General features: G+C 60.5%; 31 protein-coding genes. 23 read left to right on the top strand and 8 right to left on the bottom strand.

Features of this window, described 5'->3' with window-relative positions; translation table 11 throughout:
• Positions 1 to 503: 503 nt before the first annotated feature.
• The 3 genes from H1B37_RS09495 to H1B37_RS09485 all read right to left on the bottom strand — a co-directional run bounded on the left by H1B37_RS09495 (position 504) and on the right by H1B37_RS09485 (position 6,466).
• On the bottom strand, positions 504 to 3,818 hold the full coding sequence (locus tag H1B37_RS09495) for a transglutaminase family protein (RefSeq protein WP_182866398.1): 3,315 nt from the start codon (positions 3,816 to 3,818) through the stop codon (positions 504 to 506).
• Positions 3,815 to 4,765: an alpha-E domain-containing protein gene (locus H1B37_RS09490; RefSeq protein ID WP_182866397.1), complete on the bottom strand. Its 951-nt coding sequence runs from the start codon at positions 4,763 to 4,765 to the stop codon at positions 3,815 to 3,817. The genes H1B37_RS09495 and H1B37_RS09490 overlap by 4 nt, the downstream gene beginning before the upstream one ends.
• A gap of 138 nt (positions 4,766 to 4,903) precedes the next feature.
• Entirely contained in the window at positions 4,904 to 6,466 is a 1,563-nt protein-coding gene (locus H1B37_RS09485; RefSeq protein ID WP_182866396.1) for a circularly permuted type 2 ATP-grasp protein, read from the bottom strand.
• Between the two features lie 245 nt (positions 6,467 to 6,711).
• On the opposite strand from H1B37_RS09485, the gene H1B37_RS09480 reads away from it, so the two are divergent.
• The 7 genes from H1B37_RS09480 to H1B37_RS09450 all read left to right on the top strand — a co-directional run bounded on the left by H1B37_RS09480 (position 6,712) and on the right by H1B37_RS09450 (position 15,709).
• Positions 6,712 to 9,060: a hypothetical protein gene (locus H1B37_RS09480; protein ID WP_182866395.1), complete on the top strand. Its 2,349-nt coding sequence runs from the start codon at positions 6,712 to 6,714 to the stop codon at positions 9,058 to 9,060.
• Between the two features lie 196 nt (positions 9,061 to 9,256).
• The gene (gene fliP / locus H1B37_RS09475) at positions 9,257 to 10,156 is read left to right on the top strand and encodes a flagellar type III secretion system pore protein FliP (RefSeq protein ID WP_286177562.1); all 900 of its coding nucleotides are present in this window, start codon (positions 9,257 to 9,259) and stop codon (positions 10,154 to 10,156) included.
• A complete protein-coding gene (locus tag H1B37_RS09470; RefSeq protein ID WP_182866394.1) occupies positions 10,157 to 10,420 on the top strand; it encodes a flagellar biosynthetic protein FliQ in 264 nt (87 codons plus the stop codon).
• 175 nt (positions 10,421 to 10,595) lie between these two features.
• Entirely contained in the window at positions 10,596 to 11,387 is a 792-nt protein-coding gene (locus H1B37_RS09465; protein ID WP_182866393.1) for a flagellar biosynthetic protein FliR, read from the top strand.
• 3 nt (positions 11,388 to 11,390) lie between these two features.
• Entirely contained in the window at positions 11,391 to 12,134 is a 744-nt protein-coding gene (locus H1B37_RS09460; RefSeq protein WP_182866392.1) for an EscU/YscU/HrcU family type III secretion system export apparatus switch protein, read from the top strand.
• Between the two features lie 444 nt (positions 12,135 to 12,578).
• Positions 12,579 to 14,168: a 2-isopropylmalate synthase gene (locus H1B37_RS09455; RefSeq protein ID WP_286177561.1), complete on the top strand. Its 1,590-nt coding sequence runs from the start codon at positions 12,579 to 12,581 to the stop codon at positions 14,166 to 14,168.
• Between the two features lie 434 nt (positions 14,169 to 14,602).
• Positions 14,603 to 15,709 carry a DUF1559 family PulG-like putative transporter gene (locus tag H1B37_RS09450; protein WP_182866391.1) on the top strand — a complete coding sequence of 369 codons (1,107 nt, stop codon included), beginning with the start codon at positions 14,603 to 14,605 and terminating at the stop codon, positions 15,707 to 15,709.
• A gap of 116 nt (positions 15,710 to 15,825) precedes the next feature.
• Here the strand turns inward: H1B37_RS09450 and H1B37_RS09445 are convergent, their stop codons facing one another.
• Positions 15,826 to 17,769 carry a glucuronate isomerase gene (locus tag H1B37_RS09445; RefSeq protein ID WP_182866390.1) on the bottom strand — a complete coding sequence of 648 codons (1,944 nt, stop codon included), beginning with the start codon at positions 17,767 to 17,769 and terminating at the stop codon, positions 15,826 to 15,828.
• A 293-nt stretch (positions 17,770 to 18,062) separates the two neighbouring features.
• On the opposite strand from H1B37_RS09445, the gene H1B37_RS09440 reads away from it, so the two are divergent.
• The 9 genes from H1B37_RS09440 (at position 18,063) to H1B37_RS09400 (ending at position 29,362) form a co-directional block, all read left to right on the top strand.
• The gene (locus H1B37_RS09440; protein WP_286177560.1) at positions 18,063 to 19,724 is read left to right on the top strand and encodes a S1C family serine protease; all 1,662 of its coding nucleotides are present in this window, start codon (positions 18,063 to 18,065) and stop codon (positions 19,722 to 19,724) included.
• A gap of 335 nt (positions 19,725 to 20,059) precedes the next feature.
• Positions 20,060 to 21,247 carry a formylglycine-generating enzyme family protein gene (locus H1B37_RS09435; RefSeq protein WP_182866389.1) on the top strand — a complete coding sequence of 396 codons (1,188 nt, stop codon included), beginning with the start codon at positions 20,060 to 20,062 and terminating at the stop codon, positions 21,245 to 21,247.
• Positions 21,248 to 21,325: 78 nt separating this feature from the next.
• A complete protein-coding gene (locus H1B37_RS09430) occupies positions 21,326 to 22,345 on the top strand; it encodes an aspartate-semialdehyde dehydrogenase (protein ID WP_182866388.1) in 1,020 nt (339 codons plus the stop codon).
• 3 nt (positions 22,346 to 22,348) lie between these two features.
• Positions 22,349 to 23,125 carry a tRNA pseudouridine(38-40) synthase TruA gene (gene truA, locus H1B37_RS09425; protein WP_182866387.1) on the top strand — a complete coding sequence of 259 codons (777 nt, stop codon included), beginning with the start codon at positions 22,349 to 22,351 and terminating at the stop codon, positions 23,123 to 23,125.
• A 196-nt stretch (positions 23,126 to 23,321) separates the two neighbouring features.
• Entirely contained in the window at positions 23,322 to 24,815 is a 1,494-nt protein-coding gene (locus H1B37_RS09420; protein ID WP_182866386.1) for a serine/threonine protein kinase, read from the top strand.
• Positions 24,816 to 24,848: 33 nt separating this feature from the next.
• Positions 24,849 to 25,724, top strand: a complete 876-nt coding sequence (locus H1B37_RS09415; RefSeq protein WP_182866385.1) for an FHA domain-containing protein — start codon at positions 24,849 to 24,851, stop codon at positions 25,722 to 25,724.
• A gap of 352 nt (positions 25,725 to 26,076) precedes the next feature.
• The gene (locus H1B37_RS09410) at positions 26,077 to 26,712 is read left to right on the top strand and encodes an NYN domain-containing protein (protein ID WP_182866384.1); all 636 of its coding nucleotides are present in this window, start codon (positions 26,077 to 26,079) and stop codon (positions 26,710 to 26,712) included.
• Positions 26,713 to 27,006: 294 nt separating this feature from the next.
• Positions 27,007 to 28,119: a 3-phosphoserine/phosphohydroxythreonine transaminase gene (gene serC / locus H1B37_RS09405; RefSeq protein ID WP_182866383.1), complete on the top strand. Its 1,113-nt coding sequence runs from the start codon at positions 27,007 to 27,009 to the stop codon at positions 28,117 to 28,119.
• 67 nt (positions 28,120 to 28,186) lie between these two features.
• Positions 28,187 to 29,362 carry a phosphoglycerate dehydrogenase gene (locus H1B37_RS09400; protein WP_182866382.1) on the top strand — a complete coding sequence of 392 codons (1,176 nt, stop codon included), beginning with the start codon at positions 28,187 to 28,189 and terminating at the stop codon, positions 29,360 to 29,362.
• Between the two features lie 79 nt (positions 29,363 to 29,441).
• Here H1B37_RS09400 and H1B37_RS09395 read toward each other — a convergent pair whose 3' ends face one another.
• Positions 29,442 to 29,654, bottom strand: coding sequence for a hypothetical protein (locus H1B37_RS09395; RefSeq protein ID WP_182866381.1), 213 nt, complete (start codon positions 29,652 to 29,654; stop codon positions 29,442 to 29,444).
• Positions 29,655 to 29,863: 209 nt separating this feature from the next.
• Here H1B37_RS09395 and H1B37_RS09390 point away from each other — a divergent pair, with 209 nt between their 5' ends.
• The 7 genes from H1B37_RS09390 to H1B37_RS09360 all read left to right on the top strand — a co-directional run bounded on the left by H1B37_RS09390 (position 29,864) and on the right by H1B37_RS09360 (position 39,413).
• On the top strand, positions 29,864 to 31,039 hold the full coding sequence (locus tag H1B37_RS09390; protein WP_182866380.1) for an FG-GAP repeat domain-containing protein: 1,176 nt from the start codon (positions 29,864 to 29,866) through the stop codon (positions 31,037 to 31,039).
• 378 nt (positions 31,040 to 31,417) lie between these two features.
• Positions 31,418 to 33,463, top strand: a complete 2,046-nt coding sequence (locus H1B37_RS09385; RefSeq protein ID WP_182866379.1) for a flagellar biosynthesis protein FlhA — start codon at positions 31,418 to 31,420, stop codon at positions 33,461 to 33,463.
• Positions 33,464 to 33,504: 41 nt separating this feature from the next.
• Positions 33,505 to 34,698 (top strand): flagellar biosynthesis GTPase FlhF, encoded by a 1,194-nt coding sequence (flhF, locus tag H1B37_RS09380; protein ID WP_182866378.1) that lies wholly within the window; start codon positions 33,505 to 33,507, stop codon positions 34,696 to 34,698.
• Between the two features lie 311 nt (positions 34,699 to 35,009).
• A complete protein-coding gene (locus tag H1B37_RS09375; RefSeq protein WP_220498129.1) occupies positions 35,010 to 35,831 on the top strand; it encodes a FliA/WhiG family RNA polymerase sigma factor in 822 nt (273 codons plus the stop codon).
• Between the two features lie 190 nt (positions 35,832 to 36,021).
• Entirely contained in the window at positions 36,022 to 37,257 is a 1,236-nt protein-coding gene (locus H1B37_RS09370; protein WP_182866377.1) for a glycosyltransferase family 4 protein, read from the top strand.
• A 236-nt stretch (positions 37,258 to 37,493) separates the two neighbouring features.
• The gene (locus H1B37_RS09365; RefSeq protein ID WP_182866376.1) at positions 37,494 to 38,444 is read left to right on the top strand and encodes a serine/threonine protein kinase; all 951 of its coding nucleotides are present in this window, start codon (positions 37,494 to 37,496) and stop codon (positions 38,442 to 38,444) included.
• A gap of 6 nt (positions 38,445 to 38,450) precedes the next feature.
• Positions 38,451 to 39,413: an acetyl-CoA carboxylase carboxyltransferase subunit alpha gene (locus tag H1B37_RS09360; RefSeq protein ID WP_182866375.1), complete on the top strand. Its 963-nt coding sequence runs from the start codon at positions 38,451 to 38,453 to the stop codon at positions 39,411 to 39,413.
• A 249-nt stretch (positions 39,414 to 39,662) separates the two neighbouring features.
• Here the strand turns inward: H1B37_RS09360 and H1B37_RS09355 are convergent, their stop codons facing one another.
• The 3 genes from H1B37_RS09355 to H1B37_RS09345 all read right to left on the bottom strand — a co-directional run bounded on the left by H1B37_RS09355 (position 39,663) and on the right by H1B37_RS09345 (position 41,806).
• Complete coding sequence (locus H1B37_RS09355) at positions 39,663 to 40,403, bottom strand: S1 family serine peptidase (protein ID WP_182866374.1); 741 nt, start codon at positions 40,401 to 40,403, stop codon at positions 39,663 to 39,665.
• A 208-nt stretch (positions 40,404 to 40,611) separates the two neighbouring features.
• Entirely contained in the window at positions 40,612 to 40,782 is a 171-nt protein-coding gene (locus H1B37_RS09350) for a hypothetical protein (protein WP_182866373.1), read from the bottom strand.
• 16 nt (positions 40,783 to 40,798) lie between these two features.
• Positions 40,799 to 41,806: a DUF1559 family PulG-like putative transporter gene (locus tag H1B37_RS09345; protein WP_182866372.1), complete on the bottom strand. Its 1,008-nt coding sequence runs from the start codon at positions 41,804 to 41,806 to the stop codon at positions 40,799 to 40,801.
• Positions 41,807 to 42,170: the final 364 nt, after the last annotated feature.

The following is a 42,170-nucleotide window of genomic DNA, read 5'->3' as shown; positions in this document are numbered from 1 at the left end:
AGGTGCTGCACCGCAGTCGGCGAGTTGAGTTTGTTTTTGAGTTCCGGTCGATCGCGCCGACGCGGTGACCACAGGCCGTTCACGCTCTCGACTGCTTGAAACGGAGTCCGAGATTCGCGTGGATTAGCGGTTCGTGTTTCCGGCGTTTTGGCACGGCTAATGAACGCCGATGAACGCTAATGCCAGTACCCGAGCTTGCGGCCACCGGGATTTCTCAGACCTCCGTTTCCTGTTATTCGCTCCTGAAGTCAGGGTTCGACAGGTGCGCTGACGTACTTGCTGGAAGGGGCTCACGCAAAGTCGCCAAGACTTTCGCAAACCGTGGGCCCTCTCTGGCGTTTGCTTGCTGCGCAAACGCCGTCTCTCCCAGAGGGAGAGAATCTAAATTGGTCGCCAAATGCGGCTGCAATAGAATCAACGTCCCCCGCAGCGACAACGGGCGGATAAAGCCTGCACACCCACACGCGACCCGCCCGGAACGGCATCGTCTCAGGAGAAGCGTGTTAGTTTCTGACCACCTTGCGCAGGTCGAACGTCACGGGGAAATCGTTGGGCGAGTCGACTGGGGGCAGATCGGGCAGCACCAGGCGGCCGCCGGTCACGGTGCCGGTGTGGAACCGGGCCGAGCGACGTGTTTCCGCTTCGTTGGCGTTGACCGGATAGATCTCGTGGGCCCGTCCGCTGGGGTCGGAGACGAAGTAGCGGCAACCGCCGACCGAGTGTTCGGTGAAGCGGTCCACGATGTCAAACTGCAGCGGCACATGAACACCGATCGTCGGGTGCAAACAACGCGGCGGCTGCCAAGCGCGGAACTTGATCCCCGCCAAGTACTGCCCGGCGACTTCGCTGGGGTGCATCGGGACGCGACGACCGTTGCACAGCACGGCATACCGCGCGGGATCGAAACCGTCCAAACTGATCTGCACCCGTTCCATCGACGAATCCACAAAACGAGCCGTGCCGCCGCCGGACGGTTCTTCGCCCATCAAATACCACGGTTCGATCGCCCCGCGCAATTCCATCCGTGCATCGCCGAGCACGACTTCACCGATCTTGGGAAAACGGAACTCGTAGTGCGGCAAGAACCACTCCAGTTTCAAATCGACGCCCATCTGGCGGAGCACACTGAGCAGTTCGTCCAAATCATTCCAGACAAAATGCGGCAGCATGAAGCGGTCGTACAGCGACGTGCCCCAACGCGCCAGCGGTTGCTTGTAGGGCTGATTCCAAAACGCCGCGACGATTCCGCGGATCAACAATTGCTGAGCCAGATTCATCCGCGCGTTGGGCGGCATCTCAAAACCGCGGAACTCCACCAGCCCCAAACGGCCGGTGCTGGAATCGGGCGAGTAGAGCTTGTCGATACAGATCTCGGCGCGGTGGGTGTTGCCGGTCAAATCGACCAACAAATCTCGGTACAAGCGGTCGACCGTCCAAGGCATGATTTGCTGCCCCTCGCGATAGAACCGCTCCATTTCCACCAGCGCGATTTCCATCTCGTGAACGCTGTCCCGTCGGGCCTCGTCCATCCGCGGTGCCTGGCTGGTCGGGCCGATGAATTTGCCGCTGAACAAATACGACAGGGCAGGGTGATTGTGCCAGAAACGAATCATGCTGGCCAACAAGTCCGGCCGACGAATGAAGGGGCTGTCGGTCGGGGTCTTGCCGCCGAGCACGACGTGGGCACCGCCACCGGTCCCGGTGTGCATGCCGTCGATGTCAAACTTCTGTGCCGTCAATCGACTCTCGCGGGCTTCGCGATAAATCGTCTCGGTCAAATCGACCAAATCGCGCCACGACGACGTGGGTTGGACATTGACTTCGATCACGCCGGGATCGGGCGTGACCTTGAACATTTCGATGCGGTGGTCGTGCGGCGGCAAATAGCCTTCCAGGACGACCGGGATGTCCAAATCGACACAGGTTTCTTCGACGGCCGAGACCAGATCGAGGTAGTCTTCCAGGTTTTGCGTCGGGGGCATGAAGACGTGCAGTCGGCCGAAACGACACTCGACACACAACGCCGTCGGAATCACTTCAGCCTCCAGCGGCCTGTCGTCTTCACGGCGCAGTTGCTCTCGGACCTGTTCGATTCGCTGTTGGTCTTGCCGGATGGTCGGAACCTCAGGCAACGGATTGCGTGGCGCAAACGGATCGTAGGGCAGAGAGTCGGCCGGCGAGAGCGCGGCGGATTTGGGCAGACTGTCCAGCGGCAATCGCAGCCCGATCGGAGAGTCACCGGGGATGACAAACACTTTTTCGCCGCGGACCGGCCAACGTCCGCCGATCCAACCCGGATGGGCCTGCCACCAGGCGCGTTTGAGCGGCATCACGAACCCGACCGGTTTGTTCAGCCCTTGGGTGAAGGTGCGGACCATCATCGCCCGTTCGTTGGGGTCTTCCAACTTCGGGTCGGTCGGTTCGACATCGATCGGCAGCTTCTGTTCTTTCCACAGGTAGTGAAAGGTGTCCTCATAGACCGGCAGCGTGACCTTGGATTCGATCCCCAGCGTGACGGCCAGGTGTTTGACGAAGCGTTGGGCATCGTCGTGGGTGAACCCGTAATCCTTGCCTTCGTCGGCGATGTACTTGGGGTTTTGCCAAACCGGTTGTCCGTCTTTTCGCCACAAACAGGTCAGCGCCCAACGCGGCAGCGATTCGCCGGGGTACCATTTCCCCTGGCCGTAGTGCAGCAGCGCGCCGGGGGCGACGGTGTCGCGCAGCTTTAATAGCAAGACGTTGGAGAGCACGCGTTTTTCTTTGCCGACCGCATCGGTGTTCCACTGTGGGTGATCGACATCGTCGATGGCGACGAACGTCGGTTCCCCGCCCATCGTCAGCCGCACGTCGCCGATCGCCAAGACATCGTCGACTCGATCACCGGCCGCCAAGATCTCGGACCATTGATGGTCGGTGTAGGGTTTGGTGGTCCGCGGGGCTTCGACGATCCGGGTGACGGTCATCTCGTGCTGGAATTCGACTTCGCAGGGTTCGTGTCCGCCGGTGATCGGTGCGGCGTCGCTGTAGTGCGGCGTGCACGCCAACGGGATGTGCCCTTCGCCGGCCATCAAGCCGCTGGTCGGATCCAACCCGACCCATCCCGCGCCGGGCAAGTAAACCTCGGTCCAAGCGTGCAGATCACAAAAATCGGCCGTCGGTCCGGCCGGCCCTTCGAGCGGTTTTTCATCCGGTGCGAGTTGGATCAGATAGCCTGAAACAAACCGCGCGGCCATCCCGATATTGCGAAACGCTTGCACCAGCATCCAAGCCGAATCGCGACACGACCCGCTGGCCAGCTGCAACGTTTCCTCCGGCGACTGCACGCCCGGTTCCAGGCGGATCTTGTATTCGATCCGCTGCTGCGCCATACGATTGACGTCGACCAGAAAATCGATCACCCGCTCGGATTCTTTGGGCAATTTATCGATCCACTCCGCCAACAACGGCGTCATCGGGTCGGCGGCCAGGTAGGGTGCCAGCTGACGTTCGATTTCCGGAGCGTACTTAAACGGCCACGATTCGGCGCTTTCTTCGACGAAAAAATCGAACGGGTTGATCACCGTCATGTCGGCGACCAGATCGACCACGATCGACAATTCACGCGCCCGTTTGGGAAATACCAAGCGGGCCACGGGATTGGCAAAGGGGTCTTGTTGCCAATTGATGAAATGGTCTTCGGGGCGAATGCTCAGATCGTAGGAAACGATTTTGGTGCGGCCGTGATAGGCCGGTCGAAGGCGAACTTTTTGGGGGCCCAGCCCGATCGCGCGGTCGTATTGATACTGAGTCTTGTGGTGGAGAGCGACGCGGATGGTCATGCAGAGTAAGTGGCGTAAAAGTAGTCTTGTCCGAGTGAATCACCGACGGCGTTGAGTTCAACCTGCAAGCGATCGATAAACTGGTGCATGCCGCCGGCGATGACTTCTTTGACGTTGGTGTTTTCCAAACGGTGGCGAAGTGCGGCGATCCGCTGCCTGGCTTGGCCGGGCAACTCCGTTTCCGATTCGTTTTCGATCTCGCGGAGCGATCGATCCACGCCGGCGATGCAGGAATAAATGCTGCGTGGAAACGTACGATGAAACAAGAAAAACGCCACGATCTTTTCGATATCCATCAGCTGATGTTCGCGACGATAGGCTTCAAAACCGCTGATCGCCAGCAGCAACGTGGACCACTGCAGGTCATCCACGGCGGTACCGACGTCTTCGACCCTTGGCAACAGGTTGAAATACTTGACGTCCAAGATCCGTGACGTCTTGTCGGCACGTTCGAGTAAACGCCCGACATTCATGAAGTGCCAGGCCGTGTTGTGGGCCATGGTGTTATCCAGCACGCCGGTCCACATCAACGCATAGTCGCGGACCTGATCAAAAAACTCGGCCGTCGGATCGGTCAACTGCGGCGGGCTGCTGTCGCGAACGAAATGATAAAAGTTGTTCAGCTGTTCGAAGGCCTCGGTCGACAACGCTTCACGCACACTCCGCGCGTTCTCACGCGAGGCCCGCAGACACGTCAGCATCGAACTGTGATACTCACCATCGAACGCCAGAAACTGCACCACATTCTGACACGTCGCTTTGCCGTACTTCTCCTTGAACCACTCGTTGTCTCCGGTCACCTGGACCAGCGGTTCCCAGGGATCGACCAGGTATTCGGGTTGGTCCAACGTCATGTGCAACGTCACTTCGATGAACCGGGCCAGGTTTTCAGCCCGCTCGGCTTGACGGCTCATCCAATAAATCGATTCAGCAACACGTGAAAGCATCTTTGGCTCTGCTAGGTTGTCCCCCGCCGGTTTCCCGACGGTTCTCGTCTATGTTTCCTTCGACTCGTTTGATTTGAACGAGCCGGTCCAAATGTCGATGGCCGATTCAGATCGGCCGGGCGGTCGTCGCACAAAGTGTCATTGATCGGGCGGATCGGTGTCGTCACCATGCACCGAAGCGACCGCTTGCCCTTGTTCGGCGACCACCCAGGTGTCCTTGCTGCCGCCGCCCTGGGATGAATTGACGACCAACGATCCCTTCCGCAGCGCCACGCGGGTCAGCCCGCCCGGCAAGACCCAGACGTCATCAGGACGGCTACACAAAATGTAGGGTCGCAAATCGACGTGACGTCCTTCCAGATGATCGTCGACGACGGTGGGGGCGCGGGAGAGTTGCAGGGTCGGCTGGGCGATCCAGTTCCGCGGGTCCTCATTGATCTTCTCGGCAAACGCGTCGCGTTCTTCTTGCGTCGCCTGGGGTCCGATCAGAATGCCATAGCCGCCCGACTCCCCGGCCGCCTTGATCACCAATTCATCCATGTGCGCCAACACGTATTTACGGTCTTCTTCCTTTTGACACACATAGGTCGGCACGTTGGGCAAGATCGGTTCTTCGTCCAAGTAATACTTGATCATGTCCGGAACGAACGCATAGATCACCTTGTCGTCGGCGATCCCTGTCCCCGGTGCGTTGGCCAGCGTCACGTTGCCGGCGCGGTAGGCGTCCATCAATCCGGCCACGCCCAGCACGCTGTCCTTTCGAAAGGTTTTCGGATCCAGAAACGCGTCATCGATGCGACGGTAAATCACGTCCACCCGTTGCAGCCCGCGGGTCGTTTTCATGTACACCAAGTCACTTTCGACGACCAGATCACGGCCCTCGACCAGCTGGACCCCCATTTTTTGTGCCAGGAACGAGTGCTCGTAGTACGCGCTGTTGAAAACCCCCGGTGTCAGCACCACGACCATCGGATCGGAAACGTGCGGCGGGGCGACGTCACGCAACAGCTGAAACAGACGCGACGTGTAGTCGGTCACCGGACGGACCCGCGAGGCGCCGAACACCTGCGGAAAGTTACGTTTCATCACGTGGCGGTTTTGCAGCACATACGACACCCCCGACGGGCAGCGCAAATTGTCCTCCAGCACATACACCGTTCCGCTGTTGTCACGCACCAGGTCGGTCCCCGTGATGTGACACCACACGTCATTGAACGGTTTCAAACCGCGGCACTCTTTAAGGTAGGCCGGCGCCGTATCGACCAACTCCGCCGGAATGATCCCCTCTTTGATGATGGTCCGTTCGTTGTAGACGTCGCACAGAAACCGATTGAGCGCTCGGATTCGCTGGCGCAGTCCGGCATCAATGTGTTTCCACAGAATCGCCGAAACGATCCGCGGAACCACATCAAACGGCATGATCTTTTCCGTTCCCGACTTGTCGCTGTAGACGGTGAACGTGATCCCCATTCGATACAGCGCCTGCTCGATCGCGTGCTGACGACGCAGCAGTTCTTTCGGCGGCAGGCGGTTGAACAACGACACCAACGCTTCGGCGTCGGGCCGAGCGACGTTGTTCTGGTCCACCAGTTCGTCAAAGAAACCGTCCGTCTGGTAGTCGGGCAGCGTCGGAATCGGACCGGCAGATTGAACCTGAGACAGTGAAACCTGAGACAGAGATCCGGAAGTTTGTTTTTGCATGGCGGAGTTTTCGACACCCCGGCGAACGGGGCGCGGCAGGCAAACGACACGAAGGAAAAGGACGTTCGGTGGTTGGACTGGATCCGCCAAGTTCCAGACGATCGACCAGATTTTAATCACATCCGCGTCCGGACGCCTCCAGGAACCCGCCTGGCAGGCCATTGCGGGGAACAGCCCTCCCGAAAGCTCACTTTAAGGGAATCGCGTGGGCTTCGCATGCGTCTCTCGGCAAAGATTCCAGCGGATTGAACGAATTGCGAGGCGTTTTTCCGCTCGACCGCTGCATCGGCGGGCTCTGTCCGTTTATGCTCGTCTGGGGGTTGATGCTCGTCTGCTTCCCCGCTTCTCAAGTCTCCGTGCCCGCCGATCCTGTGCCCGCCGATCCTGTGCCCGCCGACACCCTGAAACGTTTGCCGCTGTATTCGCTCGCCGCGGGCACCATCGTCGCGATCGTGCTGATCATTTTTGCCGTGTCTCGAATCCCCATCCCGAACATCGGCCTGGGGGCACTCGGTTTGCTGCCGCTCGCCGCGGCACTGGTCGATTCGGTCCGTTTGAAAGGCAAATTCGCCGCGGCAGGATCCAAACGAACCGGCGGGGCAGGGCAGGGCGGTCGCGACAAGGCCGGCCGATCAAGCGACGCGGCGGAGCTGACCGAGTGGTTGGACCAACGCGCCGAATCGCTGGCGGTGCGTGAGCGAGACTTGAACGCGCGGGCATTGTCGCTGCAACAGTGGTTGCAGTTTCCCGATGCGATCGATTTCAAACACCCCGATGATCTCCGCCCGCGACCGCAGCAAGACGTGCCTGCGATTTCGGCCGATGATCCGATGGCCCGGCACGACCGCCAATTGCTGGAACTGGTCGAAATCAAAACGCACGAGTTGTTTGACAGCATTAAACACGATGCCTATCGCAAAGACAGCGGCGACCGCAAAGTGTTTGACAACGAGCGAATCCGCAGCGACATCGTCGCGTTGGTTTCCGACGTCGTGGCGATCTATCGCCCCGGAGAAACGTCCCCGCTTTTGAAGACCAACGTCGACGCTGTTTCACGCGCCGTCGGACGCGCCTCACTCAGATTGTTGGTCGCGGTGGAAAGTCTGCCGGGAGGGCTGGCGAGTTACGATTTCCAGTCGATCTACAACGTGGTGATGCGAGCGGTCAAAACGTTCGGGATCTACAAATCCGCCAAACCCTACATCGATGTCGCCTCCCACGTGCTGTTCGCCGGACGAATCGTCAGCAGCACCAATCCGCTGACCCTGGTCGCGTGGTGGGCGGCCAGCAAAGCGACCACCTATGGCGCGTCCAAGCTGGGCGAGCACGTGCTGGACCAACAAGCCGTCGGGCTGATCCGGCAACTGGTCGAGATCATTGCCATCGAAGTCGCGTCGATCTACAGCCCGATGGTCCGCTACCGCGACGTGCACTGGATTTACGGCGTCGAACTGGTCCACTTGGCCGGCGAACTGGGCATTTCCGATTCGGCCCGCGTGGCGGCGATGAAACAGCTGGCGGCACTGAACCTGCGCGATGAATACGGACGCGTTTCGCTGATCCGGCATCTGGCCGACGGCACCACATCACGACCGGCCAACTACCAACCCGCGCAATCCTTGTCCGCATCCGACCGCAGGATCGTCGCCGAGCGGTTGGAAGCGTTCTTGCTAAGTCATGTCCTGATCGACAAACGCAACCGGCCGCAAAAATCGCTGATCGATGCCTGGCAGTCCGCGGCGGCCGATCGACTGGAAATCCAGTTCCGCGCCGGCAACGTCGACGCGTCGACCGAGGAACAATCCGAGCGTGCGGTCGTGGCGTTGATGGCATTTGCCTTGCAGCACTTCGGCGACGAACCCGACGCCGCCATCGGTCGGATCCAATCCACCAAGACCTGGAACGCGATCGATTCTTCGACCCGCGCAAAATTGACTCGAGAACTCGAAGCCGATCCGCCGTTTCTGTATCACCCGCCCGACGTGGATCCGGACGGCGACGTCTGCGAGCGTTTTCTGGGTGACCTGATCGAGCTGGCCGGCAGCGGTCGCAAACCGCCACCGTTGCTGGAGACGGGGCCTGGAGTTGAAAACAATGGGGTCGAACTGGCGATTTGGCCGGGCGAGAACGCCCTCCGCGTGTCCGCGTACTTCCTCCGCGCCGACGCCGAAGCTGCCGTCAAACGATATCGCCAATCCGACGCGGTGCACTTGCTGGGCAAGCCCAATCCGCCCAGCCTGTCGCCCGAGATCGCCGGGGCACTGCACTACCTGGCCGGGAAGTCCGGCACCAGCGGGTCGATCCGCTGCGTGTTCAGCGATGCCAGGATCGAGACGACTCAGCAACCCGTTGCGCTGGCGCGAATCGGTCCGACACTGATCTGTTTTCGACTTCAGGCGGAAGCCGACCCGTCAACCGTCAAGCTATTCGTCGTGTCCCGCGCTTCGGTCGCCGAGGCGAGAATCGAAAAAGTCGCCGGGTATGTCCGCAGCGATTGCCGCGTGACGTTTCCCGATGCGACGACGCTGCTGGTCCCGGGCAGCACCCTGGCCGGCTACGACGCCTACTTCGCCGACCTGCGAGACACCGCGTGAAGCCCAGCGATGCCATCGTGAAGCGTGAGCGAGCGGCCCAAGGGGTTTACCCCGCCTCCAGCGCCCGCCATTGGCTCACGCCAAGACCGCAAAAAACTAATCTTTCGATTTCTGCATGCTTTTTCCTAAAGTCCCGGTCGCTGGCGGCCGACGGGGTCGCCGCGCCCGCTGACTCACTCGCGACCGGGTCCCGACCTTGAACCGCTTGCTGCCACTCTTGCTGCTCCTGACGCTGTTGACACTGCTGTGTCCGGCCAGGGTAACCGCAGAGCAGGGCAGTAATGTCGCAGAGCAGGGCAGTAATGTCGCAGAGCAGGGCAGGGCGGTCGCGGCCGACGACTCAGTTCCACAGTTAGTTTCACGGCCGACGATCTCGCTGTCGGCCGAGGCGATCGAAACCATCGCCGGCGGCCCCGAATCCTGGGCCAGCCCTGACAAGGTCGGCGGCAGCATCCAAACGATGTTGTTGCTGTCGGTGGTTTCGCTCGCCCCCGCAATCCTGTTGATGACGACCTGCTATATCCGCATCATCGTCGTGCTCTCGCTGCTGCGACAAGCGATCGGATTGCAAGCCTTGCCACCGACGCAGGTGCTGACCAGCATTTCGCTGTTCATGACGCTGTTGGTGATGACACCGGTCTGGACCCGCGTCTACGACGAAGCGATCAAACCCTACACCGACCCGGACACGGAGATGACGCTGGCGGAGGCCTATGAAGCCGGCGCGTTGCCGGTCCGCGAGTTCATGTCGAAACAAATCGCCGCCGCGAAGAACCACGCCGACGTGGTGCTGTTTTATCGACACGCCGTCCCGGACGGGCCGACCCCGAGTTCCTTTGCCGACATCCCGATCCGTGTGCTGTTGCCGGCGTTCGTGATCAGCGAGTTGAAGATCGCGTTCTTGATGGGATTCAGCATCTACCTGCCGTTCCTGGTCGTCGACATCGTGGTGGCCAGCGTGACGATGTCGATGGGGATGTTCATGTTGCCGCCGGCGATGATTTCGCTGCCGCTGAAGCTGTTGTTGTTCGTGCTGGTCAATGGCTGGCACTTGGTCGTGGGAATGTTGTTAGCCAGTTTTGGACCGGTGGGTTAGATGACGCTCGATTCCAGCCAAGCCGTCGATCTGTGCCGCCAAGCGTTGATGCTGGCCGCGATGTTGGCCGCCCCCGTGTTGTTGATCGGTGCGGTCGTCGGCATCGTGACCGGGTTGTTGCAAACGCTGTTTCAAATCCAAGATCAATCGATTTCCTTTGTGCCCAAATTGATCGTGTCCAGTCTGGTGCTGTTGGCCTGCATGCCGTGGATGTTTTCGCGGATGATCGAATTCACCCAGACCATGTTTGTCGGTTCGCCGTAGCAGAATGGTGGGATAGGCTTCCAGCCTGTCACTCAGCATCGACAGGCTGGAAGCCTATCCCACATCCAGCATCGACAGGCTAGAAGCCTATCCCACATCCAGCATCGACAGGCTAGAAGCCTATCCCACATCCAATATCGACAGGCTGGAAGCCTATCCCACTGAGTTTTGCTCGATGAATTTCTACGACACGCTCGGCGACGTGACCGGACAATGGCTGCTGCACCAGCTGATGGTCTCTGCGATGGTCGCGTGTCGGCTCGGTGGACTGGTCGCCGCGCTGCCGGTCCTTTCCAGCGAGCTGCCGATGCGAATTCGCGTGCTGTTGGTACTCGCGATCACGCTGGTGCTGGTCCCCGGCGTCGGCGCCGCGATTCCCTCTGCCGGAACCGAGCTTGCCGGAATCGAGATCCTCTTTTCCGCCGGACGCGAAGTCATCTTTGGGATGATCATCGGTGGCGTCGTTCAACTGCTGGTCTCGGGCGTCTCCCTGGCCGGCGAACTGATTTCCAACGCGACGGGCATGCAGTTGGCGCAAACCGCCGATCCGTCCAGCGGCGAGCCCGTCCCGCAACTTTCGCGGTTGCTGGGGCTGTTGGTGACGGCCGTCCTGTTCGCCGTCGGCGGGCATCGCTTGCTGATCGATGCGTTGCTGACCAGCTTTCACCGGTTCCCGCCGATGACCGTTTCAATTGATCAAACGCTCTCCGCGTTGGTGATCGACCATCTGGCGATCGGCATCGAATCGGGCCTTCGCGTCGCCGCGCCGGTGGTCGCCTGCGTGATGCTGACCAATTTGGTCGTGGCGTTGGTCAGCCGGACCGTGCCACAATTGAATGTCTTGGCGATCGGATTGAACATCAACGTGATGGCGGCGCTGTTGCTGATGGCATTGACGATCGGATCGGCCGGCCTGGTGTTTGAAACCGAACTTTCCAACGCGATCACGAGGCTGGGGCTGCAGTAATCGATGTCCGAAAAAATTCATCCGCCGACTCCACGCCGACGCAAGCAAGCGAAAGAGCAGGGCAGGGCACCGCGCAGCAGCGACGTGGTCTCTGCCGGTTCCTTGCTGGTGATGACGTGTTTGCTGTCGTGGTTCGGTCCCGGGTTAGCACAATCGCTGACCGCGTCATTGACCGATTCCTTCAGCCAACCGGTCGCGCTGTCGATGGATACATGGGAATCTCAGCGCCAAATCCTCAAAGCGTTTGCGGCGGCCGGAACGATGTTGCTGCCGATGCTGGTCGCGATGCTGATGTGCGGCGTCGCGTTGAATCTGCTGCAGACCGGTGTGATGATGACGCCGTCCAAACTGGCTCCATCCCTGGACCGGATCTCGCCTGGGGCGCGGCTGCAATCGATGACCTCGGCGCGTTCGCTGGGGCGATTCGCCATCACGCTGCTGAAACTGATCGCCGTCAGCGCCGTCGCCATCGGAGTGGTCCGCTACAGTCTGCCGGCCTTGATCGGCGTGACCCAGCTGCCGATGGCCGCGATCGCGACGACCATCTTTGACACCTTGATCGGATGCTGTTTTTGGATGGGCGCCACGCTGCTGGCCCTGGCCAGCGTGGATTACGCGTTGGCCCGATGGCAACACGAACGCGATTTGATGATGACCGAACAAGAGCTGCGCGAGGAAATGCGGGACGCCCAACGGGCGGCCCCCGCGGCAAGTGCGAGGACGCAAGCGGTGCAGGGGGTGGCGTAGGCGCCGGTCAAACGTAGCTACCTTCGCCAGAAAGTGGGCTCCAGGCGTTCTCCACGCTCTGGCGAGCGTAGCTACGTCGACGCAACCCGCTGGCCGGCGCGTCCCGACCGGTAGCCGGCGCGAACCCGCCGGCGGACTTCCGCGTCGGAGTTGCTGAGCAAATTGACTTGACGCCCCCGGGCCCCCTGATCTACGCTACACCGCATGAACATTAGCTTGCTAACCCTTCTACTACTCCTACTGCTACTGCCAGACGGGCGGGAGATGAAGGTTTGCACGCTTCGATTGACAAACCGCTGACACGCGGAATCAAACGAAAACACAGCGAAAACCCGAGTCCCCGAGGACTCGGGTTTTTTTGTTGTTCCGACGAAGGCCCCGGGTTTTTGGGATCCCCGTGTTTTTTAAACGCCCCCTGTTTCCCATACTATCCGAACCCTATTGATGGACACCGTCATGGAATCCGCCACCCCCGACTCTCCGACCGCACCCCGCGAAGCCGTGCCACAAACCACTCCCCAATCCCAGCGTCAGATTCGTATCTTTGACACCACACTTCGCGACGGAGAGCAATCGCCCGGCGCGAGTATGAATTTGGCCGAAAAGCTGGAGGTTGCCCACGCACTGGCCGACTTGGGCGTCGACGTGATCGAAGCCGGTTTCCCGATCGCTTCGCCCGGCGATTTCGATGCGGTCAAACAGATCGCCGAAACCATCAAGGGTTCCACGATCTGCGGATTGGCCCGCTGCAATGACAAGGACATCTTGCGGGCGGCCGAAGCGGTCCAGAACGCCGAACAATCTCGCATCCACGTGTTCTTGGCGACCAGCGCGATCCACCGCGAGTTCAAGTTGCGGATGACGCCCGACGAGATCGTCCAGCGAGCCGTCGACGGAGTCAAATTGGCCGTCAGCAAATGCGGCGACGTCGAATTCTCGCCCGAAGACGCCTGCCGCACCGAACACGATTTTCTGTGCCGGGTGGTCGAAGCGGCGATCGACGCCGGGGCGACGACCATCAACGTGCCCGACACGGTGGGCTATGTCACGCCCGCGGAGATCTTCAAGATCTTTGACATGCTCCGCAACCGCGTGCCCAACATGGACAAAGCGGTCTTGAGCACCCATTGCCACGACGACTTGGGGATGGCGGTGGCCAACAGTCTGGCAGCCGTCGCCGCCGGGGCGGGCCAGATCGAATGCACCATCAACGGCATCGGCGAACGCGCCGGCAATGCCGCCCTGGAAGAAGTCGTGATGGCGATGAAGACCCGCGGCGATTTCTATGACTGCACCACCCGGATCAATTCCCAGCGGTTGGTCCCGGTCAGCCGACTGGTCAGCAAAGTCACCGGGATCAGCGTGCAACGCAACAAAGCCATCGTCGGTCGCAATGCGTTCGCACACGAATCGGGGATCCACCAAGACGGGATGCTGAAGGAACGCAGCACCTATGAAATCATGTCGCCCGAAGAAGTCGGGTTCGCCAAGACGGACTTGGTGCTGGGCAAACACAGCGGCCGCGCCGCGTTGGCCGACCGCGCCAAAACACTCGGCTTCCACATCGACGGCGAGGAACTGAATGCCGTCTTCGAACAGTTCAAGTTGCTGGCCGACAAGAAAAAGGAAATCTACGACGGCGACATCATCGCGCTGGTCCAACAGAAGATCAGCACCAGCGGCGGACAGACCTGGTCGTTGGTCGATTACGAAGTCACATGCACCAAACAGCAGGGGCCGCGCGTCAAGTTGACACTCAGCGACGGGGCCGAAGAAAAGTCCGCCGAAGTCACCGAGGGTGACGGACCGATCGATGCCGCGTTCTGGGCGGTCGAACAGATCACCGGCGTGCAGTTGGTCTGCAAGGACTACCGCGTCCGCAGCGCCACGCTCGGCCGCGACGCGATCGGCGAAGTCAATTTGGAAGTCGAACACAAGGGACGACTGTATCGCGGCACCGGCGTCAGCACCGACAGCGTGGAAAGCACGATTCTGGCCATGCTGAACGCCATCAACCGCATCGCCGCGGAGTGACGCGCGTCGTAGGGCATGCTGTGCATGCCGCTTTGGCAAGATTTGATCCCAGGCTCCGTCTGGGCTGCACAAGATCGTTCGATTCGTTCCCATTTTCGTTCGCAGGAATCTGGCGTTTTCGATTCCGCGAAACCCTCTTGGGATCAGCCGTTTGGCGCCAGCCTACGGGCTCCTTCAACACTGGGGGCTCAATAGACGCTGAGGCCCGAACGCTTGCGCCAATCGGCTGATGTCACTCGTGAGAAAGAAAACCCACGGATGGCAAAGCGTACCCACGGATCCCAGGCTGCTTTTCATCCGTGGGTACGCTTTGCCATCCGTGGGTGAACCTCCGTCCGATCCTTGAACCTGCCTCCTTACAAAATCAAGCCATCGCGCCGCCGTCCTGTTACGATGTCTAAAGGCAAACGCAACACTCGGCGAGGATCAGTTCATTGGCTCGTTCAAAACGGGGACTCAAAGCGATCGACGTCATCTTCTTGGGCGTCGCGACCGTGATGCTGGTGGGACTTTTATTGCCGGCCATCAGCAAGACAAGACGCCACGCCCCCACGGTCGTGTGCAAAAACAACCTCAAACAACTCGGACTGGCTGCACAGGTCTTTGATTCCGCTCGAGGCCGATTGCCGGGATACGTTCAAGGGCATGGCGTTTGGCGACCAGGCCCAATTTCCTCCACCTCAAAAACGTCCGACGCCGCTTTCGTTGGCACCCATCCGCACGAAAAAGTCGGCTCCTGGGTCGTCTCCCTGCTGCCCTATCTCGATCAGCAAGCCCTCTATGAGCGTTGGTCCTTAAACAAGTATCCGATTGCATTCGCAGCCCGAGGCCCGTTGACCGACGGTCGCGCCGGCATCGGATTCAATCAATCGATTGCCGCGTCGATCAGCATCCTGCAATGCCCGGAGGCGGCGGGTCGACCTGCGATTCCTGGTGAAAACAGCTACGCCTGCAACGCAGGCATGCACGCACCGTTGATGAGTCCGCAATTTATACGTTCGATGGCCGTGGCCAACGGCGTGTTCAACAACAGGTACCCGGGACGCGATCCCAACGGCGACACCGTTCCGCTCGGCCCCGACGTTCGTTTCGACGACATCGCGGACGGACTTTCCAACACGCTGCTGTTCACCGAGAACCTGCAAGCGATGCCGTGGCACCGCGCGGGGTTCATCGATGCCAAAGACCTCGTCCTGCGGGAAGGCCAAGAGCGTGTGTCGTATGAACCGACGTGCCGGTACACGCAAGGCATTGTTTGGCACCGAGAATCCGATGATCCCTCGAGCGGATTGCCCGCGATCAATCCGATCCACCGCATCAATTCCACGATCGCCGGGCGTCCGATCGAAGCACTGGAATTGACGCAAGCCAACGCCCACGACCTCGCTCGGCCGAGTTCGCTGCACCCCGGCGGCGTGAACATCGTGCTGGCCGACGGATCGTTGCGGTTCCTGAGCGAAACCGTTGATTACCGCGTCTATCAATCGCTGTTGGCACCCAACGATGCCCACAGCGACGCACCGCTGGAGGGGCTTGAGTGACCGGTTCCTGGCGTAGCGGAAGCCGCCAAGGCTTTCGGCCCCGCGCGGCGTCGCCGCGCCACCGCGAAACTCTTGGCGAGTTCCGCTACCAGTAAATCAAGCGAGCGGCCCGTCAGTCACGACTTGTCGAACACGCCGGCACCGAACCCGCCTTGATCCTCATCGCCACCTTCGTCTTCGCCGACGGGAAAATGCAACTCGCCGGTCATCGGATCGGGCTTGAGTTTCATCGAGTCGCTATCGGGGGTGAATTCTCCGTCGGCGGCCAACGGATGGATGTTGGAACCGGGGGCATCCGGACCGGTCGGATTCTCGTCTCGTTCTCCCAACAGGTCGCCGACGTCCAGCGGGCTCGGATCGATCTCCGCATCAAGCGTGGCGGCATCAAAATCACTGGAGGCGTCTTCCAACACCACATCAGCCACCTCCGCCGCATCGATCTCCTCGGCGGTCGGAATCGGGTCCAAGAACCCCAATTCGTCGTCCGACGCGTTGACCGTTTCGGCCAAGGGATCGACCTTGCCAAAACTCTCCGACCCGACCGTGCGATCGGAGTCATCGGTGACCGTCGCAAACCCGTCGTGCTCGTCGCCGGCATCGGAGTCGCCGGCATCGGAGTCGCTGGCCAGGAACGCCGACAGTTCCGAATCGTCGTCGGCCAAGCCCAATTCACCTTCACCGCCAGACGTCGCGACGACGATCGGTGAATCGGCTGCGTCGTTTGAATCGTCGATGGAATCCGCGTCGATCAACGGCGACCGAAAGACTTCATCGACGTTGCCACGCAACACCTGACGGCCCAGCTGAATCGCCTTCTCTTCGCTCCAACCGTTTTCGCCGACGAATTCGTCCGCCAGCACGCGTGACAAGATGCGACGGTACATGTCAAACTTGGGCAACACGAATTCCAACTTGTACGCGTCGCTGTAGTACGCGATCTGTTTGTTGCGTGGCACCGCTTCCAACCGCGCCGCCGCATCACGGTGAATGAACGACGGCGTGTTGCTGTACCACCAATGTCCGTTGGTCAGCACGTTGGGAAAGATCCAGCTGTAACTGACCAGTTCCTGGTTGGTCACGCTGGCCAGCACCGAGATCGGAAACTTGACCTTGGGGAACGCGTTGAACAGTTCCTTGTATTGGATCAATGAGACGCGACTGTCATACAGGTCTTGACCTTGGAAGACGCCGGAGGGATAGACGCCGCGGTTGACGCCGATCATCAAATCGAACGGCAATCCGTATTGATCGCACAATTCGGCGAGCGTCCAAAAGACACGTCGCGACAGCGCGTCCCGCTGTGCGTCTTCGGCCTGGGTGTCGTGGCGCAGGACATGATCCAACGCGTTTTGGGCCGCACCGTCGTCGACCATCGTGGGCTGGAAGGTCGGCGGGATCGAAATCGCACAGGCCCGGGCGCCGTGGGAGACGAAGTGTTCGAACCGTTGTTCCAGCGCCGCACGCAACGATCCCAGGGTTCCGTCCAGCGGCACGCCGCTGCAACGCTCCAGTCGCCCCCGGACCTCCGGTTTGGCCAGATGGAACACCAGGTCGTCGGTGCGAAGACAGGGGATGTAGGTGCTGGTGTCAAAACCCTCCAGTTCATCGTCGAAGTCATTGGTCAAAAAAACCGCTTCGACATTGCTGTGGTCCAGCACGGTTTGCGCCCAGCCGGCGCCGTTCATTTTCTCTTCCGCGGCGTCGTACAACGATTCCCAATTGTCCGGCGTGATCGCGTCGTCGGTGAAATCAAAAAACTCGCGACAGATCTGCAGCAACCAGTGGTAGTTGGCGGTGTTGGTGATGTTGCCCAGGCCGTGAACCATTCGCCGCACCAGCTCGCGGGGTCCGATGCCGGGTTCCTCGATCTCCTGCCGCGGCATCCCCGCCGAGTGGACCAATTCGGTGTAGTAGTGGTACCCCAAGATGTCCGCCAACGTGGTTGATGCGGGCGAGTGCGGATTGATGTGCGTGTGGGGGTCGACCAGCCGAATCGCAGAGATTGCCTGGTAGATCGTCTCGCGAGCCGAAGAGGTGTCACGTGCCGCTGAAGAAGCCATAAGGGATCAGGATCCGAAATACGAAAGGTGCGGTCAGTTCTTGTTTGCGCCCGACAGCATACCCCTCGGGACACCGTTTGGCTGGCCCCGGTACGGTCTGCGTCACCCGCAAAGCAAACGCCAATTGTCGCGCAAAGCGTGACCGAAGGCGAGCCACCCGAACCGGTTTTTCCGCCGGCAGAAACGGATTTGCTGCCGATTTGCAGAAAAAAACTTGCCGAACGGTAATCCTGTCGCGCTAGAATATGTGCTTTCCGTTTTCCGTCCGTTTGCGTGTGGGACCGAGCTCCATCATGGACCGACCGCCAGAAGGCCCGCAGCCTGAACCGCCCTCCGACGAACTCGCTGGTTCCCCACAGCACACTTCCGCCAGCGACCCGCACACTTCCGCCGGCGACCCGCACACTTCCGCCGGCGACCCGCCATCGCCCGAAACGGACCGCTTGTCGACCGCCCCATCGGCTGCGGATCGCCCCAGTGACCTGCCGGCCAGTGACCTGCCGGCCAGTGACCTGCCGGCCAGTGACCTGCCGGCCAGTGACCTGCCGGCCAGCGACCTGCCGCCAGCCGAACCGATCGAGGTGGAGAACATCGATCCGACCCGCACGCTGGTGTTCCATCGGTTTCACCCCCGAACCGCCGGCCCGCCCCGCCCGCACTTCGAGCCCCAGGCGGAGGCGGAAATCCCAACCGCGGAAATGACAGACACCGAAATCACGGACATCGATACTTCGGACATCGTCGTCACTCCCGCCCCGGAATCGATCACCGAAACCGAATCGATTTCGATCACCACGAAACATCGCCAGCACGCCCGCCGCAATGATCCCGTGCGGCACGGCGTGGTGATGTTGGCGACCGTCCTGGCGATGCTGGGCACGGCCCGCTACATCCTGCCGGGGATCGTCGAAGAAATCCGATACGCACAACACCGCGGACAGCTGCGGGCGGAATTCGAAGTCGCCGGCGAAGGCCTGAAAAACGTCTCCCTGGACACGCTCAGCCAGGCCTACCAGATGGTCAATGCGGCGGCCGGTCCCAGCGTGGTCCACATCGACATCCATCGCACCGACCACCAAGCGGTCGCTCACCATGACGTGCCCGGCGCACCGGCGATCCTGATCTCCGACCAGGGCAGTGGAGTTGTCGTTGACGCTGACGGTTACATCCTAACCAACCGCCACGTCGTCGCCGCCAGCGACCAGATCGCCGTCACCCTTAGCGACGGCCGGACAGTCGATGCCGTGATCGTCGGCACCGACGAATTGACCGACTTGGCGGTGCTGAAGGTCAACGCCGATCGCTTGATCCCGATCCCCTGGGGCGATAGCGAGCGAATTCGGGTGGGCTCTCCCGTCTGGGCGATCGGCAGCCCCTTCGGTCTGGACCGCACCGTCACCTTCGGGATCCTGAGCGGCAAACACCGCGTGGTCCGGGCCAAGGACCGGTACCAGGATTTCATGCAAAGCGATGTGGCGGTCAACCCGGGCAACAGCGGCGGACCGCTGGTCGATTCACGCGGCACGCTGATCGGAATCAACACCGCCATCGTCGGCGACACCTACCAGGGCGTCAGTTTTGCGATCCCCAGCGGCATCGCCAAAAAGATCTATTTGCAGCTGCGAGAAACGGGATCGATCGAGCGGGGTTGGCTGGGCGTATCGCTGGTCGAGGTCCCCGATGATCAATTACAGGACCAAAACCATCGCATCCGCGGGGCGATGATCGCCGCACTGGCCGACCAGAGTTCCGGGGCGGCGCGGGCCGGATTGAAACCCGGCGACTTGGTGATTTCGCTGAACCGAGAACGCGTGCGGAACGTCGATCACCTGATGCAATTGATCGGCAACGCGATGGCCGGCACCAACATTCAATTGGACATCGTCCGCGACGGCCAAGCGATGGAATTTGACGTGCTACTGGGCCGCCGCCCGCCGCCGCTGGACCTCCGCTAGGCTCTGTCCCAAAACCCGTAGCGGAAGCCGCCAAGGCTTTCGACTCGCAGCAGTCCACACGGGAAAAGCCGAAATTCTTGGCGAATTCCGCTACCACCTTCGACCCGTGCCGGGTTTAGGGACGTCGCAGGTCATCATTTTCTTACGCCCGCAATTTTCTTACCTGTCCTCGCCCGTGCCCCCCGGCACACCCGGGCGACGACTCCGCCCCTGACCGCCATTTTTGGTGTGTTTTCCCGCATTCAGCCGATCGAAAATCCTCGGCCCCTGCGCTATACTAAGATCGCGAAAACCCTCCGACTCTTTTCCAATTGCGAGACCCCAGCACCGTGAACATGCCCCGCGTCTTTGCTGTGATCGGCCTTTCCGTTTCCACAGCACTCGTTTCTTTCAGCTCCGCGGCGTCTGCGGACGATTCGATACCCGGAATCGCGGCCGAGAAACCCGCGGACGGCCCCTCGGTCAAGGTCGACGAAGGATACATGGTGCCCTACACCCTTCGCGTGCCAGGCACGGACGAAGAAGTGGAGATGATCCCGGTCCCCGGCGGCGAGTTTCTGTTCGGCAGCCCGGAGGACGAAGCGGACCGCCGCGACGACGAAGGCCCGCAAATCAAGGTCACCGTCGACCCGATGTGGGTCGCCAAGACCGAAGTCACGTGGGGCTTGTACAAGGAATACATGGAACTGTACGGCATCTTCAAAGAGTTCGAATCGAGTGGGATTCGAACGGTCAATGACGACAACAAGGTCGATGCGATCACCGCGCCGACGGAGTTGTACGACCCCACGTTCACCTACGAATACGGCGAAGAAGACGACCAACCCGCGGTCACCATGACCCAGTACTCGGCACAACAATTCACCAAGTGGATCAGTCTGGTCAGCGGCCAACAGTACCGATTGCCGACCGAAGCGGAATGGGAATACGCCGCCCGCGCCGGAACCGCCACGGCCTACTCGTGGGGCGATGACGCGGACGACATCGATGATTATGCCTGGTACTTCGACAACGCCGACGAAGGCCAAGTTGCCGTCGGAACCAAGAAACCCAACGCGTTCGGATTGCACGACATGCACGGCAACGTCGGCGAATGGACCGTCAACCAATACACCGAAGACGGCTACGCCGATTTCGCCGACAAGCAAGGCATCAACGCCATCGAACTGGTCAAGTGGCCCGAAGTCCCCTCGCCCTGCGTGGTCCGTGGCGGAACCTGGGAATCGGACGCCGAAGACCTCCGCAGCGCCGCCCGCATGGCCTCCGATGACGAAGAGTGGAAATCCGAAGACCCGAACTTTCCCCGCAGCCCCTGGTGGCACACCAGCGACCCCTCGCGGGGCGTCGGTTTCCGAATCTTCCGATCCTACAAACCTCTCTCCAAAGAAACGCTGACCAAGTTCTGGGAGCCCCAAGCCGAAGACACCTTGCTGGATGTCGAATCCCGGATGGACGGCGGACGTGGCGGCATGGGCGTGATCGACAAGGACCTGCCCAAAGCAATCGAAGAGCTCCAGAAATAGAGCGAACTCGATCGCCCCAATGAACCTCTCGGCGAAGGGGCCTGCCTTCGCCAATTCACTCCAACCTTTCTAAGTCCCGTGTACGAAACCTTAGCTGTCGTCGGCGCCACCGGTGCGGTCGGACGAATCGTTCTTGAACAACTTGCCAGCCGCAACTTTCCCTACAAGCGTTTGAAGCTGCTGGCATCGGAGCGGTCGGTCGGTCGCGAGATTCGCGTCAAAGACGAAACCATCAAAATCGAACTGCTCGCCCCGGGTGCCTTCGAAGACGTCGACATCGTGATCGCCAGCACGCCCGATGAGGTGTCTGCCGAATTCGCCCCCTACGCCGTCAAAGAAGGCGCGGTGGTCGTCGACGAAAGCGGTTACTGGCGAATGGATCCCACCGTTCCGCTGATCATCCCCGAAGTCAACCCGGACGCGGTCGCCGATCATCAAGGCATCATCGCCAGCCCCAACTGCAGCACCACGCAGATGGTCGTCGCGCTGGCGCCGCTGCACCAAGCGGCGACCGTCAAACGCGTCGTCGTCAGCACCTATCAGGCGACCAGCGGCGCCGGACTGGCCGGCAACGCGGAACTGGAATCCAGCGTCCGCCAGATGCTCGACGGCGAAACGCCCAGCCACGAAACGTTCCAGCATCCGATCGGTTTCAACCTGATTCCCCAGATCGGCAGCGAGAAATTCGAAGGCTACACCAGCGAAGAAATGAAGATGGTGTACGAGACGCGAAAGATCATGGGCGACGAGAACATTCAAGTCTGCCCGACCGCCGTTCGCGTTCCCGTCACGATCGGACACAGCGAATCGATCCTGGTGGAAACCGAAAAACCGCTCACCGCGGCCGAGGCGACCGAGTTGTTCCGGGCCGCACCGGGCATCACCGTCGTCGATGACCTGGGCAACCACCAGTACCCGATGCCGCGTGATTGCGATGGCAAAGACGACGTGTTCGTCGGCCGAATCCGACGCGACATCAGCGGCAACGGTCACGGAATCGCGTTCTGGTGCGTCAGCGACAACTTGCGCAAAGGCGCCGCGACCAACGCCGTGCAAATCGCCGAATTGCTGCAACAGAGCGTCGCGTCGGCCGGCTGATCGGTGACGCGAACCTTTGCGCTCTCGATCGCCTATGACGGCACAGACTTCGCCGGATGGCAAGTCCAACCGGGCCAAGAAACGATCCAGGGCACGCTGCAGCGGGCGATCAAGCGGTCGACCAAACAAGACGTCACGGTGACCGGCAGCGGACGCACCGACGCCGGCGTCCACGCGCTCGCCCAGGTCGCCAGTTGCCGTTTCACGTCCTGGACCGCGTCGACCGACGCGCTGCTCAAAGCGATCAATTCACGCCTACCCGAAACCGTGGTGGTGACCGAAGTCCACGACGCACCGCAGGATTTCCACGCCATCCGTGACGCCATCGGCAAACGCTATCGGTACCAAATCCAAGTCCGCCACCAGCGTGACCCGTTCGGACATCGCTATCGTTGGCGACTCCGCCGCAACGTCGATGTCGCGGCGATGCAATCCGCCGCGGCCAAGATCATCGGGCACCGCGATTTCGCCAGCTTTGAATCGGCCGGCGCCGCGCGGAAAAGCTCCGTCCGCGACGTCCGCGATTGTCAAGTGATCCCGTCAGCGGATTACGAAACCAGCGGTCATCTGGCGATCGAAGTCGAAGCGAACGGTTTTCTCTACAACATGGTCCGCAATATCGTCGGAACACTGGTCGAAGTCGGCTATGGAAAACAGACACCGGCCTGGATCGACGAGGTGCTCGGCCAGAAAAACCGCGTCTATGCGGGGCAAGCCGCGCCGCCCCAGGGCCTTTTTCTGAAAGAAGTCTATTACCGCCCCGGGTTCCTCCCCGCTTAACGTTGCCGGAACCCCCATAAACGTGTCGACGCTGTGGATCAGAACCACCGCCGACAACCCTCATCGGATCGACACCTCCCCTTAACGCGACCTTAACCGTTTTTGGCGGTCGATGCTCAATAATCTAGCCTCCCGCAAGTCGCGCGATCGAGTGATCGCGCGCGGGCTGATTCACAGAGAGCAAACGCACCACTCCATGTCGGTTGAAACCACAGTCCCCGAACCGGTTCTGGATGACGCCACGCGCGACTTCGTTCGCCGGTCCATGCAAGCCGGTCTGGTCGAACTGGCCGATATCAAGAAGGTCGTCGTTTCGCTGATGACTGAAGACATCGTCTTTACCCCCGACCGACTGGCCCAAGGGATGGTGGGCGCGGACTTGCTGACACCCTGGCAAGCGAGAAAATTGCTGGCCGGTAAAGCGAGGGGATTTCATCTGGGCAATTATCGACTGCTACGCCCGCTCGGACGCGGCGGGATGGGCGTCGTCTTTCTCGCCCGTCATGCGGTCATGAACCGATTGATGGCCCTCAAGATCCTGCCTTCGGAAGCCTCCAAAGATTCGCGCCGGATCGAACGGTTCAAGGAAGAGGCGCGGGCGTCGGCGAAGCTGGAACATCCCAACATCGTCCAGGCGTTCGACTTCTCCGAAGCCGATGGAAAGTTATTCATCGTGATGGAATACATCGAAGGCGTCGACTTGCACCGGGCGATTGCTCGCGACGGCGTGATGTCGCCCACCGAGGCTCTCGATGCGATGATCCAAACGACCGACGCGTTGGCTCATGCACACCAACGCGGCATCGTGCACCGCGACATCAAACCGTCGAACCTGCTGCTCCGCAACGACGGGGTGATCAAAGTCAGCGACATGGGTCTGGCCCGGATCGGTTACACGGCCGCGGGAACCGATGCGCCCAATCGCTTGACCGGCACGGCCGATTTCATCGCGCCCGAGCAAGCCATCGACTCCCACACCGTCGACGCCCGCGCCGACATCTACTCGCTCGGCTGCACCTGGTACTTCTTGCTGGTCGGCAAGCCGCCGTTTTCCGGCAACAACGTCGCCCAACGGTTGGCCAAGCACCAGACCGCCAAGGTGCCGTTGGTTTCCGACACGCGATCGGATTGCCCGCCGGCGATCAGTTTGTTGATCCAGCGGATGATGGCCAAACGCCCGGTCGATCGCCCCGCCTCGGCCGCCGAGTTGCTGACCCAGCTGCGTCGGATTGCGGGTTCCAAATTGGCCGGTCGCGAACTGGCCAATCGGCCCCGTTCCGAACAGATCGCTACCCCACCGGACGACTCGTCCAGTTTCGCGTCCCTGGACGACAGCGGTCCGCTCGGCGAAGCGTCACCGGCGGCCATGGCGGAAATCGCCGAAATCGATTTCGGCAGCCTGCCGCCGATCGACTTGGCGACGCTGCCCGGCGCCGCCGTTCCCGTCTCGCCCCTGGCCGCACCCTCGGGCGCCGCGACCAAGACCACGACACCAAAAACCAAACGCACCGGCGGCGATGCCGAGTCCGGCCAGAGCATTTTGCTGGGCATCGGATTGGCACTATCGATCGTCGCACTACTGGCAGTCGTCAGCGTCACGTTCTACCAAGTGACCAAAGACGACCAAGCCTCCCCCCGACTCAAAACCATGGAAGACGGCAAGGGAAATGTCATCGTCATCGAACAATGAGAAGGACCGAGACTCCCCAAGTCCGTCGAATTTATGTCCGTTGAATTAATCATCACACAGGGAAGCAATGCCGGCACGGCGGCACCGATCCACCAAGGCTACTACCTGGTCGGCCGGTTGAAGAAATGCCAAATCCGTCCCAAGAGCCGATCGGTTAGCCGGCGCCATTGCTTGCTACTGCACAATGAGGATGGCTTCGGAGCCCTGGACCTGAAAAGCACGCGAGGGACCTACGTCAATGGGACCAAGCTGGTCCCGCACCAATGGCGCGTGCTCGCCGACGGCGACGAACTCCGCTTCGGCAAAGTCGTTTTCAAAGTCTCCGTCAAACAACCCGCCTTTGCCGGGACCGCCACAATCGCCCATCCCAGCGACAGAGGCGGAGACACCAACGCTGCGGAAAGTGAACCGCCGATCTCGTGGAACAATCAAGACGTCGCGGAGTTTCTTAAAGTTGAAGACCAAATCGACTTCGACTTCGGATACGGCCCGGGTGAAAACGAAGGCAATGCGAGCCAGTTAGACATCGACGATGATGCCCTGGACGAAGAGATCGCCGATGCGAATGTGCTGGCCGAAAGCGCAATTCACTTGGGCAAACCCCAGGATACCTTCATCGGCGAAGTGGCCGACGAGTTCGATGACGAGGCAGACGGCGGAAAAGAGATCGAAGTCGATTCGAAGCCGAAAAAGCGACCGCCGCGACAAAACATCGACCACAAACAATACAAACGTGCCCCCCGACGCTCGTTCAATCTGCCCAGCTTCTCGCTGCGGTCCGATGACGGCTACGACTGGAAATTGCTCGGGACCGTCACGCTGGTCCTCGTCACCTTGGGGCTGCTGGGCTACCAACTCTACCAATTCGGCAGCCCGACCAACGTGGAAATCCGACAAGACCTGGATTGAACGCCCGATGATTCGAGACGCGTAATCGAAAGGCATCATCCCCAAAACACCCCGTAGCGGAACTCGCCAAGAGTTTCGCTCCCCGGCATCTCCCCGGCATCTCCACACCAACACCGCCGAAAGCCTTCGCGGCTTCCGCTACCCCACGATCATCCCCAAAACGCCCCGTAGCGGAACTCGCCAAGAGTTTCGCTCCCCGGCATCTCCCCGGCATCTCCACACCAACACCGCCGAAAGCCTTCGCGGCTTCCGCTACCCCACACGAAAGCCTTCGCGGCTTCCGCTACCCCACACGAAAGCCGACGACGGCTTCCGTTACGCCGTGGATCATGCATGGTAGGCTACACGCACCATGTCACTCCTACTATTGATCGACGGCTACAACATCACCCAGCCGATCGGGCCGGCGGGCAACGCCGACCCGCGCTGGTTGGAGCGTGATCGCAACGTGCTGCTGCGCGAATTGACGAACCATTTGAGCTTATCGGTGCGCAAGAAAACCTGTGTCGTCTTCGATGCGGCCAATCCACCGCGAGACCGTCCCAGCGAGTTCGTGCACCAGGAAATCGCCGTCCGATTCGCCGTCGACTATCTATCGGCGGACGATTTATTGGAAGAAATCATTCGCACCCATCACACGCCCAAACGGCTGATGGTGGTCTCGTCGGACCACCGCATCCAAATCGCCGCGCGACGTCGCGGCGCCGCCCATTTCGACAGCCAACCCTGGATGGACGACCTGACGGACGGAAAAGTTCACCTTGCGATTGCCCCGGTTTCCGATTCCGCCGTTTCAGATTCTGCCAGGCCAGGGCAGGGTTCCCGCGGGGCAGGGCAGGGTTCCCGCGGGGCAGGGCAGGGCGGTCAGCCGCCAGGGTTCCGGGGCAAGTCCCTGGGAATGAACCGCGCCGCGGCTCATAAACCGCGGGTCCAGGACCAGGCCGAAGTCGACGCCTGGATGCGAGAATTCGGCTTTGATCCAGATTAATCGGCACCGCACGCCCCACGCTGAGCCGACGGCGCTAGCCGCGGGCCTTGGACTGCCCTTCGAGCCTTGTAAGGCCCGAGGCTAGCGCCTACGACTCAGTTTGTGATCGAAAGAGGCCCGTGGCGAGCGCCATCGGCTGACGTTTGTTTCGGTTGCGATTCAATCAGCCGGTCCCCTGCGACGTGATGCTCCTTCCGCACACGACCGGCTCGACATAGAATCCCCACTTCGATTCGTGTCGACGCAACCGTGCCGTCGGCGACCCCACCCCCCAATGTGACTCCGATTCGTTCGATGACAGCCACCGCGACCGCTCAACGAGCTTACAACTTTTCCGCCGGCCCAGCCGTTTTGCCGGTTCCGGTTCTCGAAGAAGTGCGCGACGAACTGGTCTGCCTGCCCGGCGCGCGATGCTCGCTGCTGGAAATGAGCCACCGCGACAAGACCTTCGTCGACATTCTGCACGACGCCGAAAACACGCTGCGGTCGTTGATGAACATCAGCGACGACTATGCGGTGTTGTTTCTGCAAGGCGGTGCGGCGCTGCAGTTTTCGATGATCCCGGCCAACCTGCTCCGCGATTCGGGAAAGACCGCCGCCTACATCCAAACCGGCTCGTGGGCCAAGAAAGCGATCGCCGAAGCCAAAAAAGAGGGCTCGGTCGATGTCGTTTACGATGCATCGGCGTCGAATTTCAATCACATCCCCTCGGCCGGCGACTACAGCGTCGCCGATGACGCGGCCTACCTGTACTACTGCAACAATGAAACGATCCAGGGCGTTCAATTTCCCAGCGAACCCGAGTGCCCGGCCGACGTGCCGCTGATCTGCGACGCGTCGAGCGACTTTATGCATCGCGCGCTCGACATCAACAAGTACGGCTTGATCTATGCCTGTGCCCAAAAGAACGCCGGCCCGGCGGGCGTCACCGTCGTCGTCATCCGTCGCGATCTGCTTGACCGCGGCGCCGCGTCGTTGCCCGGCTATCTGAACTACAAGAATCACGCCGACGCGGATAGCGAATGGAACACCCCGCCGACGTTCTCAATCTGGGTGCTGGGCAAGGTCGCCAAGTGGCTGCAAAACGACATCGGCGGACTGGAGGCGATGGAAAAGATCAATCGCGAAAAAGCCGCGATGCTGTACAACGCGATCGATCAATCCGGCGGTTTCTACACCGGACACGCCAAGCCGGATTGCCGGTCGCTGATGAACGCCACCTTCACGCTGCCCAACGACGACTTGCAATCGGCGTTCTTGGCCGAAGCCGCCGAGCAAGATCTGGTCAGCCTGAAAGGGCATCGCAGCGTCGGCGGAATCCGCGCCAGTATCTACAACGCGATGCCGGTCGAAGGCGTCCAAAAGCTGGCAAGCTTCATGACCGATTTTGCAGCCAAGCACGCGTAACCGGTCGATCGAACCGACGCGTCCTCTCCGCTCCCACACCTTTCCTCCAACCACAGCAACGCCAGCGATGTACAAGATCCTGACGCTCAACAACATCTCCGTCAAAGGTCTCTCTCGTCTGCCACGCGAGGCCTACGAAATCTCCTCCGAGGCCAGTCACCCGGATGCCATTCTGCTTCGTTCTTTCAAGATGCACGACATGGACATCCCCGAATCGGTCGCGGCGATCGGTCGTGCCGGCGCGGGCGTGAACAATATTCCCGTCGACAAGATGACCCAGCGTGGCGTGCCGGTGTTCAACGCCCCCGGTGCCAACGCCAACGCCGTGAAGGAACTGGTGCTGGCCGGGTTGCTGATCGCGTCTCGCAACATCTATCCGGCGATGCAATTTGCCGGCTCACTCGAGGGCACCGACGCGGAGATTTCCTCCGCGGTCGAATCCGGTAAAAAGAACTACGTCGGCTGCGAATTGCACTCCAAAACCTTCGGCGTGATCGGACTCGGTGCGATCGGACGTCGCGTCGCCAACGCGGCCAGCGCCCTGGGCATGAAAGTCGTCGGATACGACCCGCAGATCTCCGTCGAAAACGCCTGGCGATTGTCGCGGAACGTCGAGCAAGCGATCAACTTGGATCACCTGTTCTCCCAATGCGACGCCGTCAGTGTGCACGTCCCGCTGCTGGACGTCACCAAAGGCTTGGTCAACAAGTCGCGGATCGAATCGATGAACGACGGCGGCATCATCGTCAACCTGGCCCGCGGCGGAATCTGTGACGACGACGCGGTGCTGGCCGCCTTGGACTCCGGCAAGCTGAGCGCCTATGTGATCGATTTCCCCACCGCCCAGTTGATCAAGCATCCCAAAGTGATCTCGTTCCCGCACCTCGGTGCGTCGACCGAAGAAGCCGAAGAGAATTGTGCGATCATGGTCGCCGATCAGGTCCGCGAATTCCTGGAAGACGGCACGGTGACCAATTCGGTCAACTTCCCCGAAGCCTCGATGCCACGCGGCGGCACCGGATGCCGTGTCACGATTGCCAACGCCAACGTCCCCAACATGGTCGGCCAAATCTCGACGATCCTGGCCAACGCCGGACTGAACATCGCCGACCTGTTGAACAAATCACGCGGCGATCTGGCCTACACGATCATCGACCTGGACGGCAACATCGAAGAAGCGTCGCTGCAGGCGCTCCGCGACATCGACGGCGTCCTCGCCGTTCGACATTTGCCGAATAAGTAGCATCACCCCGGGTTCAATTCAGTGGGATAGGCTTCCAGCCTGTCGATCCCAGACCGACAGGCTGGAAGCCTATCCCACATTAATACATTCCATCAGGCGGCGCCTGATCCGACCGAGCCTCGATCGCTCGATCGACCTCTTTCTCGATCTGTCGACGCAGCACGAGGCGGCGAAAGATCCCCGCCGCATTCCACTCCTCCGCGTACCGCGCCTCGATCTCCGGGCGGACCTCGGCCTCGATCCCGGCGATCGCACGTTCATAGCCGTCACTGACAAATCCGTGACATCCCATCGCACCACCTGAACAAGCTTTGCCGCGGTAAACTGATACCGACTCGAATGGCACGGGTATCAACGTTGGTGTCTAGCCTTTAGGCGATTCCCCAGGGCAATCTTTTCGCTGCGAGGCAGCGAACGGGAATCGCCTCAAGGCTAAACACCAACACGCATGCCCCTGTTATACGACACCGACGCATCTCAATTTTAGCTGAGAAATCAGGCATGCACCAAACCATCTTCCGCGGTAGTGTCGTCCTATTCGCCGTCCTGCTCTCCCCGACCGGCGTGCTGCCTCTCGCATCGGCACAGACACCCTGGAACCGCCACACGATCGACGACACCCATCGTGGCGCCGATGGTGTACGGCTGGGTGACTTCAACGGCGATGGTTTGCCCGACGTCGTCACCGGCTGGGAAGAATCGGGACTGGTGCGACTGTATTTGAATCCCGGCAGCGCCAAAGCCACCGAGCCATGGCCGGCGGCGATGATCGCCCGTGCGAAGTCCCCCGAAGACGCCGTGCCGATCGATCTGGACGGCGACGGGCGGCTGGACATCGTCAGTTGCCACGAAGGCAAACAGCGACAATTGTTGGTCCATTGGAACGACACGTCTGCATCGGATTCGCAATCGTCGAACTTGCTGAACGAACAGAACTGGACAACCGACCGATTCAAACAGCTCGACGGCGTGATGTGGATGTTCGCCTTGCCTCTGGGCACGATCGACTCGCGGACGGCGTTGGTCGTCGGTGCCAAAGGTCCCAAAGCCACGATCACGCTGCTGCTCGGTCCCCCGACCGGCTCGCGCGACCTGTCGACATGGACCACGATCCGGCTGCGTGAGGCTGGTTGGATCATGTCGCTGCGGTCTGTCGACATGGATCACGATGGGGACCAAGACATCGTGTTCAGTGACCGCAAAGGCAAGCGTCGCGTCGCCGCGTGGCTGGAACAACCCGACGATCCGCTGCAGACGTGGACCGAACATGTGATCGCGGGGCAGGGCAGGGAGGTGATGTTTCTGACCGCCACCGCAGAACGTTGCCTGATCAGCACACGAAACAGCGACTCGCTGGATTGCCGCCGCGCCGGCGACGCCTGGCATGTGACCACGCTGAAACACCCGACCGGAGTCAACAATGGCAAAGCGATCGAACGTTTCCACGACGGCCGAATCGTGCTGACGGCTAACACCCACGCCAGCCCCAACCGCGACCTGCCGGGAATCTGGATCCGCGATCCACAGGGAAACTGGTCGGCGATCGACCCAACGACCGCCGTCAAATTCGATCGCATGGAATTGATCGACCTCGACGGCGACAACGACCTGGACGTGATGACCTGTGAAGAACGCCAAAACCTCGGCATCATTTGGTACGAGAATCCGGCGCGTTGAAGCGTCATCGGAGCAGGGCAGGGGAGTGACAGAAAAATAGGGGGCAGAAAAATGGATTAAGTCGTCAGTTTTCAGAGTTGCCCAATATTCTCCTGCCATCCATTTTCTCGTCTCTTCTTTTTCCCCACCTCTATTTTTCTGCCAATTGGCAACTGCCAACTATTTTCTTGTCACCCATTTTCTTGTCTCTCCCTTCCCCCACCCATTTTTCTGTCCCCCCATTTTTCTGTCATCTCCCTCCACCGCCCGTCACCTCCTGTTTCACGCCGCGTTTCACACGCCCGCGCCGAAAGAATCGCCTAGACCCCGCGGTCGCGGATTCACTACTGTCGCCGGGAAAGTGTTTTCATTGTCCCCCTGCGTGCGACAGGTCTTGCATTGTCCCCGATCCAACGATTCCGTCCCTGGTTGCTGCCGATCGGTGTGATGGCCTGCATGGTCGTGATCTTGATGCCGTTGCCGACGGTGATCATGGATTTTTTGCTGGCCGGCAACATTGCCCTGGCGGTGGTGATCTTATTGACGACGATTCACGTCGCCACGCCGCTGGAATTCAGCGTGTTTCCGACGCTGCTGCTGGCGACCACGCTGTCCCGGTTGGTGCTGAACATCGCGACGACGCGACTGATTTTGGCCGACGCGCCCACCGCGGGCGACGATGCCGCCGGCGGCGTGATCCGGACCTTCGGACAGTTCGTCGCCGGCAATCAGATCGAAGTCGGGTTGGTGTTGTTTTTAATCTTGGTGGTGGTCCAGTTTGTGGTGATCACCAAAGGGGCGACGCGGATCAGCGAAGTCGCCGCCCGGTTTGCACTCGATGGGATGCCCGGACGTCAATCGGCCATCGATGCCGACCTGAACGCCGGCAACATCGATGCGGAGACGGCGGCGGGAAAACGTGACGAACTAATCGCCGAAGCCGACTTTTATGCCGCGATGGACGGTGCCGGAAAATTCGTCCGTGGCGATGCGGTCGCCGGGCTGGTCATCACCGCCATCAATATTATCGGCGGGCTGTACCTGGGCATCGTCGGCTCGGGCATGGGGGTGGCCGACGCCGCATCGGTGTTTACCAAACTGACCATCGGTGACGGGTTGGTCAGCCAGATCCCCTCGCTGTTGATCTCGCTCTCAGCCGGCATCCTGGTCACCCGCGGCACCCGGCGAACCGATCTGGCGGACAATTTTGTCACGCAACTGCTGGGAAACTCCAAAGCCTTGTTGATCGCCGGCGGCTTTTTGTTGGTGCTGGTCGTCACGGGGCTTCCGCCGATTCCCCTGATTTTGCTGGGAAGCGGATGTGTTTTGATCGCGACCACGCTGGACCGCAACGCGAAACAACAGGCCGCCGAAGAACAGCAACGGCGTGAAACCGAATCGCAATCGGCGACGTCGACGCAAAAACGGGTCGAAGACTTCCTGGCGGTCGACCCACTGGAAGTGGCGATCGGACTGGGGCTGCTGCCGCTGGCCGACCCGATCCGCGGCGGTGACTTGATGCAACGCATCGCCAGTCTGCGAAATCAGATGGCCGCTGAAATCGGCATCGTCTTGCCCAAAGTGCGCGTTCGTGACGACGCGACGCTGGGACAACAGGAGTACGAGATCCGCTTGTTCGGTGACTTCGTCGCCCGCGGCCACCTGCGCGTGGACAAGCTGCTTGCCAGCAGCGACGGCAGAACGACCGGAAACCTGGACGGCGAACCGACGCAGGAGTTCGGCGGCGGGACGTCGGTCTGGATCGATCCGGTGGGCCGCGAACAGGCGATGATCTATGGATTCAAAACACGCACCGCTCCCAGCGTGTTGGCCGACCACCTGGAACAAGTCGCCCGCGCGCACGCCGACGAACTGCTGTCCCATGATGCGACCAAGCATTTGCTGGATGAACTGCGTCAGGTCGCTCCGGCGATGGTCGACGATTTGGTCCCCAACCGCTTGTCAATCAGTGACGTGCAAAAGGTCTTGCAGGGGCTGTTGCGCGAGGGCATTCCGATTCGGCAATTGGGCATCATTCTCGAAGCACTCGGCGACGCTGCCAGCCAAAGCCACGACTCGCTGGAACAAGTCGAACACGTGCGCAGGCGTCTGGCACGAACGCTCTGCTCCGGACTCCGTGACGAACAACGGATCTTGCGCGTCGTGACGCTCGACGCGGCGACCGCGGCCAATCAATTTTCGACCCGAGACCACAAAACATCAGACGTCACTTGCGACGCGATTCGTCAAGCCGTTAAGAACCTATCCAGCGAAGGTTACCCGCCGGTTCTTTTGGTCGGCCCACACCTTCGACGCCGCGTGAAACAGGTGACCGAAGAAGCGGGCATCTGGACCCACGTGTTGTCCACCCAAGAAATCACCAACGACACCCAATTGGAAATCCACTCGACGGTCGGCTTCCAACCCTCCACCGCCGCCGCTTAGTCCTGAAGATCCCCAGTCCCCGCCTTTTTACAGTCCGCTTGATGCAAGTCAAAATATTCCGAGCCGCAAATCTGCAAGCTGCCCTGGAAGAGATCCGGGAACAGCTCGGACCCCATGCATCCGTTCTGCGAACGCGCCAGTGCCGCGACGGCTGGATGGGATGGCTGGGCCGAAGCTATGTGGAAGTGACGGCCAGCACCGGCGACCAACAACGCGACGCCGGCGGGTTGCCCACTGACGATTCACATCGTTTCCCGAGTCGCGTGCCGGGAATGACACATCCACCAGGCACACCGCCGATCGACTCGCGGCAAACCCTGTCGGTCGTGCCGCGTCTGGCGGAGGACGATCGACAGGTCGCCGCGGCCACATCCCGAATCACCCCGTCCGGAATCCACCCGCGGTCCATCGCCGACCCGACGTCGCAGTACCGCACCGGTCTGCTCTCGCTGGGCGTTTCCGAAACCGTGGCCGATCGCTGGATCCGTTCGACCAGCGGCTTTGTCGCCAACCTGGACGAACGTTGGGACCACTCCTGGCTGGAACAACTGCAGCGCAGCGTGGCCCGCGAGATCCGGCTGAGCGGACCGATCCGGCTGAGCCCCGGCGAACGCCGCATCGTTGCGTTGATCGGACCGACCGGCGTCGGAAAAACCACCACGGTGGCCAAGTTGGCCGCCGGATTCCGAATCCAATCCAAACGGCGCGTCGGACTGTTGACGATCGACACGTTCCGAATCGCCGCCGTCCAACAGCTCCAAGCCTATGCCCAGATCATGGACCTGCCGATGAGCGTGGTCGAGTCGAGTGACCAGATGCGTGGGGCGATCGATCAGCTGGGCGACGTGGATCTGATTCTGATCGACACGGCCGGACGCAGCCCCAAGGGCGACATGAACATCGCCGGGCTGGCCGAGCTGTTGCGCACCGCCCAGCCGGATGAAACCCACTTGGTGATCAGCGCGACCAGCACGGCCGCGGTCGTGCAATCCGCACTCGACGGGTTCGCCGCCGCGCGACCGACCGCCGCGATTCTTTCCAAGCTGGATGAGACACCGTACACCGCCGGCGTCCTCAGCGCGCTGACCGCCTCGCGTGAGCACATCGGATTGCCGATCAGCTACGTGACCAACGGACAACACGTCCCCGATGACATCGCCGTCGCGACCGCCGAAACGCTGGTCGAGCGACTGGTCCCGGCTCCGGTCGGCGTGCGACAGATCGAAGCCGCCTGAAAGAAACAAAGAAATAAACTCAACTCACCAAGAGAAACAACCGATAGAGAAAAAGCCGAGGGCTGGGATCTTAAAAGACGACTTGAGATTTTTTTTTGAGAGACCACCTTCGGCGACTGGGTCAACCCCGGCACACGCAAGCAAGAAAAATGGACACTGATGTCCCGTTCCTTGTTCGCAGCGTTCCGGAGCCAGGCCCCGAGTGGCGTTGACGATTCCCCGACGGCAGCAATGCAAGACGGGTCGTCAGCAAACAGCGAAAGCGAACCCCAAACATGACAACCGGCGACATGAAGTCGTCGGCAGTCGAATTGAAGATCACGGAGGATTGGATGCCAGCCGCAGTTTCAACAGACGATGAAATCCTAGAGGTTTGGAAACAGTTTAAGCAAACCGAAAAGGATGCGGACGAATACGAGCCTCTGCGTAATCGCCTCGTCGAGCGTTACATGCCCTTGGTTCGCTACAACGGCGATCGCATTTGGCAACGCCTTCCCGATGGTGTCGAATTGGACGACCTGATCAGCGCCGGAATCTTCGGACTGATGGACGCCATCGATGCCTACGACATGGACCGAGGCGTCAAGTTCGAAACCTATTGCGTGCCTCGAATCCGAGGCGCCATGCTGGACGAACTCCGCACCATGGACTGGGTGCCCCGGTTGGTCCGCAGCAAGGCCAGCAAACTGGCCGTCGCCAAAAAGCAGTTGGAAACCAAGTACGGACGCCCCGCCACCGTGCAGGAACTGTCCGAACACATGGAACTGTCGGTCGCCGAAGTCGAAAAGATGGAATCCGACGCCAATGCCGTCGGCGTCGTCTCGCTGAATAAAAAGTGGTACGAAACCGACAGCTACAAGGACGTTCGCGAAATCGACATCTTGGAAGACAAGAAGGGCGAAGACCCGACCCGGCGCGTCCAGAAAAACGATCTGATGCGGCTGGTCACCAAAGGACTCAATCGCAACGAACGCCTGATCATCATTCTTTATTACTACGAAGAATTGACGATGAAGGAGATCGGTGCGACACTGGACCTGTCCGAATCGCGGGTCAGCCAGATGCACACGTCGATCGTGAATCGGCTGCAATCCCAACTGGGACTCCGCCGCGTCGAGTTCGGGACGGCCTAGTCTTCCGCCGCAGCTTGGTTTTCGGTTGGGCTGGACAGTCGCCGTCCTCTCCGAGGTCGGCTTCGGGCAAAGCTCCGCTTTCTGAGCGCCGAGTTCGGAGAACACGGCGACTCTGCGAACGCATCGGCTAACCGCAAATTGAGTTGCGATAGGCTACTAGTATTCCGCACCCCCTTCGAATGTCAATCGCGTGCGCGTCGCCCACATCATCACTCGTATGATCATCGGCGGCGCCCAAGAAAACACGCTGCTCAATTGCCTGGACCTGATCGAGCATCATGATGACGAAGTGATGCTGGTCACCGGCCCGGCGCTGGGGCCCGAAGGCGACCTGCTTGACCGCGCCGGTTTCTTCGCCGAGCAAGCGAACCAACAGGGCAGGGCAGAACTCCAGGGCAGGGCAGAACTCCAGGGCAGGGCAGGGGAGTTGCAGATCGAACTGCTGCCGATGTTTCGTCGCAACATCCACCCGCTTCGCGACTGGGCCGCATCCCGAGCGATCCGCAACGCGATCCGAAACTTCCGCCCCGACGTCGTGCACACCCACAGTGCCAAGGGCGGGCTGCTGGGGCGAAACGCCGCCTGGTCGCTCGGCGTGCCGGCGGTGATCCACACCGTCCACGGCGCCCCTTTTCACGAATTCCAGCCCCGCGCGGCGCGCGAGTTCTTTCGACGCTGCGAACGATACGCCGCGGCCCGCTGCCACCACATGATTTCGGTCGCCGACGCGATGACCGACTTGATGGTCCGTGCCGGCGTCGCGCCGCGAGAAAAGTTCACCACGATCTACAGCGGGATGGACGTCGAACCATTTTTACATGCCGACGAGCATCGCCAGGCCGTCCGCGAAAAGTATCAGATTGCGCCCGATCGGGTCGTGATCGGAAAAATCGCCCGCCTGTTTCATCTCAAAGGCCACGAAGATCTGATCACCGCGGCGGCCGATGTGGTGCGGCAATGCCCCCAGGTGTTGTTCCTGTTGGTCGGCGACGGCATCCTCCGCGAGCCGTTGACCCGGCGGATCGAATCACTCGGATTGTCCGACCATTTCGTCTTCACCGGGCTGGTGTCTCCATCGGACGTCCCCCCGCTGATCGGTGCCATGGACGTCCTGGTTCACACCTCGCTGCGGGAAGGCCTCGCTCGAGCCCTGCCGCAAGCCTTGATCGCGGGCAAACCCGCCGTCAGCTACGACGTCGATGGGGCCCGCGAGGTGGTGATCAGCGGTGAAACCGGCTTCTTGGTGCCGGCACGCGACACCGCGGTGCTAGCCGATTCGCTGATCCGGCTGGCCGAAAACGACCAGCTGCGGCGAGGATGGGGCAGGGCAGGGCGGCAGCGATTCACCGAACAATTCCGCCACCAGGAGATGACACGCCAGATCCGCGAACTTTACCTGCGCGTGCTGGACCGGCGGCCGGGCTAACCTCGTCGCTACCTTCGCCAGAAGGTGAGTCCGCGGGTTCTCCACGCTCTGGCGAGCGTAGCCACGTCAAGACGCCTTCGTCCGGCCAGTTTCCCATCCCCGACTTTCGCCGCATCCGGGGCGTCAACTATGATGCGTCGTCACCAGGGTTTGGTACACTCAACCGCCCCCCCCATCGAGGAGCCCGGGGCCACTCGAATTTCCAGCACGCTGCCCTATTGTCCGATCGGTAACTGATGACCAAAACGCGAGACTACTACGGCCCGTACCGATTGACCCGACTGATTCGTTCCGGTTCGACCGCGGAGGTGTGGGAAGCCGTCCATGAGCACGAACAGGATCGCTACGCGCTAAAAATCCTGAAAGGCCAGATGGCCAAGGACAAAACCGAGGTCAACCTGCTCAAGCACGAATACAACGTCGGCAAGGACCTGCAGAACAGCCCGCGGATCATCAAGATTCTGGACTACTCGATCGCCAACGAACGCCCCTTTCTGGTGTTGGAACTGTTCAGCGAACTGAACCTCAAACAGGCCCTCCGCCGCGGCCCCGACTCGCTGGCCTTCATGTTGGACAAGATCATCGAACAGGCCGGCGAAGGCATCTATTACATGCACACCCGGAACTGGATCCACTTGGATATCAAACCGGACAACTTCTTGGTCAGCCGTGACGGCGAAACCAAGCTGATCGACTTTACGATCACCGAGAAGAAAAAGACGGGCCTCAGCAAAATCTTTCATCGCAAGAGTCTGGCCAAAGGGACGCGCAGCTACATGGCGCCCGAGCAGATCCGCCGCAAGGTCTGTGACGAACGCACCGACATCTATTCGTTCGGCTGCGTACTGTTTGAAATGGCGACCGGCAAACCTCCCTTTACCGGTGACACCCCGAACGATCTGCTCAACAAACACCTGAGCGCCTCGATCCCCAGTGCGATCGCCTACAACAATAACGTCAGCAAAGAATTCGCGGATCTGATCAAACGCATGATGGCCAAATCGGCCGCCGCCAGACCGGCGTCGATGTGGGACTTTTTGAAAGAGATCCGTTCGATTCAACTGTGGAACAAACGCCCGCGGAAACCAGAGATCAGTGTCTTTGACAACATGCCTGGAATCCGCGGTGCCGATGACATGATTCGCAAACCATCGGCAACCGAATTTGACGACGAATTAGAGGATTGACGATCGATGGCCGGACCCGGACTCGATTTTGAAATTGAAATCGCTGAACTTGAAGCTCGCATCAGCACGCTGCAACGCCAAACCGAACGCAGCGAAGCGTCCGAGGGCGAACTGCGGTCGCTGCGCACCGACCTTGCCAAACAGTTGCGTGACGTCTATTCGTCGCTCGATCCTTGGCAAACCGTTCAAGTCGCCCGACACAAGAATCGTCCCTACACCAAAGACTACTTGAACCTGGCGTTCGACGATTTTGTGGAACTCCATGGCGACAAACACTTTGGTGACGACCGCGCAATGCTGGCCGGGTTCGCCAAACTGGACCGTTTCAAAGTCATGGTGATCGGCCACCAAAAAGGACGCACCTTCAAAGAGCGGGCCGCCTGCCACTTCGGATGCGCCCACCCGGAAGGCTACCGCAAGGCGATGGTCAAAATGCGGCTGGCGGAAAAATACAAGCTGCCGCTGATCTGCTTCATCGACACTCCCGGCGCCTACCCCGGCGTTGGTGCCGAAGAACGCGGCCAGGCTCAAGTGATCGCCGAAAGCATGTTCAAAATGAGCCAGCTGAAAACGCCGATCATCTGCATCGTGATCGGCGAAGGCGGGTCGGGTGGCGCGCTCGGGATCGGCGTCGGCGACCGCATCGCCGTGTTGCAACACGCTTACTACAGCGTGATCAGCCCCGAAGGCTGCGCCGGCATCCTGTGGAAAAGCCACGAACACGCCCCCAAAGCCGCCGCCGCATTGCGGTTCACCAGCGATCATCTCAAACGCCTGGGCGTCGTCGACGATGTGATCGACGAACCGCTCGGCGGAGCCCATCGCGACCACCACCAAATGGCATCGCGGCTGAAAACCTATCTGTCCAAAGCGCTCGGCGAATTGGAAACTCAATCGGCCGACCAGCTGCTCGATTCACGCTACGAAAAATTCCGACGCATCGGAGTCTTTCTCGAAAACGCGTCCTGACGCGGGGCAGGGCAGGGGACCTTGCGCGACGGCGTCGGGCAGACGCACCAAGTTAGGAATTAACCCTCGCTGGCAGGGAGGGTCGAGCGCAGCGAGGGGAGGGTCGAGCGGTGGCACTTGGGTCTCACTGAGCCACTGCAAACGCTCCCCGCGTCGTCGCACACTCCTCCGCGTCCCTCCCAGAGGGAGGGTGAATTCGACTCAGCAATGAATCGACCGATTAACTTGATGCGTATGGCGTCGACTCGCTCAGTTCTTCTCTCCCGCCCCCGACACTTTGCGCCCCCAAGTGGCCAACACTTCGCTTGCCGTGACGCCGAAGCCGACCACTGCGTCCCCCAACGGTTCGCCGAGCGTGTCTTCATCGACCGTCGGCCCCAGATGAATGCCGACGACATGCCCCGCGTCGTCCAGCAGGGGCGCGCCGTCGGTGGCAAACAGCGACAACCTCTCGTTCAGAAACGCGTACGCCATCCGCCCATCGTCGTCGACGTGTGTCACTCTGGCGGAATGCCCGACCTGGCTGGCCGGTGCACCGCGATAGACCGCCGTCGCCATCCAAATCACATCGCCGACCCGAACCGGATCGGCGGCAAGTTGCAGTGGACGGAGTCGGCGGGACGCCGTGCCGGGTGAAACGACCATCAGATCGTGGGTCAGGCTGTCGCCCACCCGCGTCGATGGTTCTTCCGATTCGACGACCTCGGCCAGCCGTCGCATTTCGGTCTCAGCCCCGAACGCCTCGGCGACCATCATTTTCGTGATGCCGCTTCTTGCAGATTGCGCCGTCTTGTAATCGACGACCGGCTCGGTCAGTTGAAGCGCCGGGTGCAACGGGATCATCACAACGGGAAGATCATCCGCGGCGAATCGCACGGCAAATGCGGTTGACCGGATCAGGTCCGGATCGATGTTGACCTCACCGTGCTCCACAAAGGGTCGCCAGATGGTGAAGTCACTGACCGCCGGACCGCTGTAGACGTTTGCCACGACACCATCGTCGCCGGGGCGAATGGATGTGGCTATCGGATCGTCCTTTGACGAGCATCCGATCACGCACAGAGCGCATATCAAACCAATCACCGCCGCGAGCCCTTGCCGCTTCGCCCGCCCCCCCGACGGCAACGCCGTCGGGTCTTCACTGCTAATACACTTCAACATGCAATTCACCGCTCGGCCGAACCGAGATCAGTCCAGGTTAGAGTTCGCTTTCGGCGTCTAAGACCGCTTGATCTTCCGCCTGGATCTCCGCGGCGACGTCCGGATCGATCTCCGGGGCCGCCGGCGCGCCGCATCCGAAGACCGGCAGGCACAGACAGGCGACAAGAAACATCAATGCAAACGGAGTGGGAGGTGTTTTCGATTTCATTCTTTTGATCCTCGAATTAGTGGACTTGATTCTCTTCATGGGATTCTCCATCGTCGACGACGCACAAATTCTTCCAAACCGTGGCATCGACGTTGAAGTTGTAAAACTGGACCGACCCGTCACACAGCGCGGCGTGCAAGCCCACGTGTGCGGCGCCGAAGTAGTGGTTCCAGTTGGTCGATCCGCCGTTGTCACGATCGGGAGCGTAGGCGTCGTTGTCGCTCTTGGGTGGAAAGTGCCAACGGATCGTGTCGGTATCCCAGCCAGCGTTGTTCCAGCGTTCGTTGTCTCCACCATCGAGCCCTTGCTCGGTGTAGGGCAACGATTTTTCGGCGAACACGATGCTGTGCGTCAGCCCGTCACGGATGTCAGCCAGACGTCGCTTGTCGCCTTCTTTGGCCCAAATGATTGCACCGCCGCGTTTTTTGATTAAACCGCCGTTGCTGCGACTTCGCGTCGAAACGGCGGGGGCTCCCAGCGGGGCTTCGGGGATAAAGTTGATCGCGGTATCGGGTCTTCCGTGATAGAAGCCGCCGTTTCCCGCATAGTCGACACGGCCGAATTTCGCGCTTCCGTATCCCGTCGGCGCCCGGCGGGTCGGGCAGTAATAAACGGGGATCAAGATTTGGGCGACGTCATCTTCCCGCGAGTTATTGGGACGATAGGGCCAGTGCGGCGGATCGTCGGTCGCCATCTCATAAACCGCCCCTTGCTCCAGGAACGGCAAGATCCGCCAATGCGCCGACCAACCGGCACGGTTTGCCGCCCGACAACACGCGTCGGAGGTTCGCCCCGACGGGTTGATGGTATCGGGATCGCCGTCCCAGGGCCCGGCCGGCAATTGTTTGTACGTGCTCTCATAGTTCAACGTCGCAAGTGCAATCTGCTTCATATTGTTACTGCATTGCATTCGACGCGCCGCTTCGCGGGCGGCTTGGACGGCGGGCAAAAGCAAACCGACCAAAATTCCGATGATCGCGATCACGACCAGCAATTCAACCAGCGTGAAACCGCTGGATACCATCCGCCCCGAACGACGCGCCCGCGCCTCTGGGTTCGATCGAATGAAATTACCTGACCACATCATTGTCTCCTGTAAGTGATAACTGTGTTGATTCAATATTGTTGAAAGGGCCGAACCGACACTCGTGCCATCGTTGGCAACATGAAAAGCGTTCGACCACGAGAAAAGAGGTTCATCAACCGAGCCTTCGTGCTCGGACGGCTACGTTAGCGATCTGACTTGGCGACAAAAGTCGAGTTGAGAAGCGTTTTCGTATATTCATTCAAACTACGCATTAGCCTTCTTCGCTTGCTAACATTCACACCCTGGCGGCGGGACAACAGCAACCCCGACGTTACATCGCAACGTGATCGTTGATCGAAAC

This window comes from Stieleria mannarensis (genome assembly GCF_014154935.1).
Taxonomy (GTDB): Bacteria; Planctomycetota; Planctomycetia; order Pirellulales; family Pirellulaceae; genus Stieleria; species Stieleria mannarensis.
This window is presented reverse-complemented; position numbering and strand designations above follow the sequence as displayed.

Excerpts from the sequence above, each read along its gene's own strand:
- H1B37_RS09440 (WP_286177560.1), top strand. The coding sequence starts at position 18,063 with ATGGACCGACCGCCAGAAGGCCCGCAGCCTGAACCGCCCTCCGACGAA.
- H1B37_RS09485 (WP_182866396.1), bottom strand. The coding sequence starts at position 6,466 with ATGCAAAAACAAACTTCCGGATCTCTGTCTCAGGTTTCACTGTCTCAG.
- flhF (WP_182866378.1), top strand. The coding sequence starts at position 33,505 with ATGCAAGTCAAAATATTCCGAGCCGCAAATCTGCAAGCTGCCCTGGAA.
- H1B37_RS09365 (WP_182866376.1), top strand. The coding sequence starts at position 37,494 with ATGACCAAAACGCGAGACTACTACGGCCCGTACCGATTGACCCGACTG.
- H1B37_RS09410 (WP_182866384.1), top strand. The coding sequence starts at position 26,077 with ATGTCACTCCTACTATTGATCGACGGCTACAACATCACCCAGCCGATC.
- H1B37_RS09360 (WP_182866375.1), top strand. The coding sequence starts at position 38,451 with ATGGCCGGACCCGGACTCGATTTTGAAATTGAAATCGCTGAACTTGAA.
- serC (WP_182866383.1), top strand. The coding sequence starts at position 27,007 with ATGACAGCCACCGCGACCGCTCAACGAGCTTACAACTTTTCCGCCGGC.
- H1B37_RS09415 (WP_182866385.1), top strand. The coding sequence starts at position 24,849 with ATGTCCGTTGAATTAATCATCACACAGGGAAGCAATGCCGGCACGGCG.
- H1B37_RS09435 (WP_182866389.1), top strand. The coding sequence starts at position 20,060 with ATGCCCCGCGTCTTTGCTGTGATCGGCCTTTCCGTTTCCACAGCACTC.
- H1B37_RS09400 (WP_182866382.1), top strand. The coding sequence starts at position 28,187 with ATGTACAAGATCCTGACGCTCAACAACATCTCCGTCAAAGGTCTCTCT.
- H1B37_RS09465 (WP_182866393.1), top strand. The coding sequence starts at position 10,596 with ATGAATTTCTACGACACGCTCGGCGACGTGACCGGACAATGGCTGCTG.
- H1B37_RS09455 (WP_286177561.1), top strand. The coding sequence starts at position 12,579 with ATGGACACCGTCATGGAATCCGCCACCCCCGACTCTCCGACCGCACCC.
- H1B37_RS09350 (WP_182866373.1), bottom strand. The coding sequence starts at position 40,782 with ATGAAATCGAAAACACCTCCCACTCCGTTTGCATTGATGTTTCTTGTC.
- H1B37_RS09390 (WP_182866380.1), top strand. The coding sequence starts at position 29,864 with ATGCACCAAACCATCTTCCGCGGTAGTGTCGTCCTATTCGCCGTCCTG.
- H1B37_RS09445 (WP_182866390.1), bottom strand. The coding sequence starts at position 17,769 with ATGGCTTCTTCAGCGGCACGTGACACCTCTTCGGCTCGCGAGACGATC.
- H1B37_RS09470 (WP_182866394.1), top strand. The coding sequence starts at position 10,157 with ATGACGCTCGATTCCAGCCAAGCCGTCGATCTGTGCCGCCAAGCGTTG.
- H1B37_RS09460 (WP_182866392.1), top strand. The coding sequence starts at position 11,391 with ATGTCCGAAAAAATTCATCCGCCGACTCCACGCCGACGCAAGCAAGCG.
- H1B37_RS09395 (WP_182866381.1), bottom strand. The coding sequence starts at position 29,654 with ATGGGATGTCACGGATTTGTCAGTGACGGCTATGAACGTGCGATCGCC.
- H1B37_RS09420 (WP_182866386.1), top strand. The coding sequence starts at position 23,322 with ATGTCGGTTGAAACCACAGTCCCCGAACCGGTTCTGGATGACGCCACG.
- H1B37_RS09490 (WP_182866397.1), bottom strand. The coding sequence starts at position 4,765 with ATGCTTTCACGTGTTGCTGAATCGATTTATTGGATGAGCCGTCAAGCC.
- H1B37_RS09345 (WP_182866372.1), bottom strand. The coding sequence starts at position 41,806 with ATGGTATCCAGCGGTTTCACGCTGGTTGAATTGCTGGTCGTGATCGCG.
- H1B37_RS09495 (WP_182866398.1), bottom strand. The coding sequence starts at position 3,818 with ATGACCATCCGCGTCGCTCTCCACCACAAGACTCAGTATCAATACGAC.